Genomic DNA, 55,868 nt, shown 5'->3' on the forward strand with positions numbered 1-55,868 from the left:
CCGACCATTATTGAAGACAACTGCTTTATCGGTGCGCGTTCTGAAATCGTTGAGGGCGTGATTGTCGAAGAAGGCAGCGTGATTTCTATGGGCGTGTTCATCGGTCAATCCACTAAAATCTTTGACCGTACTACCGGCGAAATCTATCAAGGTCGCGTACCGGCTGGTTCGGTTGTCGTATCCGGCAGCATGCCTTCCAAAGACGGCAGCCACAGCCTCTACTGCGCGGTTATCGTCAAACGCGTGGACGCGCAAACCCGTGCGAAAACCAGCGTGAACGAATTGTTGCGCGGTATCTAATCGGATAACGAACGCCGACTGAGGGTGGGTGCAAAGCCTGCTTTACGGTCGGGTTTGAACACAAAACAGGCAGAATGTTCTGCCTGTTTTTTTATGGCTTAAAGGCCGTCTGAAACAATTTCAGACGGCCTTTTGTTTTTGATGATGGGTTGTTTCAAGATAATTGAAGGAAACGAAAATCCTTGCCTGAAATTACGCGTTCGGCCAGTCGGCGCAATAGTATTGCCAATAGACTTCGATAAAAGGAATCTCGCTGTAATCGCACAACCACGGTTTGGCGCGTGTGGTGTAGTGGATAACGGGTGGAACAGTGTCGGGTTTGGGGAATACTTCGCCGAGGCTTCGTTTTTGGAAATATTCGACTGCGCCGGTTTGGAAGTTCCAAGACTCGTTCAATTCCAGCCAGCTGTTTCGGAAGACGGTATTTAAGAAACATTGGTCGCCATAGGGTACGGCTTCGTTGAGGCAGGCAGCGGTTTTCAGCAGTTGCGCCGCGATATTGTGTTCCCGCCATTGCGCCAAGTCGGCCAACAGCATGCCTGAATTGAAATAGGGCGTGGTGTGCAGGCCGGTCGGGTGATTCCATTCGGTACGGGCAAAAAAGGAATCTTGTACCGCTGCAACGGGATAGCCGCGCATATCGAGGTTGAACAAATCGTGTAAGGATTGGGTAACCACCATATCGCTGTCGAGATACAGGGCGCGGTCGACAGGCAGGTGCTGCATCATCAGGCGGAAAAATGCGGCATCCGAAATATGGGACAAGCGGCGATATTGGCTGAAGTCGACTTCGATTTTGACGTCATTCAGGCGGTTGCCGCTGGCCGCGAGCTTTTGGTTGGTATAGTCGATCCATTCCCGCCTGAAGGTATTATGCATGAGGTAGAAATCGACATTTGTGTTGTGGGTACAGATGGATTTCATCAGGGTATGAACCTGCTCGGCATAGCCGGTATCGGCAGCAAGGACGATGGTGATGTTGCTCATTGGTTAAATTCCCTTTATTTGCAATGTCTTAAATTTTGTCAGGCATTTTCTTGGTCTTGTGCGGTCGGTAAGGTGGCGTGGTCTTCGTTTTCTGATACGGCTTTTTCTAATAAATCCCGTTGCAGCTGTTTACCGGCTTTGATGCCCAATTTACGCAGTTTTTCGGTGCTGCTGATGAGGTTGCCCCTGCCGGAAACCAAGCGGCCATAGGCCGTCTGAAACTGGGATTGTGCCTGACCAAGCGCTTTATTGATGCCGTCCATGCTTTCGACAAAGCCGACAAATTTGTCATAAAGTTTGCTGCCTGCCTCGGCAATGGCTAGCGCGTTTTGGTTTTGTTGCTCGTTGCGCCAGATGTTGGCAACGGTGCGCAGGGTGGCGAGCAGGGTGCTGGGGCCGGTCAGCATGATGCGTTTGTCGAAACACTCTTGGAAGAGGTTTGGATCGTGTTGCAGGGCGAGGAGGTAGGCTGGTTCGACAGGGACGAACATAAAGACGAAGTCCAACGTTTTGACGCCCTCAAGGTCGGTGTAATCTTTCGCAGCCAAGCTTTTGATGTGGGCGCGGATGCTGGCGACGTGGTTGGCAAGCTCGCGCTCTGCTTCTGCGCCGGTGCTTTGCGTATAGCGGACGTAGGCGGTCAGCGATACTTTGGAGTCGATGACGATTTGTTTGTTGTCGGGCAGATTGATGAGGACGTCGGGCTGGAGGCGGCGTTGGGTGCCGTCTGCTTCGTGGCGGACGCTGGAAGCTTGAACGATGTATTCACGACCTTTTTGCAGGCCGGAATTTTCCAATACGCTTTCCAAAATCATCTCGCCCCAGTTGCCTTGGGTTTTGTTTTGCGTGCCGGTCAGCGCGGTGGTCAGCGCTTTGGCATCGTGGTGGAGTTGGGTGTTGAGGGTTTGCAGGCGTTTGAGCTCGTTTTCGATGGTTAGGCGTTCTTTGGCTTCTTTTTCATAAGTCTGCTGAACCAGCTCGCTGAAGCCATGTATGCGTTCGTTGAGCGGATTAAGCAGTTGCTGGAGATGGTCGTGGTTTTGCTCGGTAAAGCGGCGGCTTTTCTCTTCCAGAATAGTGTTGGCGAGGTTTTGGAACTGGTCGCTCAGGTTTTTACGCGCATCTGCCAGCAGGGACAGCTTTTCTTCGGCAGCCTGACGGTCTTTTTCCGATTGGGTGTTGAGGCGCTCGTTTTGGACTTGAAGCGCGTGGTTTTGCTCCAAAAGGGCGGCGTATTCTTGTTTCAGACGGCCTTTTTCGGCTTCCTGTTGCTGTAAAAGGCTGTTTTTGTCGTCGATATTGGCTTTTTCTTGCGTTAGTTGTGTGGAGAGGCGTTCGTTTTGGACTTGCAGCGCATGGTTTTGCTCCAACAGCGTGTCGTAGTCTTGTTTCAGACGGCCTTTTTCCGTTTCTTGTTGTTGCAAAAGCGTATTTTTATCCGCACTCAATGCCTGTTCTTGAACCAGCTGAGTGTTTAGACGTTCGTTGTTGATTTGCAGGTTTTGCGCGCTTTGCTGCCATTTTGCACATTCGTGTTTTAAAGCTTCGGCTTCGGCCTCGCAATCTTGCAGATAGGCAATCTGTTTTTCGGCTGCAGCAAAGCGGTTGCCTGTCTCCTGCAATTCGTCTTGCAATTCCTGCACGGTATGGCGGCTTTGCGCCAAATCCGCCGCAGTTTGAGCCTGAACCTGTTCGGCAAACTCATGCAGGCGGCGGCTTTCGGCCAATTCTTGCAAAACAATAAAGTGTCGGCTTTGGGCTTGGTAGCGTGTTATCAGCCAAGCAAACAGCGTGCCGATAAAAAATGCGGCCGCGCCGGTCAGGATTAGGGTGTTGTTCATACTGGAAATAGTCAATACGCAGAATGTTTCACTATATCATATATTTGCAGTGCATTTTATGGTCGAATATGCGCTAGAAACGTGTGTTTTCTTTAAAAGAAGCTATCAAAGGTATTGGTTTTTACTAAGTGAAGATTTGGGCTGTGAAAAAGATAAATTTATAAAATTTTGAATTTAAAAATATATTTGATTTAGAGTGCAATTTTGCAACAAAAAAGGAGGGATTTTATGGGCGCAGCAAGATACGTTTGTAGTGTGTATGTAATTAAGACATTGGTGTCATTGAAAAAGACATCGGTGTCATTTTCAAAACAAAATATAAATTAACTAAAATCGTCATTATGTATATTTTTTATATTTTATCTTTACGGAAAAGTTGTATTAATTAACGATTGGCGCGGTATGATTCGTCCTGTCGGTAGCGCAGATGCCGGCGGAAAAATGTGTATGTTGTTAAATAACATTTTGTATCTATGAAAAAGGACTACTTAAAATGGCACATTTAATAACGCTTGCTTCCGCTTCTTTAATCGGTATGTCGGGGATACCGGCCTCCGCCCTCGGCGTCACCTATAATATGGAAACGGTAGTACACAAATAATTCAATTATAAACGAATTGATTAAAATACTTCAGAAAACGCAACTTAGGCCGTTTTTCGGCCGACAGACAAGAAAGTGAGACAAACAATGAAAACTTTAATCAAACTGGCAGCCGCCTCTTTAATCGGTATGTCCGGCCTGACCGTCGGTGCAACCAATATCGCCCACAATATGGCTGATGCCGATAAATAAAAAAATACACAACACACCCTAAAATACACAGAAAAGAGTTAAAATGAAAACATTAATCAAATTGGCTGCAGCTTCTTTGATCGGCATGTCCGGTTTGACAGTTGGCGCAACCAAAATCGCAAAAAATATGGCAGAAGCTGCCAATAAATAAACGCAAGTGAAATTAAGCTTGTTTTGGTGATAAAAAAGGCCGTCTGAACATTCAGACGGCCTTTGTATTTGATGGCAAACCGTTTTATTTGCCGATACAGAAGCGCGAGAAAATCACGCCCAGCAAATCGTCGGCGGTAAATTCGCCGGTGATTTCGCTGCACGCGTTTTGGGCGAGGCGCAGGTGTTCGGCGAAAAGCTCGATTTGGTTGTTGTCGCAGAGGGCGGCGTTTTCCAGCTCGGCTTCGGCTTCGTGCAGGGCGTTGAGGTGGCGGCTGCGGGCGAGAAACAGGCTTTCGCTTTCGCCCTGCCAGCCGACTTCCTGCAACAGCGCGTGTTTGAGCAAGTCGAGACCCTCGCCGGTTTTGGCGGACAGGCTGATGACGGTGTCCGCGCCGGTTTGCGCGAGGCTGTCTGAACGGACGGCGATGGGTTCGCCGGTCAGGTCGGCTTTGTTGTGGATTTCGATTTTTTTCAAACCTTCGGGCAGGCTGTTCAAAATAGCTTGGGTTTTGGCGTTCACGCCTTCTCGCGGATCAATCAGAATCAGGGCGACATCGGCTTCGGAGACGGCTTTGCGGCTGCGCTCGATGCCGATTTGTTCGACCACGTCGTCGGTTTCGCGCAGGCCGGCGGTGTCGATGATGTGGACGGGTACGCCGTCGAGGGTGATTTGTTCGCGCACGGTGTCGCGGGTGGTGCCGGCGATGTCGGTTACGATGGCGATGTCGTCGCCAGCCAAGGCGTTGAGCAGGCTGGATTTGCCGACGTTGGGCGCGCCGACGAGGACGACATTCATGCCTTCACGCAAAATCGCGCCTTGTTCCGCGCTGGCAAGTACGGTTTTCAGACGGCCTTGCAGGGCTTGGAGCTTGCCGCGCGCGTCGGCGGCTTCGAGAAAGTCAATGTCTTCTTCGGGAAAGTCCAGCGTGGCTTCGACCAGCATCCGCAGGGTAATAAGGTCGTCCACCAGCTCGTGTATGTGTTGGGAAAACGCGCCTTTGAGCGAACGCAACGCCATGCGTGCGGCGGACTTGCTGGAGGCGTCGATGAGGTCGGCGACACTTTCGGCTTGGGCAAGGTCGAGTTTGTTGTTGAGGAAGGCGCGTTTGGTAAATTCGCCCGGTTCCGCCATGCGCGCGCCCAGTTCGAGGCAGCGCGAGAGCAGCATATCCATCACGACGGGGCCACCGTGCCCCTGCAATTCAATCACGTCTTCGCCGGTAAAGCTGGCGGGGGCGGCGAAGTAGAGCAGAATGCCGTTGTCTATCGGCTGCCCGTCGCCGCCGAGAAAGTCGGTGTAAAGCGCGGTACGCGGTTTGGGCGTTTTGCCACCGCTGAGGGTTTGCGCCAAAGGCAGCAGGTTTTTGCCGGAAAGACGGATCACGCCGACGCCGCCGCGTCCGGGTGCGGTAGCGATGGCGGCGATGGTGGGTTGGGTTGCGGACATGAGAACTCGCGTATAGGTAAATTTAATGTGCGTATTATAGCAAAAGGCCGTCTGAAACTTTGGGTTTCAGACGGCTTTTGGATTAAGATGATTAAACAGCGGCGACGGTAAAGCGTTCAAACAAATGCGCTTTATTTTCCACATCGTCGGCGATGGCGACTGCCAAATCTGCCACGCTGATGCCTGCCGGAATTTCACCGTCCATCAGCAAATCGTCTTTGCCCAAGCGGTATTTGCCGGTTTTGTCTTCGCTGAAACCGCCGGTAACACCCAGTCGTGCAGGAGGGGAAACGAAAGACCAGTTCACGTCGCGGCGCGGCAGGAGTTCTGCCAAAAGATGGCGTGCGGCATTGGCGCCGTCGAAAATTTCTTTCGGGAAGTCAGGCGTATCGATAAGTTGCAAACCGGGTGCCACATACAGGCTGCCTGCGCCGCCGACGATTAAGAGATATGGCACTTGCGCTGCTTTTGCCGCTTCGACAATATTGTTTGCGCCGCGTGTGAAATCCGCGCCGATGTTCGGATTGGTCCAGCCCGGGTTGAAGGCGCTGACTACGGCATCAAAACCGGCCAGTTTGTCGGCAAAATCTGCCGCGTTGACATCTGCGGAGACGGCGGCAACATTTTGCGCTTGGAACACTTTGTCTGTGTTGCGGGCGAAAGCGGTTACTTCATGCCCACGACCTGCCAATTCTTGAACGACTGCGTTGCCGACATAACCTGTTGCACCGATAACTGCGATTTTCATGTTTGACTCCTTGTTGAGGTGTGATTGATTAGATGAGTGCATTGTAAGGCCGTCTGAAACGTTTGATAATCCCTGTTTTGCTGTTATGATTGTGAAGTTAAACTAAACAATTATTTCTAAATGCAAGACATCAAACCCTTACTTGTTTTCGCTACCGTCCTCGAATACGGCAGCATGAACGCCGCTGCTGCCGCGCTGGGCATGACACCGTCGGCGGTCAGCCAGCACATCAACCGCCTCGAAGCCCTGCACGGCATCAAGCTGTTAAACCGCAGTACGCGCAGCCTTGCGCCTACCGATGCCGGCCGCGCCTTGGGCGAATACTGCCGCCGCTTAGCCGCCACGCTTGCCGATACGCGTACCGTTATCGACAACCTCAAAACCGAACCCGTCGGCGAATTGCGCATTTCCCTGACTTCCACCGTCATCGAGTCCCGCGCTTTTCAGACGGCGTTTTCAAGATTGCAAGCCGAGTTCCCAAAAATCCGTCCTATCCTTAATTTCAGCGATACTTTGGACGACCTGCAACACAATCAGACCGACATCGCCATACGCGGCGGCGACCGCGCCTTAGACGATCCCAACCTTGTTGCGCGGCATCTCGTTACCTGGCCGTACACCATTTGCGCCGCGCCCGATTATCTCGACCGCCATCCGACCATTACCCATCCCTCTCAGCTTTATGCGCACCGCTGGCTGCATTTTTTACCTGTACGCACCACCTTGCAAAATGGTGAAGAAAGCTATTTCCTCGATGTCGCCGACAGCATTGCCTGCACGCATCTTGCCGCCGTCCGCGGCCTGACCGAACGCGGTTTCGGTTTGTCTTTGCAAGTGGGCGGCGAAGTGAGGGAGAAAATTGCGCAAGGCCGTCTGAAAGCGGTTTTGCCTGAATGGACATTACCACCGGTCAGCCTTTATTTGGTAACGCCTTATCGTGTGCAGTCTGCCAAAACCGAGGTTGCTGTGCGCATTTTTACCGAGAGTTTTGCCAAGGAAGGGGATTTATGAACGCGGAAAATTGGAGCGTTTACCTGATTTTGTGCGAAAACGGTGCGTTTTATTGCGGTATCAGCAACCGTCCGCAAGAGCGATTTGTGGCACATTTGTCAGGAAAAGGCGCGAAATACACGCGTTTGAACAAGCCTGTCGAGATGCGCATCGTTTCAGACGGCCTCTCCAAAAGCGAAGCGCTGAAACGGGAAATCGGTATTAAGAAATTGACGGCAGAGCAGAAGCGGAGATTGTGGGCGGAAGCTGAAACATTGGCAAAAGGTTAATGACGGCAATGGATTAAATTGTAGTCGGGATATGAATAACCACATAAATAGGTAAGCCTGCTGGTATCTTTTGCATAGCCAAGCGGCAAATGTTTATTAACATGATTCAAAAAGGCCGTCTGAAACCTGATTGGGGTTCAGGCGGCCTTTTGGGGATAAGAGGCGGTTTAATGCTTATGGTATTATCTGGAAAGTTTGTAAAAAGTTGAATTTAAAAAGAAACTTTAAAAATTAAGAGGGTAACTGTTTGAACAATAAAATGAAAATTATTACGCTAAATGACAAATGGGCGTGGATTTCTATCTGAGTAGAGGTGTGGTGTCAATATGTTTTTCCTGTTTTTGTGACAAAATCTGATTTATACCAATATTTATTATAGTGTAGGTCGAAGGTATTAGTTTCTATGCTAAAATTTTTAAGCTGTTTATATAAAACAGTGATTTAAACTAAAACTAAGGAAAGACAGAACATGAACAAATTACTGATTGCCGTAATGATGATGGCTGGTTTGACAGCTTGTTCCCAAGAGGCTAAACAGGAGACTCAAGAGGCTGCTCAAGCCGTTGCATCTGAAGTTAAAAACGAAGTTGCTTCTGCTGCCGATGCTGCTGCGTCTGCTGCTCAAGAAGCTGCCGATAAGGTTGAAGCTGGCGCCAGCAAAGCAGAGGAAGCCGCGAAACCTGAAGAAGCCGCCAAGCCCGAAGAGAAAGCCGAAGCGCCTGCCGCTGAAGCCAAGCCTGCCGAATCCGCCAAAGTGGACGGCAAAGCTGTTTTTGAAGCGAACTGTAAAGCATGCCACAGCGGCTTGATTCCCGGCGCTCCTGCCGTAGGTAAAAAAGAAGACTGGGCGCCTCGCATCAAACAAGGCAAAGACACTCTGCACAAACACGCCCTCGAAGGCTTCAATGCCATGCCTGCCAAAGGCGGTAACGGCAGCCTGAGCGACGATGAAGTAAAAGCCGCAGTTGACTACATGGCCAACGAATCCGGCGCTAAATTCTAAACCGCACCGATTGAAACGCACCTTGCCACAAGGTGCGTTTTTTATGGGTGGGCGGATAAAAGTTGAAATAGTGCCGATAAACAGGCAAAGGCCGTCTGAAACATTTTATTTTGAAGCGCAATCGGCTAAAATCAGGCGAATTATTTTATGCAGGAGCAAACCATGAGCAATCCACACGACAACGTAGATGCCGGCGAAATCGCCAAGTTCAGCCAAATCGCCGACAAATGGTGGGATAAAAACGGCGAATTCAAGCCCCTGCATGACATCAACCCCTTGCGCCTCGACTATATCGACGGCTATGCCGGATTGGCAGGCAAACGCGTGTTGGATGTAGGCTGCGGTGGCGGGATTTTGTCGGAAAGCATGGCCAAACGCGGCGCAGAACACGTGACCGGCATCGATATGGCGGAAAAATCCCTGCAAACCGCCGCTGCCCATGCGGCCAGCCAACATGTTGCCAATATTGATTACCGCTGCATCCGCGTCGAAGACCTCGCCGCCGAGCAGCCGCACAGCTTTGACGTGGTAACGTGTATGGAAATGATGGAACACGTTCCCGATCCGTCCGCCATCGTTCAAGCCTGCGCGAAACTGGTCAAACCCGACGGCATGGTGTTTTTCTCCACCATCAACCGCAATCCCAAATCTTATCTGCATCTGATTGTCGGCGCGGAATATCTGTTGAAATTCGTCCCCAAAGGCACGCACGACTGGAAAAAATTCATCACGCCGGCAGAGCTTGCACGCATGTGCCGCCAAGCCGGATTGGATACCGTCGGCAGCAAGGGCATGACCTACAATTTGTTGAGCGGCCGTTATTCTTTGTGCGATTCGACCGAGGTCAACTACATGGTGGCCTGCCGTCCGGCGTAAGGGTACAAGGATAAAACACACGGGCTTGCCCGATATTTGAAACGATATGTCAAAAACAGCTCGATACAAATATCGGTAAGGTAAATCAGGCCGTCTGAAAAGAAAAAAGGCATGTTCGATACATGCCTTTTTTGTATGTGCAGAGAGGTTGTCGCCCTTATTCCGTCCAAGACGAATACGGATGTTTGCTCAAATACGCATTGGTGAATTTACCGTCTGCCGTGATTTCCTTGCCCAACCAAGACGGTTTGGGGAACTCGGTATCTTCAGACGGCAATTCGATTTCCGCCACAATCAATGGCGCATTGTCGCCAAAATATTCGTCGATTTCATACACAAAGCCTTCAAATTCGACCCGATAGCGGTATTTTTCCATTTTAAACGGGCACATGTCCGCCATCATCGCCTGCGCGTGAGCCAGCGGGATTTCGTATTCAAACTCGCTGCGCGTCATGTCGGAAATATAGCCTTTCAGGGTCAGCCATGCTTGAGAACCGATAATCCGCACACGGATGGTGCGCTCTTTTTCCACGCTCAAATAGCCCTGTTGCAACACCAGCGGCTCGCTTGCCGCTTCACGCCAACTGTCATCCGCCAGCAAAAAGCGGCGTTCGATTTCGATCGTCATGAATTCTTTCCTTATTTACCAAACAGGCCGTCTGAAGATTAAAACGGCTTGAAAACCACCATATAAAGCGCGGCCACCATCATCAATACGGGGAGTTCGTTGAATACCCGATACCAGCGGTGCGAATACACATTGCTGCCGTTTTGAAAACGGCGCAGCAGCAGGCCGCAATAAAGCTGGTAAGCCAAGAGCAGCAAGCCGCACAATAATTTAACCGCCAGCCAGCCGTTGCCCCACCAATTGTTTACAAACCCGATGGCCGCGCCGAATATCAGCGTTCCCCAGCCCAAAGGCGACATAAAGCGGTACAGCCTGCGCGACATATCCGTCAGTCGTATATATTCCACGCTGCCGGGCTCTAATTGCGCCAAATTCACATAAATCCGTGGCAGATAAAACAGTCCGGCAAACCAAGAAATTACAAAAAACACATGCAGCAGCTTAAACCACAAATACATTTCCGACGGCCTCAAAACCTAAAACCATTATTTTATCCGCAATACTGCTTAAGCCAAAACAAAATAGTCAAAACAATCCGATTCAGTGCGCCGCAACAATGTGTTGCAGGCATGATTTTACCCAAAAACCAAATTGTAAATTCTGCAACAATATGCAAGTTGGGATATGCACGATGAAAAAAACTTGTTAGAATCCTATGCTATTTAATTATAAAAACATTATGGACGGAAAACATGAAACAATTCGAAATCAGTAACAGCGTCAGGAAAGAGCTTAGCAACTACCTGAATACGCGCAATCTAAACCTCAAAGCCGCCATGGACAACGAAACAACCAATGGCGAAGTCGCGGCCATCGTTCACGCAGGATTGCCGGCGATGATTCGGAAAATCTATTCTTTGGAAAAAATGAAAACCTTTTTCTGGACGAAAAAAGATTTGATGATGGAATTTATCAATATGCGCTTGGCTGCCGGCGATAAAAAGAGCAAAAACTAATTTTAGCGTTGGGCAGGGGAGACAGGAGTTTGAAATGCGGACTTCTGTTTTCTCGAAAATTTTATTAGGGATAGGGCTTACTTATTGTTCCTAATCAGTTTTGACAACCGAAAGGCCGTCTGAAATTCAAATAATAGGATATGGGAACATGCCCTGTTTTTATGGGCGGCTTGTCTGCATTGGAATAATATTGAGCTTGGCAACTGTTGCGACGTTCCGCACTGGGCGGTTTTATCGGCTGAATGGTTTTATATTTGTTTTGCTGAAAATATTGAATGGATTATAAAAAGGCCGTCTGAAACATTTCAGACGGTCTTTAGCGTTGAATCAGCAATTAAAACGGCGGATTTTCAAATTAAGCCGCGTTGTCGAAACCGCTGTGGCGGAGCAGGGCATCCAGGCTTGGTTCGCGGCCGCGGAAGGCTTTGAAGGATTCGGCTGCGCTGCGCGAACCGCCGACGGCCAGTATTTCTTTCCAGAAGCGGCGGCCGGTTTCGGCAACATCGTCGCTTTCTTCAAAAGCGGCGTAAGCGTCTGCACTCAAAACTTCCGCCCATGCGTAGCTGTAATAGCCTGCGGCGTAGCCGCCGGCGAAGATATGGCTGAAGCTCAAGGCAAAGCGGTTGTATGCCGGCGGTTGGGTCACGGCGACTTCTTGACGCACTTTGTCCAAAATTTGCGGCCATTCTTTCAGACGGCCTTCATCTTCCTGATGGTAGATTTCCATGTCGAAGAGGGCAAATTCCATTTGACGGATGAGGAACATACCGCGTTGGAAGTTTTTGGCGGCGTGCATTTTGTCGAACAGCTCTTTCGGCAATACCGCGCCAGTTTCTTCGTGCGAGGACATTTGCGCCAATACGTCGTATTCCCAAACGAAGTTTTCCATGAATTGGCTGGGCAGCTCGACCGCGTCCCATTCGACGCCGTTGATGCCGGATACGCCCACTTCGTCAACTTGGGTCAACAAGTGGTGCAGGCCGTGGCCGGTTTCATGGAAGAGGGTGATGATTTCGTCGTGGCTCAAACGCGCTTCTTTGTCGCCGACTGGAGGGGTGAAGTTGCAGACGAGGTAGGCGGTCGGCAGTTGCAGCGTACCGTCGGCGAAACGGCGGCGGCCTTTGTAGCCGTCCATCCATGCGCCGCCGCGTTTGCCTTCGCGTGCGTACAAGTCCATGTAAACGCCGCCGATGGTTTGGCCGTCTTGTTTCAGTTCGAAATAGCGCACGTCTTTGTGCCAAACAGGGACGGTTTTTTCAGCCAGCTCGATGCCGTAGAGTTTTTTGATTTGGGCAAACAGGCCTGCCAATACTTTGCTGATAGGGAAGTATTTTTTTACTTCGGTTTCGCTGAAGGCGTATTTGGCTTGGCGCAGTTTTTCGGCGGCGTAGCTCAAATCCCAAGATTGCGGATCTTCGATATTCAGACTCTCGCGTGCAAAGGCTTTGATTTCGGCAAAGTCTTTTTCGGCAAACGGTTTGGCGCGGCGGGCAAGGTCGTGCAGGAAATTCAGAACCTGTTCGGGCGTATCCGCCATTTTGGTTGCCAGCGACAGCTCGGCGTAGTTTTTAAAGCCGAGCAGTTTTGCGGTTTTCAGCGCGTTTGCAAGCGTTTGTTCGACGTTGGCTGTGTTGTCGAATTTGCCTTCGTCAGACAATTCGCTGGCACGGGTAACGTAGGCGCGGTAGATTTGTTCGCGCAGTTCGCGGTTGTCGGCGTATTGGATAACGGCGAGGTAGTGCGGAATCTGCAGGCCGATTTTGTAGCCTGTTTTGCCTTCGCTTTGTGCGGCGGCGGCAAACATGGCGATGGAGTCTTCGGGAATGCCGGCAAGTGGCGCGGCATCGTCAAAGTAAATGCCGAAAGCGTCGGTCGCGTCTTGGACGTTTTGTGCGAATTTGGCACCAAGTTGCGCGCCTTCGGTTTGCAGTTGCGCCAGTTCTGCCTGCTGTTCGGGCGGTAATTCGGCACCGCTGAGGACGAAGTCGCGCAAGTCGTGGTTGAGCTTGGTTTGCTGCGCTTGGGAGAGGGTGTTGAATTCGGCAGAATTTTTGATGATTTTGAAGCGGTTGTACAACTCGATGTCTTGACCGATTTCGGTGAAGAAAATGGTGATTTCAGGCATCAATTCGTTGTATACGGCACGCAGCTCGGGCGTATCGACCACGGAGTTGAGATGGGAAACCACGCTCCAAATGCGGCCGACGCGTTCGGTAATATCGGTTAGTTTTTCGACGGTGTTGGCCCAGTCGGTATGCGTTTGCGCTTTGATGGCGGCGATTTGTTCGCGCGCTTCGGCGATGGCGGTTTGCAGGGCGGGTTTGATGTCTTCGGTTTTAATTTGGTCGAAACGGGGTTCTTCGCCCAAGTGGAGCAGGACGTTGTCGCTCATATGGTTTCTCCTGAATAAGATGGATTCAGACGGCCTTGTGGCCGTCTGAAAAGAAAACGATAGGCGTTATATGGTGGCAGACAGGCAGAATTAAAGTGTCCTGCCTGCCTGTCGGCCAATCTTATTCTGCGCCGCGCGGATTGGCGTGCAACGGTGCAGCCAGTTCGAGGCGCATCGGCGTGCCTTTCGGGGCAAATACGGCATTGGCAATATTGGTTTGCAGGGATTCGGCAAACGAGCCGCGATACACTTTTGCGCCTTGATGGGTCAGGTTAGATTGTACGTCGACGTATACGTCGCCGCCGATTTGACGCCAGAGGTGACAGAAGGTGTAGTCTTCGGACAGATAGCGTTTGCTTTCCGGATCAACCATGCAGTCGAAGAATCGGTAGTGTAGGCCTTTGTCTTCTCTGTTGTAGTCACTGTCGGAGATGTAGTTCAACTCGGGGTAGGCTGCCATCATTTTTTCAAATACGCTGCGCTTGATAACCATAAAGCCGGTTGGCGCATCATGAACTTTCATAAAACCGTCTTCATCGACTTTCAGTACGATTTCACCGTTTTCATTTTTTTCGCTGGTGTTGACGGTATAAGAAGTGTACATGCGCTCGAAGTCGGCTTGTGTCGTGCCGGCCGGAACGCCTTCTTCAGGCCAATTCTCGCGTTTGAGCGGATAAATGCCTGCCACAACGTCTTTATCTGCCAAAAGCAGTCGATAGAATGAATCGGGAGAAAAGCCGATGTCGGAGTCAATCCAGAATAAATGCGTCCATTCTTTGTTTTCTAAGAATGTGGCCACGCAGTTGTTGCGCGCGCGCGTAATCAGGCTTTCGCCGCGCTGCATCATTACTTGAAGCGGCAGGCCGAGGGAGGCGTTGGTGTGGACGATGTTCAGAAGTGAGAGGGTGTAGTTGTGGAAATATTTGCCGTCATGGCTGGGGGTCATGATTACAGGGTACATTTCGGCAAGGGCTGATTCGGGCAACATGACTTTTCCTTATTGTTGATTGTGAACTTCATTATTGTAAGGGATTTGATTGTATCAATAAACAAACCGTACTATTTTGTTTGGTTGATCAGTCGGTATTGCGTGCGTAAGAATTCGTCCAAAACCGCCTGTTGTATTTCCAGCCGTTTGGAAACGGGGGAGGCAAAGCGTACGATGATGTGGTACACCTTGTCATCATGCGGCACGCGGGACACGCGCGGCTGGGCGGCGGGGGTAATAAAGAGTTTTTGCGCTTGAACGTTTTCCAAATGCTGCTTGATGGCAGGGACATAAGGCTCGCACAAGGGCTCAAGAACGTCTTTCAGACGGCCGATGATTTCGTCCGAATCCAAATGAATCGGCACGGGGATTTCCACCGTATGAATTACATAATCGCCCAAAATATTGTCGCGGCGTACGGTATGGCTCAAAAGCAGGCTGTTGGGAAACGAGAGCGTTTTGCCGGAAAGCTGGCCGATCAACGGATTAGGGCCGATTTGCATCATCAGCGTGTTCAGCATATTGATATCGACCACCCGTCCGCGCAGGCCGTTGATTTCGATGTAGTCGCCGATGGAGTATTGTTTGGTTACCGAGCGCAGGATGCTGCCGGACAAACACATAATCAGCTCTTTGGTTGCCACCACAATCGCCGCGGCCACTGCAAACATCGACAAGGCCAAAGTTTGAATCTGCGCCGCCCAAATCATCGCCAGCCCGAGCAGGATCAGCAACATGGTTACGTTGCGGCTGAACACCAGCGAGCGGCGTTTGTTTTCAATGCTCAAATCCGGATGGCTGCGAAAATGCGCCGAGAGCAAGATGCTGCGCCCGGCAATGACGGCCACAATCATCAATACCGACATCAAAGCCGATTTGATGATTTCTTCACTGACAGGCAAAGCGTTTAGCCATTCCTGTATGGTGTTCCACATGATACTGTTTCCTTTCCCTTTTTAGGCCGTCTGAAAACCCACGCGTTCAAAAATTTCTGCCGCACACGCTTCCGATACCGCAAACAAAGTTGCCACGCTGCCCAAAGACCGTTGTGCTGCCACGCTCAAATCGTCGCGGCATACTTCGCCCAGCCACTCAACCGGCCGCACCAGCGACATTTTCTCATCATCCCATTGCGGACAATGCACCGCTCCGCCTGTAATCCTGCCGACCCGATAACGGCGCAAAGCAGGCGAGTAGGTCAGTACGCCATCTCCATCAGCCAATTCGTTGACAAACCGCCACATTTGGGCCGCGCCCGATTGCGCCGTTCTCAATTTCACATCCGGCACGGCCGAACGGTAAATATCCGTCAGCTCCTCACGGCCAAAACCTTTTGCCGCCGCTTCTGCCAGCATGGGCCAAGCCAACGCCGCCACGCCGCGCTCGAAAAATACATCATAAAGCGCACCTTGCGTGCTGCGAACCATATAAAGTCTGGCTTGTTTTCCCATTGCAGTACCTGTTTGTTTGAAGGATTCATCCCTTGGTTTCAATATTACCCGTTACGGCTGAAAAATTCGATATTTTGAATTGTCGGAAGGGTTTGAAGTTCTCGCTGAAAATAAATGAATTATAAATGAAAGGCCGTCTGAAAAAATAAAATAGGCTGATATATCAACAGATGATATATCGTAACAATATATTAATAACTGTAAAATTTTTTACGTTTGTATCAGAAAAAGATAAGATGAAAGAATCAATCGCGAAAGATTGCTATTCACTGAACATTAGGAGAGAAAAAATGACCTGCAAAACCCACGAACATCATGACCACGTTCACGGCACAAACTGCGGACACACTGCCATCAAACACGAAGGCCACGTCGATTATCTGCACGACGGGCACCTGCACCATGAGCACAACGGCCACTACGACGAGCATGCACTGAGCGTCAATGAAACCAACCCTGACGGCTGCCATCCGGTTGACAGCTGCCACGGCCACGTTCACGGCGAAGGTTGCGGCCACGAAGCCGTACCGCACGGCGATCATGTTGACTACATCGTCAACGGCCGTCTGCACCACCAACACGGCGACCATTGCGACGACCACGGTCCGGTTGAAATCGTTAAATAAAACTGTTTTTCAGACGGCCTTTAATATGGGGCTTCTATAGAAAAAGGGGGGGGTATTTTCACTCCCTTTGTTTGGTTTGCCCTATATTTCAAACTGCTGCGGCTTACCGCCTCAAAAACTGTATTAAACCAATGTATTTACTGGGTGCTTGACATTGTTTCGGCATTGTCGCTCCCCTTTGTTGTGGGCTATCTTTCCTTATTGGTCAAAGGCTTTATGCAATAAACTTTTCAGATAACCGTTCTATACAATAAGGTCGTCTGAAAGCCGAATATTGATTTATGTTTTTAAAGCGCTTTTTAAATTAAAGGCCGTCTGAACGTGTAGTTTCAGACGGCCTTTAGTTTTACCAATTCACACGAACTGCCCTGCTGCCGAGCAATGTTTCCAGTTCGTCAAACAAGGCGGTGCTTGGCGTTACCATCCATTTGGGCGCAATTTTCAATTTGCCCGATGCTTTGCCGTTGCTGTACGACAGTTGCAGCGGGATGTGCGACGTGTCGGGCAGGCGGTGGGCGGTGAGGATGGCGGCGAGGCGTTCGATGTCGTGGCCGGGGGCGAGGGCGAGGCTGAGGCTGCGGGCGTAGCGTTCGCGCGCCATTTGCAGGGTCATGACTTGGTTTGCCATGATGCGTAGTCCGTCGCCGCCGCCGTAGTCGTCGCGGCTGACTTTGGATTCGATAATCAGCACTTGGTCGGATTTGAGGTAGTTGGCACAGTTTTCCAGAGTCTGACCGCTGACCATGATTTCAATCTGTCCGCTCAAATCTTCGAGGCTGACGAAGGCGATTTTGCCGCGCTTGCCCATCATGGTGCGCACGGCGGTCACGAATCCGGCGAGGCGCACGCTGTCTTGCGGTTTCAGACGACCTAATTTGGTCGGGGCGATTTGACGGACTTCTTGGGCATATGGACCGAACGGGTGGCCGGAGAGGTAGAAGCCGATGACGGTTTTTTCTTCGGCGAGTTTTTCCGATTCACTCCACATGGGCGCATCGATGAGCTGCACCGGTTCGATGGCGTCTTCCATCATGTCGAAAAGCCCGCCCTGATTGGCGTTGGCGGCTTTTTGGTCGGCGTTGTTCATGGCGAGGTCGATGTTCGCCAAGAGCATGGCGCGGTTGGGTTCGATGCTGTCGAACGCGCCGCCGCGTATCAGGGCTTCGAGGGTGCGGCGGTTCATGTGTTCTTTGCCAACGCGCTCGCAGAAGTCCAAGAGGCCGGTAAACTTGCCGCCGCTTTGCCGCGCGGCGATGATGGATTCGACGGCGGCTTCGCCCGTGCCTTTGATCGCGCCGAGTGCGTAGCGGATTTTCATGTTCGGATACGGCGTGAAGCGGTAGTCGGATTCGTTGATGTCGGGCGGCAGGAACTCGATGCCGTTGGCGCGGCAGTCGTCGTAGAAATGTTTGAGCTGGTCGGTGTTGTCCAATTCAGACGACATGGTTGCCGCCATAAATTCGGCGGGGTAATGGGCTTTGAGCCATGCGGTCTGGTAGGAAATCAGGGCGTAGGCGGCGGCGTGGGATTTGTTGAAACCGTAGCCGGCGAATTTTTCCATGTAGTTGAAGATTTCGTCGGATTTTTCGCGCGAAATGCCTTGTTTCGCCGCGCCTTCGGCGAAGATTTCGCGGTGTTTCACCATTTCTTCAGGTTTTTTCTTACCCATGGCACGACGCAGCAAGTCCGCGCCGCCGAGCGAGTAGCCGCCGATAATCTGCGCCGCCTGCATCACTTGTTCCTGATACACCATAATCCCGTAGGTTGGCGCGAGGATGCCTTCGAGCAGCGGGTGGATGTATTGGAACTCCTGTCCCTTCATACGCGCGACGAAGTCGGGAATGTTATCCATCGGGCCGGGGCGGTAGAGCGATACGAAGGCGATGAGTTCTTCAAACTTGGTCGTATGCGCCGTTTTCAGCATTTTCTTCATGCCGGTCGACTCGAACTGGAAGACGGCGGTGGTGTTCGCATCGCGGAAGATTTGGTAGGCAGCTTGGTCGTCAAGCGGAATCTTGCCGACATCGACGATATCGCCGGTGGTATTTTTGATGTTGTTCTGTGCCATTTCGATAATGGTCAGGTTGCGCAGACCCAAAAAGTCGAATTTCACCAAACCCACGTCTTCCACGTCGCCCTTGTCGTACATGGATACGGGTGAGGCGGATTCGTCCGCCTGATACACAGGGCTGTAATCGGAAATCTTGCCCGGCGCAATCAACACGCCGCCTGCGTGCATACCCAAACCGCGCGTCAGGTCTTCCAGCTTTTTCGCCAGCGTAATCAGTTCGTCCGCTTCTTCCGCTTCGATTAATTCCTGAATTTGCGGCTCGGCCTTCATTGCATCGTCCAGACCCAGAGGTTTGTTGGTTTCCAACGGAATCAGCTTGGACAGTTTGTCGCACAGCATAAACGGCAGCTCCAGCACGCGCCCCACGTCGCGGATGACCGCTTTGGACGACATCGTGCCGAAGGTCACAATTTGGCTTACCGCCTCCGCGCCGTATTTTTCGCGTACATATTCAATCACGCGCCCGCGGTTTGCCTGACAGAAGTCCACGTCAAAGTCGGGCATGGAGACGCGTTCAGGGTTTAAGAAACGCTCGAACAGCAGTGCGTATTTGAGCGGATCAAGGTCGGTAATCTTCAATGAATACGCCACCAGCGAGCCTGCACCCGAACCACGGCCCGGCCCGACCGGACAGCCGTGCGTTTTCGCCCAGTTGATAAAGTCTTGTACGATAAGGAAATAGCCGGGGAATTTCATCTGGATGATGATGTTCAGCTCAAAATCCAAACGTTCCTGATATTCCGGCATTTTTGCCGCGCGTTCCGCTTCGTCGGGATAAAGCTGAACCATGCGTTCCTGCAACCCCTCGTTTGACAGTTTCACCAAATAATCATCCAGCGACAGGCCGTCCGGAGTAGGGAAGAGCGGCAGGAAGTTTTTGCCCAATGTGATGTGCAGATTGCAGCGTTTGGCAATTTCTACCGTGTTTTCCAAGGCTTCGGGCAAGTCGGCGAAACGTTCGGCCATGGTTTCCGGCGGAATGAAAAACTGGCTCGACGTGAAATCGCGCGGACGTTTTTTGTCCGTCAGCACCCAGCCGCCCGCGATGCACACCCGCGCCTCGTGCGCGTTGAAATCATCGCTGCTCATAAACTGGGTCGGATGCGTAGCCACTACCGGCAAACCCAGTTCCTCCGCCAGTTTCACGCTGCCCGAAACGCAGGCTTCCCATTCAGGGCGTTCGGGCAGGCGTTGCAGCTCTAAATAAAACGTATTGGGAAACCACGCCGCATATTTCAACGCCGCCGCACGCGCCGCATCTTCATTGCCGTTCAACAGATTCACGCCCACTTCGCCGTAATGCGCGCCGCTCAAACAAATCAAGCCGCTGTTGTCGCCGTTTTCCAGCCATTCGGGATTGAGTTCCGCATGATGGACATTGCGGTCTTTGCCGACATAGGCCTCCGTCAAAAGCTCGCTCAAGCGCAGATAGCCCGCATCGTTGCGGATAATCAGCATGGCACGAAACGGCTTGTCGGGCGCATTCGGATTGCCTATCCACACGTCCGTCGCGCCGATGGGCTTAATCCCTGCACCGCGGCAGGCTTTATAGAATTTCACCAAGCCGAATTCGTTCATCAAATCGCTGATGCCCAAAGCAGGCAAACCGTATTCCTGCGCTTTGGCAATCAGTTTTTTAATCCGCACCATACCGTCGGTAATCGAAAATTCGGTATGCAGGCGTAGGGGGATGTAGGTCGGCTCGGTCATAGCAAAATCGGCGTGAACAATAAAAGGCATATTGTAGCAGGGTTGGCAGCTAAAGGCCGTCTGAAAACCAAATGTAATGGGTTTGGATAAAGCAAATCAAACAGAAGGGGGCTTTCTTTCAGACGGCCATGTTAAAATATCGCCATTATTGAAAAGGATTGAATGATGGAAGCAACCGTCTATCTTGAAGACAACGAATACATCGCTTTATGCGACCTGTTGAAACTGGCCGGCCTTGCCGAAAGCGGGGGACAGGCAAAAGCGTTTATCGCTGAAGGGCTGGTGTTGCGCAACGGCGAAACTGAAACCCGTAAAACCGCCAAAATACGCGGCGGCGAAGTGATTGAATTTGACGGCGCTCGCTTGGAAATTGTCGATGGATACGACCCTGAAGAATAAAGCCGAAGCCATCTTGGGCGAGCCGCTTTTAGACGAACCTATCCGCCCCGAGTCGTGGGAATGTTGCGGCAGCGAGTGCGGCGATGCCTGTATCCAGACAATGTATTGGGCGGAAAAAGCCCGCTATGATGCACAACGGCGGAAATTGAAAGAAGCAGGTTGGGTAGGCGGCGAAGATGAGGCAAAGGCCGTCTGAAAACGATTGGCTTCAAACAATGCTGCATTAAAGCTAATGCCGTCTGAAAGTTTCAGACGGCATTGGCTTTTTTAAAGTTTAAATTAAGATTTTGTTACCTCGGAAGCGGTTGCATTTTCAGGTGTGTCAGGTGCAGCATCTGCAGGAGCCTGATAATCTGTATTTTGCGATGAAGAGGGCTCGGCATTGTCATAGTTATCATGTTTATGATGCTTATCATGTTTACCAAAGTGTCGTTTGTCTTGATCGTCATCTTGTGCTACTGCCAATACTTTGCCGTTTTGAGCATCAACCAAAGCTTCGTATTCAACGTCGTCTTTCAAGATTTCTACTTTGTAACGGCCGCCCAAATGTTGTTTGTATTTGTAATCGACATCTTTAACGACGCCGCCCACTTCTGCTACCGCTGCTGCGGCTGCTTGCTGGCCGGAAACCTTTGCAAACATACCTTCTTTGAAAGCCATGGTACCTGCCGCACCGGCAACGCCCAAACTTGAAGCAATAATACCGGCGATGATGAGTTTTTTTGAAATAAAAGCGTTAATGCGTTTCATGATTTTCTTTCCTACTGTGTTGTTGAACGATGAATGCATTCTATGCCTCAACAATTAGCTGAATATGAGCAAAACGCTAAGATGTGTAATGGGTTGCAATACTAAAATTAACATTTTAATAATAATGAGGAACGAAGCCGCGTCTTTCAGACGGCCTTGCTGATATGTTGTGATGGCATATTTGGCGCAGATTGTGGTTTGCATGTGAAAACAAAAAAGTGTGATGAAAAAAGGGCATGTGTGAGACATGCCCCCGGATTAAATGGTAAATGCGATGGTGAGAAACCAAATGACGGAATAAGATTTGCGGTTGGTCAACTCATCTCATTCCGCCTTGTTTTACAATCACTCAGACGATGTTTCGCCTGCAAGATTTTCGATTTCTTCGCGATGCGCGTCAAACCATGAGCCGACCACTTGATTGACTTCGTCCATGCCTTGTTTTTTCAGGCTGGAGAATAATTGAACGCTGATTTTTTGGCGTTCGGTGTAGGGTTTGAGTGATTTTTTTACCGCCGCTAAAGTTTTAATTTGGTCATTTTTAGACAGTTTGTCTGCTTTTGACAGCAGGATATGCACAGGGCGGCCGGTGATGTGGAAAAAGTCCAGCATTTGAATGTCTAAAGCCTTGAGCGGATGGCGCGAGTCCATAATCAAAATCAGGCCGATCAGTTGGCGGCGTTGTTGCAGGTAGTCGCCCAAGAGTTTGACCCAGTGCGCACGGATGGCCTCAGGTACTTGCGCGTAGCCGTAGCCGGGCAAGTCGACCATGAAATTGCCGTTTTCCAGTTCAAAGAAATTGATATGTTGGGTGCGCCCCGGTGTTTTGGAAACGTAGGCAAGGCGCACATGATTGGTTAAGGTATTGATGGCACTTGATTTGCCGGCATTGCTTCGGCCGACAAAGGCAATCTCGGCCGGCGTGTCGGGCAGGTCTTTCAGATGGTTGACCGTTGTAAAGAATTTGGCGTTTTGAAAAAGGTTCATCAGTATTTCCTTGCATGGAAACAAAACTGCAACATCATAATTTGTATCGGGCATTTATGTTGCAGCAGTTTGGTAATTTGAGTAGTAATTTAATGTAAACTTGGTATAGAATAGCACGTTTATAGAATTATCGGTTTTAATCGGGAAAATTCCCCGGTATTTGAGTATAAAAAAGGCATTGACGCGGTACGCAATGCTGTAATCAGGAGCACTCCATGAAACGATTGACTTTATTGGCCTTGGTATTGGCTGCCGGCGCGGTTTCCGCTGCCCCTAAAGCAGATGCTGAAAAAGGCAAACAGGTAGCGACTACTATCTGTGCGGCGTGTCACGCAGCCGATGGTAACAGCGGTATCGCAACTTATCCTAAACTGGCAGGTCAGGCTGCGGCCTACACCTACGGTCAAACCATGGCCATCAAAGACGGTACCCGCACCCACGGTGCTGCCGGCGTGATGAAACCGATGGTGATGAACTTGTCCGAACAAGACATCCGCGACGCTGCCGCCTACTACGCCAAACAACAAGGCAAACCGGGCGAAGCCAATCCTAAAGAAAACCCAGAGCTGGGCGCAAAAATCTATCGCGGCGGTCTGAGCGCTAAAAAACTGCCGGCATGTATGTCTTGCCACGGTCCTAGCGGCGCAGGTATCCCTGGCGGCGGTACTGAAATCCAAGCCTATCCTCGTCTGGGTGGCCAACACAAAGCTTACGTTGTCGAGCAAATGAAAGCTTACCAATCCGGCCAACGCAAAAACGCCATCATGGCCGATATTGCCAACCGCCTGAGCGAAGAAGAGTTGAACGCAGTAGCCAACTTCATCCAAGGTTTGCACTAATTTCGTTTTGAAACGAGCTTATTGATACAGGCCGTCTGAAAACCCTTCAGACGGCCTTAGCCAATATATGCCGATAAGCCTGATTGGTTTTTTCAAATAGCGACAGTAAGATTTTGACTACAATATACAGTATTCTTCCTTTCGCATCATAACGTCCATCGCAGCCCGATTGATTGGGTTGTTCAAAGCCGACAGTTGAAACATGAGTAAATCTTCATCATCCGTCCCACTCATCCGCAGACCGTGGTTTGCCTTTTTCAGCTCCATGCGTTTTGCCGTCGCCCTGCTCAGCCTGTTGGGCGTGGCTTCGATTATCGGTACGGTCTTGCAGCAAAACCAGCCACAAGTCGATTATTTGGTGAAATTCGGCCCGTTTTGGTCACAGATTTTCGGCTTTTTGGGCCTGTACGACGTGTACGCCTCGGCGTGGTTCGTTGTCATCATGATGTTTTTGGTGATTTCCACCGGATTGTGCCTGATTCGCAATGTTCCGCCGTTTTTGCGCGAGATTCGTTCCTTCCGTGAAAACGCGAAGGAAAAATCGCTGGCGGCAATGCGCCATTCCATCGTTTTAGACGGACAGGTGACGCCCGAAGTCGCACAACGATATTTGGAAGTGCAGGGCTACGGTTGTAAAACCGTTACGCGTGAAGACGGCTCGGTTTTGGTGGCGGCGAAAAAAGGCGCGATGAACAAATGGGGCTATATCTTTGCCCATGCCGCGCTGATTGTGATTTGTTTGGGCGGTTTGATAGACAGCAATATCCTGCTGAAAATCGGTATGCTCACCGGCCAAGTCGTGCCGGACAATACTGCGGTTTACGCCAAAGACTTTAAGCCCGAAAGCGTGTTGGGAGAATCCAACCTGTCGTTTAGGGGCAATGTCAATATCGCGGAAGGGCAGAGCGCGGACGTGGTGTTTCTGAATGCGGATAACGGCATGCTGGTGCAAGACCTGCCGTTCTCGGTCAAATTAAAGAAATTCCATATCGACTTTTACGATACTGGTATGCCGCGTGATTTTGCCAGCGACTTGGAAGTAACGGACAAGGCAACCGGCAAAGTCAGCGAACACACTATCCGCGTCAACCATCCTTTGACGTTGCACGGTATTACGGTTTATCAGGCAAGTTTTGCCGACGGCGGCTCTGACTTGATGTTTAAAGCGTGGAATCTGGCTGATGCCGACCGTACTCCAGTTAAACTCAAAGCAACGTCTATGCGCGAGTTTCCGCTGGATTTGGGCAAGACTTCTTATAAACTGGAATTTGACCAGTTTACTTCGATGAACGTCGAAGACATGAGCGAGCCGTCTGAAAAAGAGCAAAACCTGAAATCCGCCCTCAACGATGTTCGCTCCGTCCGTCAAGAAGGCAAAAAATACACAAATATCGGCCCGTCTATCGTTTACCGCATCCGCGACAAAGCAGGGCAGGCTGTCGAATATAAAAACTATATGTTGCCGGTAAAACAAGATGAAGACTATTTCTTCATTACCGGCACACGCAGCGGCTTGGCGCAGCAATACCGCTGGTTGCGCATTCCGATGGATAAAAACGGCCAAATCGACACCTTTATGGCTTTGCGCCAATATCTGAAAGACGATGCGGCACGCCGTAAAACCGTTGCCAATGCCGTTAAAGGCGCGCCTGCCGAAATCCGTGAGCAATTCATGGCGGCGGCGGAAAACACTTTGTCGATTTTTGCCAAAGGCGGCTATTTGGCTTTGGACGAATTTGTTACCACCAACATTCCGAAAGAGCAGCAGGAAAAAATGCAGGGCTATTTCTATGAGATGCTCTATGGCGTGATGAATGCCGCTCTGGAAGATACGATCAGCACATATAATCTGCCGGCTTGGCCGCAAGATGAAAAACGCAACCGCTTCCTGCTGCATGCAATGGATGCTTACACCGGTTTGACCGAATATCCCGCGCCGATGCTGTTGCAACTGGAAAGTTTTACCGAAGTACGCTCTTCCGGCCTGCAGATGACCCGTTCGCCGGGCGCATTCTTGGTGTATTTGGGTTCGGTATTGCTGGTGTTGGGTACGGTGTTTATGTTCTATATTCGTGAAAAACGTGCTTGGCTTCTGTTTTCAGACGGCCGTATCCGTTTTGCCATGTCTTCCAGCCGCAACGAACGCGACTTGCAGAAAGAATTTCCGCAACACACACGGCAATTGCAGCAGCTTGCCAAGGATTTGAACCATGAATAACAAACATCAGGCCTTGCCCGAGCATGAGCTTCTGACACATAAATCATTTATCCGAAACCTCAACCTTTTCGACTGGGCGTTCGCGTTGCTGATTGCAGTCGGCGCGTTTATTGCCCAAACCCAGGCCGGTCTGCACATGGACATCTACGAAATGGTAATTTTGTGGGTGAGTGCCGGTATTGCCGTTTTTCTGGGTTGGTTTTTCAAACCGATGCGCTGGTTTATCCCTTTGGGCGTGTGCTTGGCGTATTTGGCCGTTGATTTGTATGGCGGCGACATCAAACGTGCAGACGGCTTCCTGCTCAAATACCTGTTAAGCAGCCAGTCGGCGATTATGTGGCAATGCGCGTTTGTGTTCTTCGCCTTGTTTGCCTATATCGTCGGCGCGATAGCGGCGGTGCGCAAAAATGTGCCGTCCAATACGCTTTTGGGCATGGGTACCGTGTTTGCGTGGGTTTCCGCGGTGGCGGGCTTTGTCGGTTTGCTGGTGCGTTGGCATGAAAGCTATCTGCTGCGTCCCGATGCCGGCCATATTCCGGTTTCCAACCTTTACGAAGTATTTATCTTGTTCTTGGTCATTACGGCGCTGATGTACCTCTATTACGAAGGCCGTTTTGCCGTACAAAAACTGGGCGGCTTCGTCTTCAGCTTTATGGCGATTGTGGTCGGATTTGTCTTGTGGTACAGCGTTTCACGCGAGGCGCATGCCATCCAGCCGCTGATTCCTGCTTTGCAGTCTTGGTGGATGAAAATCCACGTTCCGGCCAACTTTATCGGCTACGGCGCATTCTGTATCGCCGCCATGCTGGGTATTGCCGAACTGCTGGCACTCAGAAAAGAAGATGCAGGCAAAAAATCATGGCTGCCGCAATCTCAAGTCATTGAAGAAGTCATGTACAAAGCGATTGCCGTCGGTTTCCTGTTCTTCACCATCGCCACCATTCTCGGCGCATTGTGGGCGGCCGACGCGTGGGGCCGCTATTGGAGCTGGGACCCGAAAGAAACTTGGGCATTTATCGTTTGGCTGAATTACGCTGTCTGGTTGCATTTGCGACTGGTGGCAGGCTGGCGCGGCAGGGTGTTGGCTTGGTGGGCGGTCATCGGCCTGATCATTACCGCCTTTGCCTTTATCGGTGTGAATATGTTCTTAAGCGGTCTGCATTCTTACGGCACTTTGTAAGCAGCTATCCCACACTTTATTTCAGACGGCCTTTTTCCGTTTTCGGAGAAAACGCCGTCTGAATCGTTTTTAATCATTTTTTCAGACGGCCTCAAACCATGTTGGTATTAGGAATTGAATCATCTTGCGACGAAACCGGCGTTGCGCTCTACGATACCGAGCGCGGCCTGTTGGCGCATCATTTGCACACACAAATGGCGATGCACGCCGAATACGGCGGTGTTGTCCCCGAGTTGGCCAGCCGCGACCATATCCGCCGTGTCGTACCGTTGACGCAAGGTTGCTTGAAAGAAGCAGGCGTAGGCTATGCTGATATTGACGCGGTTGCTTTTACGCAAGGCCCGGGCTTGGGTGGCGCATTGCTGGCCGGTTCAGGCTTCGCCAACGCTTTGGCGTTTGCCATCGGCAAGCCTGTTATTCCCGTCCACCATCTTGAAGGCCATTTGCTCTCGCCTTTGTTGGCAGACAATAAGCCTGAATTTCCATTTGTCGCTTTGCTGGTGTCGGGCGGACATACGCAATTTATGGCTGTACGCGGTATCGGCGATTACACCTTGCTGGGTGAGAGCGTAGACGATGCGGCAGGCGAGGCGTTTGATAAAACGGCCAAGCTTTTGGGTTTACCTTATCCCGGCGGTGCCAAATTGTCCGAGCTGGCCAAACTCGGCACACCTGATACTTTCACGTTCCCACGCCCCATGCTCCATTCGCACGATTTGCAGATGAGCTTTTCCGGTTTGAAAACCGCCGTTTTAACCGCTGTCGAAAAAGTCCGTGCCGAAACCGGCAGCGATGAAATTCCGGAACAAACACGAAACGACATTTGCCGCGCTTTCCAAGATGCGGTAGTCGATGTGTTGGCGGCCAAAGCCAAAAAAGCGTTGTTGGATACCGGCTTCAGAACTTTGGTAGTTGCCGGCGGTGTGGGTGCAAACTGGAAACTGCGTGATGAATTTTCGCGCTTAACCGTCAAAGTGCCGTCTGAAAAGGGCAAACCCAAGCCGCAGGAAGAAAAAATCAATGTTTATTTCCCGCCGATGGCATATTGCACCGACAACGGCGCAATGATTGCCTTTGCCGGCGCGATGCGTCTTGCCGAGCGTCAGGCTGTCGGTGCATTCAATGTCAAGCCGCGCTGGCCGCTGTCGGATATTGTGAAACAGGGCTGATGTATTAGACTGCTTCGATGCAATGAAAGGCCGTCTGAAATGACGAATTTATCTAAAGGTTTGCTGGCGGCCATAACGTCCAATGCATTGTTTGCTATGCTGTTTCTGTACGGCGTATGGATGCAGCCGATGAGCGGCACGGAAATTTTTGCGTGGCGTATGGTGGCGATGCTGTCGGCTTTATGCGTGCTGATGACAATGGTCAACGGTTGGCAGGCTGCGGCGCGGTTTGCGAACAATATCGGCCGTGATTGGAAGCGGTGGCTGTTGATTGTATTGCCGACGCCGATATTTGCCAGCCAGTTGTGGCTGTTTGTCTGGGGGCCGGTCAACGGCGAAGGCGTAAACGTGGCGATGGGCTATTTTCTGTTCCCATTGTCTATGATGCTGGGCGGACGGATTTGGTTTAAAGAGCGTTTAAACCGATTGCAGACGGTTGCCATTGCATTGGCATGTGCAGGCGTAGCATGTGAATTGGTACGGTCGGGTGCGTTTTCGTGGACGACTGTATGGGTGTTTGGTACTTATCCGTTTTATTATTTGTTGCGCCGAAAACTGGGTGTGCCTTCTTTAATCGGATTGACGTTTGATTTGTTGATGATTACGCCATTTGCGTTGGCGTATATTATATTTGCAACGGATACGCCGGCGATGATAGCGGCCAAACCGGTTTTAATCTTCTTTATTGTGTTGCTGGGCTTCAATAGCGCAATATCCATGCATTTGAATTTGAAGGCAAATCAGTTGCTGCCGGTTGCAGTGTTCGGTATGTTGAGCTATTTGGAACCTGTGTTGCTCTTTATCGTGTCGATTGTGTGGCTGGGCGAGCCGGTACAAAAAGGTGCATTGATCGGCTATGGCCTGATTTGGTCGGGATTGTGCGTGATGATAGCCAATGGCTTGTTGGGAATGAAGAAAGAAAAGAAATTGGCTAAAGCTTGATGATAGATTAAGGCCGTCTGAAAACTGAGTTGAACAATATTTTCAGACGGCCTTTGATATTGAAAGGGACGTATCGGATGCGTCCCTTTTGTTTTACCAGCTTTGGGCAATACGGTCGGCTTCTTGCAGGCGTTCGACTGTGCCGACGTCCAACCAAAGGCCGTTGTGGTGTTCGCCGCTGATTTTGCTTTGACTCATGGCCTGACGCAACAGGGGGGCAAGTTTGGCAGCTTGGTGCGCCGGGGTATCTTTGAAAAGCGCGGGATGATAGACACCTACGCCGCTGAAAGTCAGGGCTTGACCGTCTGCGGATGAGGCGGATACTAGGCCGTCTGAAAGCAGGCCGAAGTCGCCTTCGGGATGGTGTGGCGGATTGTCCACCAGCCACAAATGGGCGAGAAGGTTGTGTTCCTGCATACGCTTGGCAGCCAGTCCTGCAGCTTGGAAATCAATGTCGGTCAATACGTCGCCATTGACGACCAAAAACGGTTCGTCGCCCAAAAGAGGCAGGGCTGTGGCAATGCCACCGGCAGTTTCCAGGCCTCCGGCGCGCTCTGGAGAATAGGCAATGCGCACGCCGTAGTCCGAACCGTCTTTTAAGGTGTCTTCGATTTGTTGGCCAAGCCAGGCATGGTTGATGACGATTTCAGTGAAGCCGGCCTGTTGCAGGCGGCGTAAGTGCCAACCAATAAGCGGCGTGCCTGCTACTTCGAGTAAGGGTTTGGGCGTGTGGTCGGTCAGGGGGCGCATGCGTTCGCCGCGACCGGCGGCCAGTATCATTGCTTTCATGGGTGTGCCTATAATGTGTGAAACAGAAAAGGTCTCAGGCCGTCTGAAACATCAGTTTCATTTTTCAGACGGCCTGAGACCTTTATTTATGCCAAAGATTTGAATTGCCTACGGAAATACAGCAATGCCGGTGCTTGCGTGTTGGTATTGCGGATTTCGTTGAGCTGAACGAAAAAGACGTAATGCGTGCCGATTTCGCGCTGATCGACAATACTGCCGTGCAGGTGCGCCAGCGCACCTTCAACCTCGAGCTGTCCGGTTTGCCCTCTATGCCAAATATGGTATTCGAAACGTTCTTCGGGCGAGAGGTCGGTCAGTCCGGCAAAGTGTTCGGCGATATCCTGCTGGCTGTCATTGAGCGTGTTGATGCACAAATCATGGTTGCCTTGCAGGATGGGAATGATGGCGGATTGGCGGTTGATGCACAGCATGACCGTCGGTGGCTCGTCGGTAACGGCAGTGACGGCAGTCATGGTAATGCCATAGCGTCCTGCTTCGCCGTCTGTCGTAATAACATGCACGCCGGCGGCACAGGAGGCCATGGCATCTCGAAATAATCTCTTGAGTGTGTGTGTTGAGTCTGTCATCCGGCTTTCTTTATTTTAATGCCTGTTCGATTTTTGCCAGCTCTGCCAAGAGTTCTTTGAGTTGTGCCATTTTTTCTTTGGATAGAACTTTTTCAATCGCATCGTAGCGTTCGTCAACCAATGCACCGATGGATTCATAGAGTTTCTCACCTTCAGGCGTCAGTTTCAGGTAGACACGGCGTTGGTCGTTGGAAGGCTTCAGGCGGACGGCCAAACCTGCTTTTTCCAAGCGGGTCAGAATGCCGGTCAGACTGGGGCGAAGGATGCAGGCCTGATTGGCCAAATCTTGAAAGTCGAGTGTGCCGTTTTCCGCTAAGAGCCGGATGATACGCCATTGCTGGTCGGTAATATTGGCTTGGTTCAGAATAGGGCGGAATTGGGTCATCAATGCTTCCCGCGCCTGAATCAGACCGATATTGATAGATGCATGTTTAGATTGGTTGGGCATTACTAAGTCTCCGGTGTTATCAAAAATCAAACCGTTGAAGCGTGAGGTAGATTGATAAAGGCGAATATTGCTGTTTTAAGGCTGCCGTCGGCAGCCGGGTCATGGGAACAAAAGCATCACTGCCACAATATTAGATGAAGATCTCTAACAGTTTGTTTTGATAATAATGTTTCCAATTGTTCTTATGGTTATATCTTAGTCTATTTTCTTTATAATCTCAACAAAATCATATGTTATTGGGAAAGAGATAGTTTATTTATTTATGAAATGGAATTGGTTGAATATATTCAGGTGAAATTATTCTTTAGATTCTCTATTTTTAGTGGATTTTCAATGAATTTAGCTGAAGATATTTGCCAAGTAAATTCTGATTTTTAAGCCGATATAACTGGAAAGTCCGGATGTGTGATGAATCATTTTGCCATCTTTTAATATGATAATGGTCGGCGTGACGGCTATGTTCCATTTTTGAGCCATCAGGCCGTCTGAATCGTTGAAGTTTGGAAAGGATAGATTGTTTTGTTGCATATGATGGGCAATGTCCGCGTCGCTTCCGGAGCGCAAGGCTACGCCCAGTGTTGGGATATTGTCTTGGTGCAGCTTTTCTATGGTGGACGATGTGTATGAACAAATACGACACCAGCTGCCCCAAAAATAAACGATGGCAACCCGATTTTGGCTGAAGGATTGGAGAGAGGTGGTTTGCCCATCGGTTAAAGTGATGGTTTGTGCTGCTGATTGTAAGGGTTGGTCAGGCTTGCGCACCCAGTCGACAATCAGGGATAAGAAGATGAAGATAATCACAGCCTGAAGCAATGATTTGGCGTAGTGGATCAGGGTTTTCATCATATATTGCGGGATATTGGATTATTGTTTTATAAATGAAAAAAAGCCTTGCAGAGCAAGGCTTTTTGATTCGATTCTGAAAACGTATTAACGTTTGGAGAATTGTTTTGCGCGACGTGCTTTGCGCAAACCTGGTTTTTTACGTTCAACTTCACGAGCATCGCGAGTAACGAAGCCTGCTTGAGACAGAGCTGGTTTCAGGGCTGCGTCGAAGTCGATCAGGGCGCGGGTGATGCCGTGACGGATAGCGCCGGATTGGCCGGTTTCGCCACCACCGGTTACGTTAACTTTGATGTCGAAAGATTCGGCATTTTCAGTCAGAACCAGAGGTTGACGTACAACCATGCGGCTGGTTTCACGTGCGAAGAATTCGTCAACGGGACGGCCGTTTACGATGATTTGGCCGGTACCTTTAGTCAAGAATACACGAGCCACTGAACTTTTGCGGCGGCCTGTGCCGTAGTAGTATTTACCGTTCATGTCGTGTCCTTATTATTTCAGTTCCAAAACTTTAGGTTGTTGTGCAGCGTGGCCGTGTTCGGCGCCGGCGTACACTTTCAGTTTTTTGATCATGGCGTAGCCCAGAGGACCTTTAGGCAACATGCCTTTTACGGCTTGTTCCAAAGCGCGGCCTGGGAATTGCTCTTGCATTTCGCGGAAAGTACGCTCGTAGATGCCGCCTGGGAAACCAGAGTGACGGAAGTATTTTTTGTCTTCGAATTTAGTACCGGTCACGCGCAGTTTGTCTGCGTTGATGACGATGATGTAATCGCCGGTATCAACGTGAGGGGTGTATTCGGGTTTGTGTTTGCCGCGCAGACGGTGTGCGACTTCGGCTGCGACACGACCCAGAACTTTGTCTTCTGCGTCAATGACGAACCATTCGCGCTTCACCTCGTGGGGTTTTGCAGAGAAGGTTTTCATGGTTGGAATCCAGATATATATAGAAAGTTATGGATTTTAAAGAGGAGATTGGCTTTTGTCAATCTTAATTGAGTGTGTTTGATGCATGAATATGCGGTTTTTTCAGACGGCCGGAAATCTTTACGAAAGTCTTTACTTAGAAAGGGAAAAGCCACACCTGTCGGTATGGCTTTTTTAGGGAATCCCCACGAGTGCCGTTTAGGCTGAATCCGCTTGAACCTTGCTAACAAGGCGGTCACCTCGGGTAGTTTCGGGTGCGTCCGATAAACGGACACTCGCGCCCACTACAGCTCCCGGCAACCTAAAGCGAACGTATTGGTTCAAAGGAATATATGCCTTCGCGAACACCGCAGGGAAAAGGGGGAAATCAGTTTTGTTCCAAGCGCGCCAGTGCTTTTTGGCACGCGTTGTTCATGTCGGTTATTTTACGCTCAAATTCACCGATTGCCAAATCGTCGTTGAGGGTGGTTTTCAAGAGGTCGTGTACGACGTTGAGGGCTGCCATGACGACGATTTTGTCCGTGCCGACGATGCGGCCGCTTTCTTTAATCGCGTCGCTTTTTTTGTTGAGCATTTCAACGGCTTGCAGGAGGGTGGCTTTTTCTTCACTCGGCGTGTTGATGGTGAAGTTGACATTCATGATGTCGAGATTGACTTGTTCGATACTCACGGGGCGTCCTTTTATTGTTGTGGTTCTTGGGGCAGTCGGGCAATGAGGCTGCGGATTTGGTCTGCACTTTGGGCCAGCGCGTTGCGGTAGTTTTCTTTTTCGGCAGTCAGGTTGTCAATTTTGCTTTGCAGGTCTTCTTTGAGTTTGCCGACTTGAACCAGCAAGGCTTCGCTGAGTTCGTCAATGGCCGCGTCGTGTTGGCGTTTTTGTTGCTCTTGTTCGAGTTTGAGTCTGTCGATTTCTTCGTTGAGGCGGCGGTTTTCTGAAACCAGCGTTTCAAATTTTTGGACAAGTTGGTAAACGTTGATTTCCAGATTGTTCAGTGATTGGTTCATGTGTTTCCCTTCAGACGGCCTTATGGCCGTCATATTGTGCGTCAGGCCGTCTGAATGGCAGACGGCGCGATAGTTTATTCGAAGCGCGCGCTTCGTTCCATCAGTCGTTCAACGACTTGCTGCGGGGTCATTTCTTTGCGGATGAGTTGCAGCAGGGTTTGAGTGATGGGCATATCGATTTGGTATTTGGCAGCGGTGTTGAAGACTTCTTCAATGGTGCTGACACCTTCGGAAACGTGGCCGATTTCGACAAGCACTTGATGCAACTCTTTGCCTTCTGCGAGACCGAGGCCGACACGGCGGTTGCGCGAGAGTGCGCCGGTACAGGTCAGGATAAGGTCGCCGATGCCTGCCAAGCCCATCATGGTTTTGGGTTGCGCGCCCATGGCGATGGCAAGGCGGGTGATTTCGGCAAGGCCGCGTGTTACTAAGGCTGCGCGTGCATTGAGGCCGTATTCGAGGCCGTCTGAAAGGCCGGTGGCAATCGCCATGACGTTTTTAACGGCACCACCCACAGCGACGCCGATGACGTCGGTGCTGCCGTACAGGCGCATTACGTTGGTGTTCAGTTGGGCAGTGGTTTCTTCCACCCAGTCTTTGTTTTCGGAAGCAAGTACGATGGCGCAAGGCAGTTGGGCTGCAAGTTCTTGGGCAAAGCTCGGACCTGAGAGAACGCCGATTTTTTTATTGTTAGGCAGGACTTCTTTCAGTACTTGGAAAGTCAGAAGGCCGGTATCTTGTTCAAAACCTTTGCAGGCGGCGAGAACGGGAATATCGGCGGCGTTATGCTGTTTGAGCAGCTCGGCGCTGCTTCTGAGGCCGGCTACGGAGGTAACGATCAGGGCAAGTTGGCTGTCTTTCAGCGCTTCGCCCAAATCGGCGTGAACGGTCAGGGACTCAGAGAAAGGGAAGCCGGGCAGGCCGCGTTTGTTTTCGCGATCTGCTTGCAGGGTGCGGATTTGGTCGGGATTGCGTGTCCAAAGGGCAACTTCATTGTTGTGGTGCGCAAAGTGCAACGCGAGAGCTGTACCCCACGAACCTGCGCCGATGACGGTAATTTTCATGTTTCTCTTCCATATGGGAACGGGGCTTACTTTAAAACAAACGGCTTTGGGGTGCAAGGGCAGCGTTTGTGAAAAATATTTTGTGCCGTTTAAAAAGCCTTAGGCCGTCTGAAAGTTCAGACGGCCTACTTCGGTTTATGATTTATTGTTACCGGAATGGTAGGCATCGTAGGCGTAGTAGTCGTAGCTGTTGTTGGCTTCGCGCTTCATGCCGTTGAGGACGACACCTTTGATGTTGATGTGGTTTTGTTTGAGGCGTTCAACGCTGGCCTCAAGCTCTCGTGCACGCGTATGTGCATAACGGCTGATCATCAGGACGGTGCCTGCATGTTGGCCGATGATGACGGCGTCGGTCACGGCCAATACGGGCGGCGTGTCCAAGATGACGTAGTCGTAGCGTTGGCTAGCGTTGGCAAGCAACTCGTTGAAACGGTTGTCCATCAAAAGCTCAGACGGATTGCTAGGATAGCTGCCGCTGCTGATGAGGTGGAGGTTTTCAATGCCGGTTTCTTGTACGGCTTTGGCTGGAGCCGCTTTGCTGTTGAGGATGTCAGACAAGCCGAACTCGGGGGTAAGGCCGAAGAGTCGGTCAAGGTAGCCTTTGCGCATATCGGTATCGATAAGCAGAACGCGTTTGCCTGACTGCGCCATTACGGTGGCAAGGTTGGCGGAGATAAAGGATTTACCTGCTTCAGGCGCGGCACCGGTAATCATGAGGACGTTGTTAGGTGCGTCCAGCATGGAGAAGTAGATATTGGTGCGCAGGGCGCGGATGGCTTCGACGGCCGTGTCGGCGCGGTCTTCGCTGGCCAGCAGATAGTTGGAACGGCCGCCGGTTTTCTTGAATTTGCTTTTGAAGAAGTCGCGTTTTTGCTGGGTTTTGGAGTGCGGAATAAGAGCGACGACTTCCAAATTGAGGTTTTCGATTTCTTCGGATGAAGTAATGCCGTTTTTCATGCGGTTGCGAATCATCAGCCACAAAGCGGTCAATGAACCTGCGGCAAGTGCGCTCAGGAGTGTGATGACAGCTTTGCGCGGGGCAACGGGGTTTTCAGGGACATAGGCATAATCGACGATGCGGACATTACCTTGCGCACTGGCTTTCATGATGTTGAGTTCTTGTTGTTTGCTCAACAGTTGGACGTAGGTAGCCTGGTTGGTTTCTACGTCGCGGGTCAGGCGGATAACTTCTTGTTGGGTATTCGGCAACTCAGCAATTTGTTGGTTGATTTTGTTTTTAGCACGCTCGAGAACGGCAAGTTTGTCCAATACGGCTTTATAGGAAGGGTGTTCCGGCGTGTATAGCTCGGCCAAGCCTGCTTCTTCGGTTTTGAGCAGGGTAATTTGGGTTTCGATGCCGGTCAGGCTTTCCAATGCGCCTTTGGACTCGAGCGGAATGTCGAGGGAGCCTGATTGTTGGCGGTAGGCATTGAGTTTGTTTTCAGCGTCTTGCAAGGTTTCTTTCAAGCGTGGCAATTCTTCGCTGATGAAGGCCAAACCGCTGGATGCAACTTGGACGTCGCGTTCGCGGTTTTGCGCAACGTAGTTGTCGGCAATGCTGTTGAGGATGACACTGGTACGTTTAGGGTCAGTGCCGGTAAAGGTAAGGTTGATGATGGGGCTGGTTTTACCTTTGCTGATGACCGCCAGTTTGTTTTGGATGTTTTCGATGGCGCTGATGCGCGAGAACTTGGTCAACGCAAATTCTTGACCCGGATTGGCTAAGATTTGATCGATTTTGAGGGTGGTTTGATTGTTGATTTTCAGAGGTACGCCGACCTTGCCTTCTACAATGCGTTTGTCAGGCAGGGTAAGGGTATAGGCTTTGTTGCTCTTGGCGGTCAGCGTGAAGGTTTTGTTGAACCATTCGTCTTGTACGGTAAAGCTGCCGACGGTCAGTTTGGGATCAGGGTCGCCGCTGACGTTGTGCATCAGGCTGCCGATAACGGGTGTGTATTTGGCTTTGACTTCTTGGTCAAGCTGAAGGTCGTCAACGGTTTTACCCAGTACCAAGCGTGATTGAACCAGCTCGACTTCTGCTTCAGACGGCGTGGTTTGGTTGTTGAAGATGCTGTTGATTTCGGTCAGGATTTGGTTTTGTCGCGTTTCAATTTCCAGCATGGCGTCGGCACGGTATTGCGGAGTGGATGCCAGGCTGAAGGCTGCGCCAAGAATGCCGCCTGCAAGCAGGGCGGCGAGGATTTTGTATTTATTTGTCCAAATTACGCGCAGCTGTTGGCCGAAGTCGATTTCGTCGTTGTCTGCGCTGTAAGGTGTGTAGGTCGTTTTTTTCATTGCTTGCTTTCTTGTTCATGCCGGTTTTATACCGGTTGAGTTTTTCCGTTTAGTTTGGTTTTCCAAGTGTCTGCGGCAGCATTGAGCTGTTCAAAAACGGCTTCAAACATTTCGCTGCTTTGTTTGTATGGGTCAGGTATGGTTTTTTTAGGCAACCATTGGGCAAACAGCATGGTTTTGCTGCGTGCCGGCGGATGGATGTCGGCCACCATGTCGATTTGACTGGGCTCCATGACGAGAATCAAATCGGCCTGTTCGCACATCTGGGCGGTCAGTTGGCGTGGCGTATGGCCTGCAACGATGACGCCGTGTTTGAGTGCGGTTTTAATGGCCTGGAAATCGGCATCCTTACCTGCCAGTGCTTTTATGCCGGCGCTGCTGATTTGATGGCCGGGTAGTTTTTTCTGCATGATCTGCTCTGCAGTGGGGGAGCGGCAGATGTTGCCTAGGCAGACGATGAGTATGTTGTGGTACATGATATTGTTTTCGGTTTATGGTCTGAAAAAAAACGTGAGTCAGACTATAAGATACTGCTTTTCCGTTTGTGCGGTGTGTACGGCTTTTGTATGCCGTTTATGTAATTAGCTTGGATTGTGCGTGATTTTGTATCCTGCTGTCAAACAAGGGTCTGACAGCAGGAACCACTGTTTATCTAAACGTATTGTCGAGGGTGTTGACGTTGCTGATGGAGTTGGTAATTTGTGACATTACGCGGTTCCAACGGGTAACCGGGGCAGCGGTAACGTAAACGGTATCTTCCGAACGCAGTTTGAATTCGCTGCCCAATGCGTAAGAAGTCGCATCTTTCAGGTTGAGCTGATAGATGTGGATAGGTTTGGCCGCGTCTTCTGGTGCGCGGCGGATTACGAATACGCCGGTTGCGTCAGCATAGTTTTGGTTCATACCGCCGACTTCTCCGAGCGCTTGGGTCAGGTTGAGGCCGTGATTGCCGATCGGCAGTGTGGCTTGTTTGCCGACTTCGCCCATGATGTAGATTTTGTTGTTGCTGCTGTTAGGAACGTAAACGATGTCGCCATGGCTGAGGAGATGGTTTTGCGACATATCGCCGTATTGCAGCATGTCTTGCAGGGAGATGGTGCGGTCGACGCCGTTGTGCGTCCATTTGATGTGTTGGGTGTCGGCACTTTGGGTAACGCCGCCTGCTTGGTTGATGGCATCCAAAATGGTCATCGGGATATTGGTAATCGGCAGTTGACCTGCTTGGTTGATGGCACCGGATACTGAAATGCGTTGCGAACGGAATTCGGTAACGTTGATGGCTACTTGAGGGTTTTTGATGTAGCGTTTCAGAAGGTTGGTCAGGGTGTTTTGCAATTCGTCCAAAGTTTTGTCTTTGGCTTGAATTTTGCCTGCCAGCGGGTAAGTAATATAACCGCCCTCATCTACCCAGGCCCCGCGGCTGACTTGGTTGGTTTGCGGGTTGCTTTGCTGGATAGGGGAGTTAAGGTCGGAGTGCGCCCAAACCATGATATTGAGGACGTCGCCGCTGCCGATGCGGTAGCGGTAAGCGCTTTTGCTTTGCTCCAAACCTTGGTTGTTTTGGGAAAGTACAGGCGGCTTACGCATTTTTTCAATCAGGTTGGGCGTGATGGGGTAAACGGCAACGCGGCTGTCGAGGTTGGTGTCGGCTGCGGTGTCGGTATCGGTGTAAACAATGGTTTTGGTTCTGGTTTTGATGGTTGAACCAGGAATGACTGTCGTGCTGTTACAGGCAGTCAGTGCGAATAGAGTAAGCAGGGAGAGCGTTTTTTTCATGTAGTAGTCCTTGCGGGATGGTGTCCGGGCCGTCTGAAAATGTTCAGACGGCCTTATTGTTTTGTTGCCAAACCAAGTCGCAGATACCGTCTTTGGGTACGAAGCCTGTCGGTGCGCACAACAAAAGCTGGCGCAGGCTGTTTTGGTCACTTTGGAGGCAAGCGGTTTGGAGTTCCGACAGTATGTCAGATAATTGCGTCCATGGAAGCATTACTTCACTGGCGGTCATAATACGGGGATGAGTGGTTTTTTGTACCTCGTCGCCAATGAGCAGTTCTTCATAAAGTTTCTCGCCCGGGCGCAGGCCGGTAATCTTGATTTCGATGTCGCCGTGAGGGTGCTGCTCGTCTTTGACTTTGAGGCCGCTGAGGACAATCATTTGACGGGCAAGGTCGATGATTTTGACGGATTCGCCCATGTCGAGGACGAATACGTCGCCGCCTTTACCCATTGCGCCGGCTTGGATAACCAGTTGCGCTGCTTCGGGAATGGTCATGAAGTAGCGGGTAATGTCTTGGTGGGTCAGGGTAATCGGGCCGCCTTCGGCAATTTGTTTTTCAAATACAGGGACAACGGAGCCGGACGAACCCAATACATTGCCGAAACGCACCATGCAGAAGCGTGTTTTTTGTTCCGGTTCGACGGCAAGGGCTTGCAGGCAGAGTTCGGCCATGCGTTTGCTGGCGCCCATAGTGTTGGTCGGTCGGACGGCTTTGTCAGTGGAAATCAAAACAAAGGTGGAAACGCCCGCATCTACGGCGGCCTGCGCGCAGCAGAGTGTGCCGAACACGTTGTTTTGAATGCCTTCGATGGTGTTAAACTCAACCATAGGGACGTGTTTATAGGCTGCGGCATGATAGACGGTGTCGACGTGATAGGCCTTCATGATGCTGCTAAGGCGTTCTTTGTTTTGAACCGAGCCCAAAAGCGGTACGACTTCGACTTGGCTGCCTTGCGCGGCTTGGGTTTCGCGCAATTCTTTGTCTATGCTGTACAGGGCAAATTCGGACAATTCAAACAACAGCAGTTTGGTCGGACGGCAGTTGAGAATCTGACGGCAAAGTTCGGAGCCGATAGAACCGCCTGCGCCGGTCACCATCACGACTTTGTCGCTGATGTCGGCGCTCATCAATTCAGGGCGCGGTGCCACAGGGGCGCGGCCGAGCAAATCGACCACAGAGATTTTTTTCAATGAGCTGACGTTGATTTTGCCGTCGACCAAATCTTTCATGCCCGGAATGGTCAGGACTTCGCATTTGTATGCTTCGAGGCGGCGGATGATGTCTTTGCGTTCTTCCGGCGTAGAACTTGGAATCGCCAGCAGAATTTTGCGGACGCCGTAGCGGCTGATCAGCATCGGGATTTCATTGGGGTTGTAGACGGCAAGATCATAGATGACGGTACGTTGGATTTTTGGGTTGTCATCGACAAAGGCAATGGCTGAGTATTCGTTAACCTGTTTGATGGCTTCCAACAACTGGCGGCCGGATTGGCCTGCGCCATAGATGATGACGGGGGTCATCTGTTTGCGGTGATGGTCGGTCAGAATCGCACGCAGGATCATGCGCGAGCTGATGACGCCGACCACCAAGACCAAGAAATAGACGATGGGCAGGGCAAGGTGCAGTTTTTGTTCAAAAATCAGGGTGGTCAGGCAGAACAAGACCGCTGAAATGATGCTGCCGAATGCGGCGGCGGTCAGGACGCGGATGCTGACGAAGCGCGTGACGGCGCGATAGAGGCCGATACGGATGAAAAGGATGATGGTCAGCACAGCGGTGCTACCAAAAGCCAGCCAGTTGGCGATGCTCAACCATTCGTCGGAATATTGTACTTTGAGGCTTTGAGCAAACCAAAACGCCACGAATATCATCAAGATATCGTGAATGACGAAGAAGGCTTTTTTAAGGTTGCGCGGCAGAGCCAGCAGGGTTTCCAAGTTCATTTTATATTTCTTGTGTCTGAGTGTTGTAATGTGGCTTGGTACGGATTGTTTGAAGCAGGCTGTTTTATTTTTCAGACGGCCTGAAGTTGCAGGCCGTCTGAAAATGATTATGCCGTGGCTTCAGTCAATACGGCTTCGATGTTTTCTTTGCAGAACGCAATTTCTTCATCGGTCAGGGTTGGGTGCACCAAGAACATCAGGCTGGTGTCGCCCAACTCTACAGCGTTTTTCAAACGCTCTTTCGGACGCCAAGGCGTGTTGTCGAAAGCTTTTTCCAAATACACTTCGGAGCAGCTGCCTTGATAGCATGGGACTTTGCGTGCGTTCAGTTCGTTGACGATGCGGTCGCGCGTCCAGCCTTCTTTGAGGTGTTCGGGTTTGACGAAGGCGTAGAACTTATATTGCGCGTGTTCGATGTAGTCGGCGACTTCAATCAGGCGGATGCTGGCGAATTTGCCCAAACTTTCTGCCAGCTTGGCGGCGTGCGCTTGACGGCGGGCAGTCCATTCGGGCATACGTTTGAGCTGGATGCGGCCGATGACAGCCTGCATTTCCATCATGCGCCAGTTGGTGCCGAAACTTTCGTGCAGCCAGCGGAAACCTGGTGCGTGTTCGCGGTGGTACACGGCATCATAGCTTTTTCCGTGGTCTTTGTACGACCACATTTTGCTCCACAGCTCTTTGTCGTTGGTGGTGACCATGCCGCCTTCGCCGCCGGTAGTCATGATTTTGTCTTGGCAGAACGACCATGCGCCGACGTGTCCGATGCTGCCGACGGATTTGCCTTTGTATTTCGCGCCGTGCGCTTGGGCGCAGTCTTCGATAACCCACAAATCATGTTCTTTTGCCAAGTCCATGATGGCGTCCATTTCGGCGGGCATACCGGCGAGGTGGACGACGATGATGGCTTTGGTATTCGGCGTCAGCGCGGCTTTGATGGTTTCGGCGCTGATGTTTTGGCTGTTCAAATCCACATCGGCAAACACGGGGTTTGCGCCTGCGGTAACGATGCAGGAAGCGGAGGCGAGGAAGGTGCGCGAGGTAACGATGACGTCGTCGCCTGCTCCTATGCCCATTGCTTTAAGCGCGACATCAAGTGCCAGCGTGCCGTTGGATAGGGCGACGGCGTATTGCGTGCCGACAAAAGCTGCAAATTCTTTTTCAAATTCGCGACATTCCGTACCTGTCCAGTAGTTGACTTTGTTGGACAGCAGGACTTTGGAAACGGCATCGGCTTCTTCTTGAGTAAAGCTTGGCCATGGAGAGAGTGATGTATTAAGCATTTGTTTTTCCTGCGAAAAGACTGGTTGAGCCTTTGGGGGCGATTTCTTCCAGCAGTTGGCGGTTGATTAAGGTGTATTTTTGACCGTTGATTTCGACGTATGCGCCGTCGTAAGGCGGGAACCAGAATGCACGGATTTTTTTCTCGACGTCGTCGCCGTCACGGATTTGCTTCATGGCTTCCATTTCGTCACGGCTGACGTAGCGGCCGCCGATGTTTGGCGTGGTCGGCAATTTGGTTTTCGACTCGATGGCACGGGTGATGATGCGTCGTGCGAAATCTTCCAATGCCTGCATGGTTTTGCGTTCGAGCGATTGGGCAGTTTCTGTTTCAGCGTCGATAGGGAAACGGTCCACTTCGATAATTTCGCCGGTATCGATGGAAGCATCGACGTAGTGGGCGGTATTGCCCCATTCGTTCAGCTCGTCCATGATGGCCAGGTTGTAGCCGCCTGTGCCTTTGTATTCGGGCAACAGCGCAGGGTGGAAGTTGATCGTGCCTAAAGTCGGAATGCTCAGGAATTCATCACGCAGCTTGCGCCAGTAAAGGACGGACAAGCCCAAATCGTATTTCAGACGGCCTTCTCGCATTGCTTCCAAAGCCGTATCGAAGGTGTACAGGGGCAAGCCCAATTCCTGCGCGGCGGCCGTAGTCGGCGAGCCTTGCAGATGGCTGTCGGTTAAGACACCGACGATTTCGATATGGTCTTGTTTGGTCAAAAAACGAAGCAGGTTGGCGGAAACCTGTTTACGACCCATAAATAAGATTTTCATGGAGAAATGTCCCTTATGCATTTGCTTTTTCGGTGGCGGAAGTTGTCAGTGTAGTCAATTCTTCCAGGGTGTTTATCCAAAGGGTGGGCTGGTATTCACGACCGTATTGCTCGGGCTCGGCTTGATGAATATTGTGCGGCTTAGGCATGATGCCTATGGAGAGCCAACCCAGTTTGTTGGGTGCGACAAAATCTTTTTTGATGTTGTCGCCGATGTAGATGAAACGTTTTGCAGCCGGATATTTGTTTTGCAGGAAGACAAAACGCTTATCGTCGGGTTTTTCCGATTGCATGGCTTCTGAAATCAAAATGTCGTCAAACAAATCGGTCAAACCCAAGGCCTGTATTTTCAAACGCTGTGTCAGACTGCGGCCGTCTGTAATCAGGGCGCGTGCGGCAAAAGGGCGCATCAGCTTCCGTAAAAAAGACGGTTCGACATAGGGTCGGATAACAGGCCTATGTAGTCGATATTGCCACAAAAGTGATTGTTTCTCTAATTCGTTTAATTTGCAATGATGGCACAAATTATCGAGCCAGTCTTTACTTTTATTGTCTACAATTTCATTTAGTACGTCGGCATCGTATTGAGGATAAAGCGACGTAATTATCCCTACAACTGCCTGTATTCCGGAGTATTTGTAGTCGTGCTCAGAGTAAAGCGTATCGTCAAGATCGAAGACGATGACAGATTCTTCCGGCTTAATCATGTTCTCTTACCAAAACTTTAGCATCGTAACGAAGCATGATTAAATTGTTTTCCCAGTCGTTGGAGAAAGGGATGTCTTGGCCGCCGATGTATTCTTGAATCAGCCAGCCCGGATAGTTGCCGCCTGCGGCGTAAGTCAGCGGGAAGCCGCCGCCGAAACGCGGGTTGATTTCCACACCGTAGGTCGTGCTGTCGGTTTTGCTGACGAAGAATTGCGCGGTAATACAGCCGCGTGCGCCTTCCAATACGGCCATTTTTTCAACCAGCTCTTCATATAGGGCATTGCGTCGGGTTGCGCCTTTGCTGACTTCGCCGGTACGCACTTCCAAACGTTCGCGAGGAATGGCGCATTTCAGACGGCCTTGACGGTCGTAATACATATCGACGGTAAATTCGGAGAAAGTATTCTCGATATCGATGTATTGGGCGAACATCATTTTCGGGTCTTCGGTAATGTCGACAGTCAAATCAGCCGGTGTGTTGATTTTTTTCGCACCGATGGCTCGGCTGCCGTCATAAGGCTTGGCAAAACATGGGAAAACCAGGCGGTCCCGTTCGTAAATTTCAGGCGAACGGATACTGTATTGTGCAAACAGGCCTGCGGTCAGGCGCTTGTCGCAGCACAGGGTAATCAGCTTTACATCGGAAATGACAATATGTATTCCTTCAGCTTCAAAATGGTCACGTGCTTCGGCCAGTTTGAGCAGCTCGGTATCGATGGTTGGCACAATCAGACCGATGTCGTGTTGTTGGGCCAGCTCGAGAATGCTGTCAATGTATTCGGCTGCATCGATACGCGGCACACTGAAAGCGCGGTCGGCAACATGGCAGGCAGAAGACATGTGTGGGTTGAGGTCAGTGGCAAAAACGCCGATGCCGTCTGAAAAACGTGTGGCTTCGGTTTGAAAGTCCTGCACCAATTCGACACGGCGACCTGCCGACAGAATCAGTATGTTATTTTTTTTCATCAGTTTTATTACCCGTGAAATAAGGCATGGTGGCTTCTCCTTCGGCTGAGATGCCTTCTTTGACGAAGATTTTTTTAACCGTCAGGAACAAAATTTTGATATCCAGCCAAAAGCTGAAGTTGTCGATGTACCAAACATCGTGGGCAAATTTTTCATCCCATGAAATGGCGTTGCGGCCATTGACTTGGGCCCAACCGGTCACGCCCGGTTTCATTTCGTGGCGGCGGTTTTGGAAGTCGTTGTACAACGGCAGGTAGTGCATCAGCAGCGGACGAGGGCCAACTAGACTCATCTCGCCTTTTAAGACATTCCATAATTCAGGAAGTTCGTCCAAACTGGTGGCACGTAATTTTTTGCCGAAATCGGTCAGGCGTTCGCTGTCCGGTAGCGGGTTGCCGTCTTTATCGATTGCATCGCGCATGGAGCGGAATTTAATCATTTTAAACGGCTTGCCATCTTTGCCCGGCCGCTCTTGGATGAAGAACACGGGCGAGCCTAGGTTTTTGCGGATGAGGTACACCAAAATCAAAAACACAGGCGACAGGATAATCAGCCCTGAAGCGGAGGCAACAATGTCAAACAGGCGTTTGAAGAATTTACTCATGAGCTAATCTTTCAATCAGGTTGACGATTTTTTGATAGGCAACGTCGCGTTTGAAGCGGCGGACGATTTCTTCGGACTGAACGGGATCGTTTTTGCGCTTCAAAATATCTTTGGCGGCTTGAACGAAACCGTCCACATCGCCGGAACGGTAGTTCGCATGCGGCAGCAGGGTAAGGACTTCGGCAACTTCGTCGTTGACCTGGCTGTTCAGAATCGGTTTTTGTAAAGCCATATAGTCGGACAGTTTGTTGGTAATCGACTGCATGGCGTAAGAATGGATGGCGTTGACGGAGATGTCGCAGCCTTTGGCGACCGACATCATTTCGGCGTAAGGAATGTAGCCGTAAAACTTGATGCCGTCGCAGGCGTATTGTTTGAGCCTGTCCAAATCGGGGCCGCCGCCCATGATGTGCAATTCGACGTTTTCGCCGGCGTCCAACAGCTTGCGAACGCCTTTGCACACGGTTTCCACGTCATAGCTGTAACTGAGCGTGCCCAAGTAGAAAAAGCGGGTTTTATCGTCGCCAAAATCTTTGGCAGGCGCGGCATCGAGTTTGGGAAAGTCAGCACCGATATAGACGACTTCACTAGGTACGTTCGGATTGGCTTCTTTGGCGCGGTCGAGATAAGTCTGCGATACGGCAACCAGCGCGTCGGCGTAGCGGTAGGCGCGGTTGGCGCGGGAGGAGAAGGGCAGCAGGTTGTGCGGGATTTTTTTCAAAAACGGCACGACCGAGGAGAAAGACTCCGGCCATACGTCCTGCACATCGACAATCAGTTTGTAACCCAAACGCGCTTTGTGTTTGCCCAACAGCAGGTTGGTGGCAATCAGCGGATAGGCGGAAAAGACGACGTCTTGTTCGCCCGGACGGCAGTTTTCCAACCATTTTTCAAAATGTTTGACGAAGCGATGATGGCTGGTCACGCGTCCTAAAGACACGTTTTTGCTGTATCCGCTTTCTTCCAACAGCATGACTTTCAGACGGCCTTGTGAGGCGGCCTCGGCATCTTCGGGCCGTCTGAAAGATTTGTTGTAGTGCTTGAAGTTGCTGGTAATCAGCAACACGTCATGCGACTGCGACAACAGCTCGGCAAGATACCAGAAGCGGTTGAAATGCGGCTCGGACGGCAGCGAGCAATAAGGGGCGACGATGGTAATGTTCATGTTTCAGACGGCCTTACATTTCGTACGCAGCCATGGTGGTGCGGTAGATTTCATCGTCGGAGCATAAAGTTTCGACATGTTTGTGCAGGGCTTTGCCCATTTGGCTGCGCAACTCTGGATGCTTGATGAGTGTATCGACGGCTTCGATAAACGCTTCGTCATCGCCAAAAGGAATGCAGTAGCCGGTTTGGCCGGTGATGACCATTTCCGAAATGCCCGCCATGTTGTAGGTCACGACAGGCGTGTCGTAAAGGCCGGCTTCCAAAATATTGTTGCCGACACCTGCGCCGTGGTCGCCCACGCAATGCGGCGTGTTCACCAAAATATCGACTTCTTTGAAGTAGCCGGTCAAGTCGCGGATGCCGCCGAGGAAGGTGACTTTGTCTTCAATGCCCAAACGTTTGGCTTGGGCTTTGAGGTTGTCCATTTCTTCGCCTATACCTGCAACGTTGAGGCGTACAGGCATGCCGCGGTCAACCATTTTCTTCAAAATATCCAACATCAGATGCACGGCGCGGACGGTGTCCAAGCGGGAAAGCGTGCCCAGTTGAACATAGTCTTTGACCGTTTTTTCAGGAACAAAATCTGCTTTGTGCAGGGCGTTGTAAGTGTAGGTGATGCGGTTGGCAGGGAAACCGTAACGGATGAGTTTTTCGCGTTCGTGTTTGCAGTTGCCGATGATGTACACGCCCAGCTTGTCGAAAAGCTTGGCAATTTTCGGATAAGTTTCCGGATCAAGGCCGCGAGCGTGGTAGAACACTTTGGTTTTCGGCGAAGCGAGCTTGGCTGCAATGGCGCAGGCTGGAACGATACGCGCCATTTGGCAGTGAATCACATCAGGTTTTTCTTTTTTCAGCAGCTTCATATAGGCAAACATGCCTTTGACGTAACCCAAAAGACCGCCTTGGTAAAAATCAATCGGCTGCCAACGGATGCCCAATGCTTGCGCTTCCTGAATCAAAGGGCCGTCTGAAGAGGCCAATACGATATCGTGTCCGCGTTGTTTGAGCAGGCGGCCGAGGCGGAAAGTGGCGTTTTCAGTGCCACCGAGACCGAACATGGAGGTAGTCAGGATGATTTTCATGATGGTTTCTTCGTATCGTATAGTGTTTCGTTGTATGCGTAAGCGGCCATATCTTTCAGCTTGGGCGCAACAAATACGCTGTAAATAAAAATCAGCAGGCAGGGCAGCCAGATAAACGGCATACGCAAAATGGTGGATGGAATAAAACCGGCCAGCAGGAAAATGCCCAAGGTAACCCAAGCCAGTACGCGTGATTTATTGGTTAGTGCACGGCTTGAGGCAGTGTAGAGGAAATAAAACGCTACAAATGCAATAAAGCCAAGCAGGGAAATTATGCCGAAACCCAAATACAGTTCGATGATAAAACTGTGCGGATTTTCAAAACCCACGCTGTTACTCAAGTGGCCGCCGAAATATTCGCGGAAGTTTTTAGGACCGTAACCGGTCAGCAGCAGGGGCGGATTGTTCCAGAAGTAGTTGTAAATCTCCTGACGGTAGGACACGGAGTTGTCGCTGCCCAAGTCGTACAGGAAGAGGTACACGCGGCTGGAAAAACGTTCCAAAAACTGGTTGCCGTTGAGCGACAGCAAAAATTCCGCAATCGCGCGTGACGGAATCATCGACAACACCAACGCCAGCAAACCAGCTACGCCGACTGTAATAAAACCGTTTTTGCGATAGGCCGTATAAACCAGCAAAATCAACAGGTAACAGCCGATGGCGGTACGCGATACACTGGCGAAAATGGCCATGCCCAACAGCAGGAACAAACCCCAGCCCAGTAGTTTTTCTTTGTGTTTTCGTCCTTGGAGTTGGAAGAAAAACAAAATGGCAGGTGCAAGGCAGACTGCGGTGGCGGCAAGGTTGTTCGGGTTAAAGAACAAGCCTTTGAGTGAACCTTCATCAATAGCCAACTCATCGCTGGCGCTCACAAACTGAATGCCGGTGGCCAACTCTGCAAAAGGCGGCACGGCGATAAACAGCGTAAATACGATGAGGAACTTTTGAATCGTTCCCAAAGGGTCGTCGGCACGTTTCGATACTTGGTAAAACAAGTAGAAGAAAGCCGGAATCGCCATAAAAAACAAAATATCCATGTACTGCGTCGGCGTCAGCGACGTAATACCCATGTGGATGGCAGGCCAGATGCACATGGCGGTCAGGGCGCAGAGCATGGCAAAAATCTTGCGCGGAATATGCTTGCTTTCCAGAAAAAATACGACAAAACCAAGCAGTACAAATATCAGGGTCAGCGGGTTGTCGATACGCGGCACGCCGACCTTAAAGGATAGCGCGGGCCCCAGCATATAGGCTGCGAGCATGATGTATAGGATGTAAGTGTATAAGTTCAGACGTTTTATTTTCATGGTCATTCTGTTGTTATCGTAGAGACGTGGATCTCAGGTTGGCTATTTTGCCGAACGGTTTAATTTGGCTTTGATTTTTTCGGTCGTGGCAAATAGTGCGTGTTTGTATTTTAGGAACAGGAAACCCAGTCCGACTGCCCATGCCAGAGCAAACCAAATGTAGTTGTCGCGCGTACCCAGCCAAGTGTAGGCAAGGCAGATCATCAGGCAGAGCGTTGAGTTGGTATAAATCTTCAGGCGCGGCAAAGGTTGCCATAGGCGTGAAGAGAATTCGGTTTTAAAGATGAAAAACAGCCAAAAAGCCGTTGCGCTGGCCATAGCCGCACCTTTTGCACCAAATTTCGGTACCAGCAGATAGAGCAGGGCGGTATTGGCGATAAAGGCAACGATGTTGATGACAGTAATCAGCCAAGTCGAGCGAACGACGTTCAAACCGATGCCGCTGACTTCGGTCAACGTGTAAAACAGGGGGAAAAGCATACACGAGAGCAGGATAAATTGAACCTGCGTGTATTTTTCCGGCAGTATCCAAGTCGCCATCGGCGAGAAAATCCCGATAAGGCAAATCATTGCGCTGATGAGGACGGTCATGGAAAGCGTGATGTCGCCGATTTTGTCCAGATTGGTTTTTTCTTCTACCCATTTGAACACCAAAGGCGCCCAAATGGTGGAAAACACGCTTTGGAAAATCAGGGCAACAGCGCCGAAACTGACCGCCATCGAGTAAATGCCCAATTCGTCCAAACCCGAGATGTTTTTGAGGACGAAGCGGTCAATCGAAGTCAGCCCCCAATAGGCCAAGTTGCCGAATGCCAGCGGCAGGCCGTAGCGCAGGCCGTCTCGATGCAGCTCGGACGACCATTTTGCATGGGAAACGGCTTGCAGGTCTTGGCGCAGCTGATATATCAACAGTACAACGGTAAGCACTTGGGCTGCGGTGTAGGCAAAAACCAGCGAAGTAGTATTGGCAGGCAAGCCGGAAGCAATCACGGCAAAAACCAACACCAGAATCAAGAATTTCGGCGCAAGCTGGCTGACGGAAAAAGCCAATGCCTGCTCTTTCATCCGCAAAATCAGGGCTAAAAAACGGGTAATCAGCGTGGTGGCCAAGAAAATCAGAAAGAGAATCCCCAAATTTGCACTGGGGATGTCAAAAATGATTTCAGACGGCCATGATGCGTTTATCAATAGCACTAAAACCATAACCGCCATAGTCAGAATCAATGGCGATAAAAAAACGGATTTGAACAGCGCGGTCTTGTCTTTAACGGCGTAATAGTCACGAATATAGGATTGGTCCAGCCCCAAGCCCAAGAGCAGAATGCTCAGTCCGGCAATGGTCTGCAAGAGTACGATACGGCCGATGTCTTCCGCAGGGAAGTACCATGAGATGAGTGGCAGGGAAAGCAGGCCGAAAGCGGCGCTTCCTACCGGGCCCAATGCGTAGCCGAGGATTTTTTTCGCGTTCATATTATTTGTTTTCAGACGGCCAGAAGTTCGAGCTGAGCGTTTTTCGTAAGGTATGTGTTGTTACCGTTGCCGGTTTGCCAAGGCCGTCTGAAAAACAAATGGCCTTGGGAAACCGGCCGCCGTCCCAATCAGGGAAACCGGAGGCAGCCGGATGCGTCTGAAGCAAGATTATGCTTTGATGACTTTAGGATTTTTCACTGGGAATTTGCCACGTGTATCGACAATCAGCTTGGCATGTTCAGTAATCATGTCATAGTCGAATTTGTCGTGATCGGTGGTCAGAACCACGCAATCGTATTGGGCGACAGTTTCGGGGGTCAGCGCTTCACTCTTCAGGTCGAAGTAGTGGTGTCCGGGGATGTGCGGGAACTCTGGAACGTGCGGGTCAGAGTAGGAAACCACTGCGCCCAGTTTGTGTAGGCGGTCCATCACTTCCACAGACGGGCTTTCACGCATATCGTCCACGTTTTTCTTGTAGGCGATACCCAATACCAAGATTTTGCTGTCTTTGATAGAACGGTTGTGGTCATTCAAAGCCAGGCCGACTTTTTCGATAACGTAGTCGGGCATATGGGAGTTCACTTCACCGGCCAGCTCGATGAAACGGGTGTTTACGCCGTATTCGCGTGCTTTCCAAGTCAGGTAGAACGGGTCGATAGGGATACAGTGGCCGCCCAAGCCAGGGCCCGGGTAATAAGCAACGAAGCCGAACGGTTTGGTTGCGGCGGCATTGATGACTTCGTGAATGTCGATGCCCATTTTGTCGGCAACAATTTTCATCTCGTTCACCAAGCCGATGTTTACGGCGCGGTGGATGTTTTCCAAAAGTTTGGTCAGTTCGGCGGCTTTGGTGGAGCTGACGGGGACGACTTTATCGATGGCAGGTTGGTACAGTGCCAGGCCGACTTCCAAACAAGCAGGGGTATGGCCACCGATGACTTTGGGAATGGTACGGGTTTCAAAATTCGGGTTGCCCGGGTCTTCGCGCTCGGGAGAGTAAACCAAGAACACGTCTTGACCGACTTTCAAGCCGCCTTCTTCCATGCGCGGCAGTAATTCTTCTTCGGTAGTGCCGGGGTAGGTGGTGGATTCCAAAGACAGCACTTGACCGGCGCGCAGGTAAGGTTTGACTGCGTCGGTAGTGTCGATCACAAAGCTCATGTCCGGTTCGCGGTATTTGTTCAGCGGAGTCGGTACGCACAAAATCACGGCTTCTACTTCGCCGATGCGGGAGAAGTCGGTCGTTGCTTCAAACAGGCTGTTGGAAGCAGCGGCAATTTTGTCGGAAGGGATATGCTCAATGTAGCTTTCGCCTTTGTTGAGCTTGTCGACTTTGGTTTTGTCGATGTCGAAACCCAAAACTTGGTAACCGATATCCACATAGCGCAACATCAGTGGTAAACCGACGTAGCCTAAGCCAACGATGCCGATTTTTGCGGTCTTATCGGCAAATTTTTGTATCGTAATGTTTTTCATGATGTCTTTCGTGTAATGAATGAGTAAATCGGGAGTGTTTGCCCGATGCCTGAGTTGTTTGCTGCAACCGCATAGCCATAGCCGGCTGCCGTATTGTGTGAAGCCTTAAAACCATACTTATAATTACGTTAGACAAAATCATAAGCACTTATCTGATTCGTCTCAATCAAAAAAGTTTAATGGTCGTTCAGACGGCCTATAAGGCATGAAAACGGTATTTTTGAATGCTTAATTTTTAGAAGTTACATTCAACTACATGTTTTGATTTTAGATATTGTTTTGTCAAATGCATGGTTCATGAAATGAAACTACCGTTTATGCCGTTTAAAACCCTTCTAGAATAAAAACTTTTAATAAATTTTCGTGGCTTAACTTATCTTAATAATCCATTATTTCGTGATGAAAAAAAGGAAAATTTGTCGATAATCAGCTTGAGGATAGTTAACTTAAGTCAAAGTTTTAAATTGGAATACGCTAAAGTCATTATAATATATTGACGAAAAAATTACATTTATTGCTATGTGGATAATAGATATATGCTATTGAAAGTGATTTGATTATTAATTTGAGGCAATTAGATGGATTGTTTCCGGAGAGCCCATTTAATGTCCTGTCCGATGATTTCTACTGATTGACTTTGCCAAGGGCCGTCTGAAAGTAGGGCGGCCGGATTTTCAGAAAGGGAGAAAAGAGGTTTGCCTGCGCCTAACAGTTTCGGCGCTTGGTAGAGGACGATTTCATCCACCAAGTCATCCTTCAGGAAGGCTGAAGCAAGTGTGGAGCCGGCTTCTACCAGAACTTCGCCAAAGCCAAGCTCTGCCAGTTGCGGCATGAGTGAAAGAAGATTGATGCGGCCGTTGATGTGTTCAGACGGCCTGATGATGCGGATATGTTCAAATGCGTTTAGAGCCTGCAAACGTTGTTCGTCTGAGGAAAGGGTAACGATAACGGTCGGGCTTTCGGTATCAGTAACGAGGTGGCAGTCTAAAGGAGTTTGCAGTCGGCTGTCCAAGACGATACGCGCAGGTTGGCGTAGAGTGGGGAAGCTGCGAACGTTGAGTTTCGGGTTGTCGGCAAGTACGGTACCGATACCGGTCAAAACAGCGCAACTTTCGGCTCGGAGAATTTGTACGTCTTCGCGCGCCGCTTCGCCGGTAATCCAAAAGCTGCTGCCGTCTGAAAGGGCGGTTTTGCCGTCCAAACTGGCGGCGCACTTGAGGCGGACAAACGGTCTGCCACGTTCGATACGTGACAGAAAACCGCGGTTCAGTTCGCGCGCCTGAGCTTCTAATAAACCGCTTTCGGTACGGATTCCGGCGGCTTCCAGCATGGATAAGCCTTTGCCTGCAACCAACGGGTTAGGGTCGGTCATGGCGGCGACCACGCGCGTTACGCCGGAATGAACCAGCGCTTCGGCACATGGCGGCGTGCGGCTGTAATGGCTGCAAGGTTCCAGCGTGACATAGGCCGTTGCGCCTTTTGCCGCCGCTCCGGCCTGCCTCAAGGCATGAACTTCAGCGTGCGGTTCGCCTGCTTTGACGTGGAAACCTTGTCCGACGATTTGGGCGCCGTGTGCAATTACGCAGCCGACGCGGGGATTGGGAGAAGTGGAAAACCGCCCAAGCTTGGCCAGCTCGAGGGCGGTTTGCATCATTTGGGTATCAAGTGCGGAAAACATGGTTTCAGACGGCCTTATTTGGCTTTGCATTCGGCGATGACTTGGGTGAATTCGGAAACGTCTTTAAAGCTTTTATAGACAGACGCGAAGCGGACATAAGCGACTTGGTCGATTTTTGCCAGCTCTTCCATCGCCATTTCGCCGACGATGCGCGAAGCGACTTCTTTTTTGCCCAAACGGTAGAGGCGCTGCTCGATGAGGGCAACGGTTTCATCGATTTGTTCTTGTGTGACAGGACGTTTGTGCAGCGCGCGCTCAAGGCTGGTCTGCAGTTTGTGCGCATTGAAGGGAACCCGTGTGCCGTTGGATTTGATGACTTGCGGCATCCGCATTTCAACGGTTTCAAAAGTGCTGAAGCGTTGTCCGCATTCCAAGCATTTGCGGCGACGGCGGATGCTGTTGGTGTCTTCCAGCCATCGCGAGTCGGTTACTTGAGTGTTGGGGTGTTGGCAAAACGGGCACTTCATCGGGTTTCCTTGTCATACGCTCGGCAAGGTCGCTAAGCAATTGAATTTATTGTTTGTGAACTATTATTGTAGCGGATTGCGTTATTTTCGTATAGTAAAGGCTTTTGCGTAGAATTTAGGTATAAAAAGGCCGTCTGAAAGGGCAACTTTGGCGAAGTCGGGCTTTTCAGACGGCCTTGTGTTTTTCAGTCAATCAAACGTCAAACCGATACGCCGACGGCACGGGCGATTTCCAAACCTTCTTCCGCGCTCATATAAACCGGATTTTCGGGGCGGTCGCTGCGGACGATATCGCCGTCTTGAAACATCACCAATTCATTGACTGCCAATTGCGACCAAGTTTCATCGCGGGTCAGGGGTAGGGTGGCGATGACGGAGACCTTATCGTTTGGCGTGGTCACTTTGGAAAAATCGACCATCACATCATCGTCCAGCAGACGCGCTTTGCCAAACGGGGCTTTGCGCACGATGTAGTGCAGCAAGGTACTGGCATGGGCAAACAGGCAGTCGCCGTTGGACATCACAAAGTTGAACAAACCGTGGCGGCGGATTTCATGGGTTAGGCCGGCAATGGCGTCAAACAAAACTTCAGGTTCGGGCTTGGCGGCAAAGCGGCTGCGCAGGCGGTTGAGAATAAAGCAGAACGCGCGTTCGGAATCGGTTGAGCCGACGGCATGGTAGTACTCACCCTGCTCGGGGAAAAAATCAATCAAATGGCCGTTGTGGGCAAACAGCCAATATTCGCCCCACATCTCGCGCATGAAGGGATGAGTGTTCGCCAATGAGGTCTGGCCTTGTGAGGCCTTGCGGATATGGGCGATAACGTTTTCGGATTTGATCTGATAGGCGCGTACCAAGTCGGCAACAGGCGAGTTGGCGCTGGGCTTGTCGTCGTGAAACAAGCGCACGCCTTTGCCTTCAAAAAAGCCGATACCGAAGCCGTCGGCGTGGTAATCGGTAATGCCGCCACGACGGCGGAAGCCTTCAAAAGAAAACATGATGTCTGTGGGAGTGTTGCAATTCATGCCGAGCAGTTGGCACATGGCGTTAACCTTTTTTTTGGGTATTTATAGGGTCATTATGGTGTATCGGGCAGGTAGTTTCAATATATTCTTTGCCGTTTTGGGGCAGGTGATACAGGTCGTATCGAATTAAAAATAAATATTTTCGCCTTATTGGAGATTTTTAGAATATTTGCTAATTCTGTGCTAACACTTCCCCTATAAAATGTTTTGTAGAACAAAAAGACCTCCTCACATAACGATATGTTCTACTCACAACGAAACATAATTTTCCCCACCATCGTCTTACCTCAAGGAGTGTTCAATGAAACTGAATCTGCAAAAAACCACCGCTGCTGTTTTGGCTGTTGTGTTCAGCGCAGGCGCATTTGCCGCTAATAATGCCTATAACCCATTCGAGTATGGCTACAAAAATCACAAATACGGCAAAAAATGGGGTAAGCCTGCATCTGAAGCCGAAGGCGAAAAAGTGATGAAAAATGCAGCCTACCGTTCAGGAGTGTATTACACCAACGTAAACCGCATTCCGGCAAAAGCAGACCGCAACGGCGTGAAAACCGTACAGGTTAACGACGCATACACCCGTCAAAATCTCGGCCGTTATGCATTTGATACCATTAAGAGCGGCGGTTCGGAAGTATATTACGGCGAGTGGGTCGGCAAAGAATACGCTAAAGGCACCAACCGCGGCGTTTACTACTCCGGCGACAAACGCGCTACCTCTATGCCTGTATCCGGTGTAGCCAACTACGCGGTTAAAGGCATCAACAACTACACCGGCAATAATCCTCTGACTGGTACATTGCGTGCCGACTTCGGTCAAAAAGTCTTGACCGGTTCTATGAAAAACAACGCCATGCAGCTGGATATTCATTCCCGCATCAAACCGTCTAGCGCATCATTTGAAGGCTACGCCCGCGCCAACGGCCACTTCGGTACAACCGAAGGCCACTTCTTCGGCAACGGTGCAAGCGCGTTGGCCGGTGTTGCCAAATTTAAGACCGACCGCAATCTGGATACGGCATACGGCGGTGTAAAACGCTAAAATCCGTAGTTAAGTAAAATGAAAGCCTGCTTCACGCAGGCTTTTTTAAACACCAGCCCGCCAACCTTCTCAAGGTCGTCTGAAAACCACCGACCGGAAAGCCGACACCATGTACAAACCGTCTGCCTGCCTTCTCCTGTTTCTCGCTGCCCCCGTCCTTGCCGTGCCCCGTTCTGACTTTTCAGACGACCGTACCGCGCAACGCCTGTGGCAGGACACCCGCCAAACCATGCAGGAACAGGAACAAAAAGTGCGCGAATACCGCCTCGACATTCCCACTGAAAACATCGGGCAGACAGCCGAAACCGACCCCGAAGCCGACCAAGGCGAAGCCCTGTTCAACGCCGTCAATCACAGCGACTGGCAGACCGTGCGCCCGCTGCTCGAGCGTTATACACAGCAAACCGAA

Annotated in this window: 55 protein-coding genes and 1 other RNA gene (2 of these 56 running past the window's edge); 16 read left to right on the plus strand and 40 right to left on the minus strand. The window is 50.7% G+C overall.

Features of this window, described 5'->3' with window-relative positions:
* A protein-coding gene (gene dapD / locus ACTHTQ_RS00290; RefSeq protein ID WP_070749516.1) for a 2,3,4,5-tetrahydropyridine-2,6-dicarboxylate N-succinyltransferase crosses the window boundary here: on the plus strand, positions 1 to 300 show its 3' end. 522 nt of this gene lie to the left of the window's left edge; the window shows 300 of its 822 coding nt (coding positions 523-822); the start codon falls outside the window, past its left edge; its stop codon occupies positions 298 to 300.
* A 192-nt stretch (positions 301 to 492) separates the two neighbouring features.
* Here the strand turns inward: dapD and ACTHTQ_RS00295 are convergent, their stop codons facing one another.
* The 4 genes from ACTHTQ_RS00295 to ACTHTQ_RS00310 form a co-directional block, all read right to left on the minus strand.
* Positions 493 to 1,287, minus strand: coding sequence for a glycosyltransferase family 8 protein (locus ACTHTQ_RS00295; protein ID WP_440362725.1), 795 nt, complete (start codon positions 1,285 to 1,287; stop codon positions 493 to 495).
* A gap of 38 nt (positions 1,288 to 1,325) precedes the next feature.
* The gene (rmuC, locus tag ACTHTQ_RS00300) at positions 1,326 to 3,128 is read right to left on the minus strand and encodes a DNA recombination protein RmuC (RefSeq protein ID WP_440362726.1); all 1,803 of its coding nucleotides are present in this window, start codon (positions 3,126 to 3,128) and stop codon (positions 1,326 to 1,328) included.
* Positions 3,129 to 4,156: 1,028 nt separating this feature from the next.
* Positions 4,157 to 5,521 carry a tRNA uridine-5-carboxymethylaminomethyl(34) synthesis GTPase MnmE gene (gene mnmE, locus ACTHTQ_RS00305; protein WP_440362727.1) on the minus strand — a complete coding sequence of 455 codons (1,365 nt, stop codon included), beginning with the start codon at positions 5,519 to 5,521 and terminating at the stop codon, positions 4,157 to 4,159.
* Between the two features lie 91 nt (positions 5,522 to 5,612).
* Complete coding sequence (locus ACTHTQ_RS00310; protein ID WP_440362728.1) at positions 5,613 to 6,269, minus strand: NAD(P)-dependent oxidoreductase; 657 nt, start codon at positions 6,267 to 6,269, stop codon at positions 5,613 to 5,615.
* Positions 6,270 to 6,389: 120 nt separating this feature from the next.
* On the opposite strand from ACTHTQ_RS00310, the gene ACTHTQ_RS00315 reads away from it, so the two are divergent.
* The 4 genes from ACTHTQ_RS00315 (at position 6,390) to ubiG (ending at position 9,428) form a co-directional block, all read left to right on the plus strand.
* Complete coding sequence (locus tag ACTHTQ_RS00315) at positions 6,390 to 7,280, plus strand: LysR family transcriptional regulator (RefSeq protein ID WP_440362729.1); 891 nt, start codon at positions 6,390 to 6,392, stop codon at positions 7,278 to 7,280.
* Entirely contained in the window at positions 7,277 to 7,549 is a 273-nt protein-coding gene (locus tag ACTHTQ_RS00320; RefSeq protein WP_250599511.1) for a GIY-YIG nuclease family protein, read from the plus strand. The genes ACTHTQ_RS00315 and ACTHTQ_RS00320 overlap by 4 nt, the downstream gene beginning before the upstream one ends.
* A 469-nt stretch (positions 7,550 to 8,018) precedes the next feature.
* Entirely contained in the window at positions 8,019 to 8,552 is a 534-nt protein-coding gene (locus tag ACTHTQ_RS00325) for a c-type cytochrome (RefSeq protein WP_440362730.1), read from the plus strand.
* 162 nt (positions 8,553 to 8,714) lie between these two features.
* Positions 8,715 to 9,428: a bifunctional 2-polyprenyl-6-hydroxyphenol methylase/3-demethylubiquinol 3-O-methyltransferase UbiG gene (gene ubiG, locus ACTHTQ_RS00330; protein ID WP_193699281.1), complete on the plus strand. Its 714-nt coding sequence runs from the start codon at positions 8,715 to 8,717 to the stop codon at positions 9,426 to 9,428.
* A gap of 157 nt (positions 9,429 to 9,585) precedes the next feature.
* Here the strand turns inward: ubiG and ACTHTQ_RS00335 are convergent, their stop codons facing one another.
* Positions 9,586 to 10,056: a CYTH domain-containing protein gene (locus tag ACTHTQ_RS00335; protein ID WP_440362731.1), complete on the minus strand. Its 471-nt coding sequence runs from the start codon at positions 10,054 to 10,056 to the stop codon at positions 9,586 to 9,588.
* 38 nt (positions 10,057 to 10,094) lie between these two features.
* On the minus strand, positions 10,095 to 10,514 hold the full coding sequence (locus tag ACTHTQ_RS00340) for a CopD family protein (protein WP_036472741.1): 420 nt from the start codon (positions 10,512 to 10,514) through the stop codon (positions 10,095 to 10,097).
* A 234-nt stretch (positions 10,515 to 10,748) separates the two neighbouring features.
* On the opposite strand from ACTHTQ_RS00340, the gene ACTHTQ_RS00345 reads away from it, so the two are divergent.
* On the plus strand, positions 10,749 to 11,012 hold the full coding sequence (locus ACTHTQ_RS00345) for a hypothetical protein (RefSeq protein WP_063076597.1): 264 nt from the start codon (positions 10,749 to 10,751) through the stop codon (positions 11,010 to 11,012).
* 355 nt (positions 11,013 to 11,367) lie between these two features.
* On the opposite strand, the gene ACTHTQ_RS00350 is transcribed toward ACTHTQ_RS00345, so the two are convergent.
* From ACTHTQ_RS00350 to ACTHTQ_RS00365, 4 genes are all read right to left on the minus strand, one after another.
* Positions 11,368 to 13,404: a M3 family metallopeptidase gene (locus ACTHTQ_RS00350; RefSeq protein ID WP_440362732.1), complete on the minus strand. Its 2,037-nt coding sequence runs from the start codon at positions 13,402 to 13,404 to the stop codon at positions 11,368 to 11,370.
* Between the two features lie 121 nt (positions 13,405 to 13,525).
* Positions 13,526 to 14,392 (minus strand): hypothetical protein, encoded by an 867-nt coding sequence (locus tag ACTHTQ_RS00355; protein ID WP_440362733.1) that lies wholly within the window; start codon positions 14,390 to 14,392, stop codon positions 13,526 to 13,528.
* Positions 14,393 to 14,463: 71 nt separating this feature from the next.
* On the minus strand, positions 14,464 to 15,327 hold the full coding sequence (locus tag ACTHTQ_RS00360) for a mechanosensitive ion channel domain-containing protein (protein ID WP_440362734.1): 864 nt from the start codon (positions 15,325 to 15,327) through the stop codon (positions 14,464 to 14,466).
* 21 nt (positions 15,328 to 15,348) lie between these two features.
* Positions 15,349 to 15,843 (minus strand): restriction endonuclease, encoded by a 495-nt coding sequence (locus ACTHTQ_RS00365; protein WP_440362735.1) that lies wholly within the window; start codon positions 15,841 to 15,843, stop codon positions 15,349 to 15,351.
* 290 nt (positions 15,844 to 16,133) lie between these two features.
* On the opposite strand from ACTHTQ_RS00365, the gene ACTHTQ_RS00370 reads away from it, so the two are divergent.
* Positions 16,134 to 16,469 (plus strand): hypothetical protein, encoded by a 336-nt coding sequence (locus ACTHTQ_RS00370; RefSeq protein WP_440362736.1) that lies wholly within the window; start codon positions 16,134 to 16,136, stop codon positions 16,467 to 16,469.
* 346 nt (positions 16,470 to 16,815) lie between these two features.
* On the opposite strand, the gene dnaE is transcribed toward ACTHTQ_RS00370, so the two are convergent.
* Positions 16,816 to 20,250, minus strand: a complete 3,435-nt coding sequence (gene dnaE, locus ACTHTQ_RS00375; protein WP_440362890.1) for a DNA polymerase III subunit alpha — start codon at positions 20,248 to 20,250, stop codon at positions 16,816 to 16,818.
* 165 nt (positions 20,251 to 20,415) lie between these two features.
* Between dnaE and ACTHTQ_RS00380 the strand changes: the two genes are divergently transcribed.
* Positions 20,416 to 20,649 (plus strand): RNA-binding S4 domain-containing protein, encoded by a 234-nt coding sequence (locus ACTHTQ_RS00380; protein WP_440362891.1) that lies wholly within the window; start codon positions 20,416 to 20,418, stop codon positions 20,647 to 20,649.
* On the plus strand, positions 20,627 to 20,845 hold the full coding sequence (locus ACTHTQ_RS00385) for a hypothetical protein (protein WP_154953096.1): 219 nt from the start codon (positions 20,627 to 20,629) through the stop codon (positions 20,843 to 20,845). The genes ACTHTQ_RS00380 and ACTHTQ_RS00385 overlap by 23 nt, the downstream gene beginning before the upstream one ends.
* Positions 20,846 to 20,928: 83 nt before the next feature.
* On the opposite strand, the gene ACTHTQ_RS00390 is transcribed toward ACTHTQ_RS00385, so the two are convergent.
* Both ACTHTQ_RS00390 and yihA read right to left on the minus strand, forming a co-directional pair.
* Positions 20,929 to 21,399, minus strand: coding sequence for a PepSY domain-containing protein (locus ACTHTQ_RS00390; protein ID WP_440362737.1), 471 nt, complete (start codon positions 21,397 to 21,399; stop codon positions 20,929 to 20,931).
* Between the two features lie 345 nt (positions 21,400 to 21,744).
* Positions 21,745 to 22,386 (minus strand): ribosome biogenesis GTP-binding protein YihA/YsxC, encoded by a 642-nt coding sequence (yihA, locus tag ACTHTQ_RS00395; RefSeq protein ID WP_440362738.1) that lies wholly within the window; start codon positions 22,384 to 22,386, stop codon positions 21,745 to 21,747.
* A gap of 215 nt (positions 22,387 to 22,601) precedes the next feature.
* Between yihA and ACTHTQ_RS00400 the strand changes: the two genes are divergently transcribed.
* The 5 genes from ACTHTQ_RS00400 to rarD all read left to right on the plus strand — a co-directional run bounded on the left by ACTHTQ_RS00400 (position 22,602) and on the right by rarD (position 28,734).
* On the plus strand, positions 22,602 to 23,225 hold the full coding sequence (locus ACTHTQ_RS00400) for a c-type cytochrome (RefSeq protein WP_003684518.1): 624 nt from the start codon (positions 22,602 to 22,604) through the stop codon (positions 23,223 to 23,225).
* Between the two features lie 265 nt (positions 23,226 to 23,490).
* Positions 23,491 to 25,443, plus strand: a complete 1,953-nt coding sequence (locus ACTHTQ_RS00405) for a cytochrome c biogenesis protein ResB (protein WP_440362892.1) — start codon at positions 23,491 to 23,493, stop codon at positions 25,441 to 25,443.
* The gene (ccsB, locus tag ACTHTQ_RS00410) at positions 25,436 to 26,623 is read left to right on the plus strand and encodes a c-type cytochrome biogenesis protein CcsB (protein ID WP_283120774.1); all 1,188 of its coding nucleotides are present in this window, start codon (positions 25,436 to 25,438) and stop codon (positions 26,621 to 26,623) included. Before ACTHTQ_RS00405 ends, ccsB begins: the two co-directional genes overlap by 8 nt.
* A 98-nt stretch (positions 26,624 to 26,721) precedes the next feature.
* Positions 26,722 to 27,792, plus strand: a complete 1,071-nt coding sequence (gene tsaD, locus ACTHTQ_RS00415; RefSeq protein ID WP_283120775.1) for a tRNA (adenosine(37)-N6)-threonylcarbamoyltransferase complex transferase subunit TsaD — start codon at positions 26,722 to 26,724, stop codon at positions 27,790 to 27,792.
* Between the two features lie 39 nt (positions 27,793 to 27,831).
* Positions 27,832 to 28,734, plus strand: coding sequence for an EamA family transporter RarD (gene rarD, locus ACTHTQ_RS00420; protein ID WP_440362739.1), 903 nt, complete (start codon positions 27,832 to 27,834; stop codon positions 28,732 to 28,734).
* A 93-nt stretch (positions 28,735 to 28,827) separates the two neighbouring features.
* Here the strand turns inward: rarD and murU are convergent, their stop codons facing one another.
* The 27 genes from murU to ACTHTQ_RS00555 all read right to left on the minus strand — a co-directional run bounded on the left by murU (position 28,828) and on the right by ACTHTQ_RS00555 (position 54,435).
* Complete coding sequence (gene murU / locus ACTHTQ_RS00425) at positions 28,828 to 29,523, minus strand: N-acetylmuramate alpha-1-phosphate uridylyltransferase MurU (RefSeq protein WP_440362740.1); 696 nt, start codon at positions 29,521 to 29,523, stop codon at positions 28,828 to 28,830.
* Positions 29,524 to 29,609: 86 nt separating this feature from the next.
* Positions 29,610 to 30,110: a 4-hydroxyphenylacetate 3-monooxygenase, reductase component gene (gene hpaC, locus ACTHTQ_RS00430; protein WP_440362741.1), complete on the minus strand. Its 501-nt coding sequence runs from the start codon at positions 30,108 to 30,110 to the stop codon at positions 29,610 to 29,612.
* Between the two features lie 10 nt (positions 30,111 to 30,120).
* Complete coding sequence (gene hpaR / locus ACTHTQ_RS00435) at positions 30,121 to 30,558, minus strand: homoprotocatechuate degradation operon regulator HpaR (RefSeq protein WP_003684610.1); 438 nt, start codon at positions 30,556 to 30,558, stop codon at positions 30,121 to 30,123.
* Between the two features lie 339 nt (positions 30,559 to 30,897).
* Entirely contained in the window at positions 30,898 to 31,407 is a 510-nt protein-coding gene (locus ACTHTQ_RS00440) for a protein disulfide oxidoreductase (protein WP_440362742.1), read from the minus strand.
* Positions 31,408 to 31,491: 84 nt separating this feature from the next.
* Positions 31,492 to 31,884 carry a 30S ribosomal protein S9 gene (gene rpsI, locus ACTHTQ_RS00445; protein ID WP_003681515.1) on the minus strand — a complete coding sequence of 131 codons (393 nt, stop codon included), beginning with the start codon at positions 31,882 to 31,884 and terminating at the stop codon, positions 31,492 to 31,494.
* A gap of 12 nt (positions 31,885 to 31,896) precedes the next feature.
* Complete coding sequence (rplM, locus tag ACTHTQ_RS00450; protein ID WP_440362743.1) at positions 31,897 to 32,328, minus strand: 50S ribosomal protein L13; 432 nt, start codon at positions 32,326 to 32,328, stop codon at positions 31,897 to 31,899.
* 178 nt (positions 32,329 to 32,506) lie between these two features.
* Positions 32,507 to 32,687: non-coding RNA, 6S RNA (gene ssrS, locus ACTHTQ_RS00455), on the minus strand.
* An 8-nt stretch (positions 32,688 to 32,695) separates the two neighbouring features.
* On the minus strand, positions 32,696 to 32,998 hold the full coding sequence (locus ACTHTQ_RS00460; RefSeq protein WP_003681511.1) for a cell division protein ZapA: 303 nt from the start codon (positions 32,996 to 32,998) through the stop codon (positions 32,696 to 32,698).
* 11 nt (positions 32,999 to 33,009) lie between these two features.
* Positions 33,010 to 33,333 carry a hypothetical protein gene (locus tag ACTHTQ_RS00465; protein ID WP_191620629.1) on the minus strand — a complete coding sequence of 108 codons (324 nt, stop codon included), beginning with the start codon at positions 33,331 to 33,333 and terminating at the stop codon, positions 33,010 to 33,012.
* Positions 33,334 to 33,407: 74 nt separating this feature from the next.
* A complete protein-coding gene (locus ACTHTQ_RS00470; protein WP_440362744.1) occupies positions 33,408 to 34,397 on the minus strand; it encodes an NAD(P)H-dependent glycerol-3-phosphate dehydrogenase in 990 nt (329 codons plus the stop codon).
* A gap of 135 nt (positions 34,398 to 34,532) precedes the next feature.
* A complete protein-coding gene (locus ACTHTQ_RS00475) occupies positions 34,533 to 36,692 on the minus strand; it encodes a polysaccharide biosynthesis tyrosine autokinase (protein ID WP_440362745.1) in 2,160 nt (719 codons plus the stop codon).
* A 26-nt stretch (positions 36,693 to 36,718) separates the two neighbouring features.
* Positions 36,719 to 37,168, minus strand: coding sequence for a low molecular weight protein-tyrosine-phosphatase (locus tag ACTHTQ_RS00480; RefSeq protein WP_440362746.1), 450 nt, complete (start codon positions 37,166 to 37,168; stop codon positions 36,719 to 36,721).
* Positions 37,169 to 37,340: 172 nt separating this feature from the next.
* Positions 37,341 to 38,468 carry a polysaccharide export protein gene (locus tag ACTHTQ_RS00485; RefSeq protein WP_003684536.1) on the minus strand — a complete coding sequence of 376 codons (1,128 nt, stop codon included), beginning with the start codon at positions 38,466 to 38,468 and terminating at the stop codon, positions 37,341 to 37,343.
* 43 nt (positions 38,469 to 38,511) lie between these two features.
* Positions 38,512 to 40,413, minus strand: coding sequence for a polysaccharide biosynthesis protein (locus ACTHTQ_RS00490; protein WP_440362747.1), 1,902 nt, complete (start codon positions 40,411 to 40,413; stop codon positions 38,512 to 38,514).
* Positions 40,414 to 40,520: 107 nt separating this feature from the next.
* The gene (locus ACTHTQ_RS00495) at positions 40,521 to 41,696 is read right to left on the minus strand and encodes a DegT/DnrJ/EryC1/StrS family aminotransferase (protein WP_440362748.1); all 1,176 of its coding nucleotides are present in this window, start codon (positions 41,694 to 41,696) and stop codon (positions 40,521 to 40,523) included.
* Positions 41,689 to 42,468, minus strand: coding sequence for a methionyl-tRNA formyltransferase (locus ACTHTQ_RS00500; protein WP_440362749.1), 780 nt, complete (start codon positions 42,466 to 42,468; stop codon positions 41,689 to 41,691). Before ACTHTQ_RS00500 ends, ACTHTQ_RS00495 begins: the two co-directional genes overlap by 8 nt.
* Positions 42,469 to 42,481: 13 nt before the next feature.
* Positions 42,482 to 43,174 carry an HAD family hydrolase gene (locus ACTHTQ_RS00505; RefSeq protein ID WP_440362750.1) on the minus strand — a complete coding sequence of 231 codons (693 nt, stop codon included), beginning with the start codon at positions 43,172 to 43,174 and terminating at the stop codon, positions 42,482 to 42,484.
* Positions 43,167 to 44,141: an ATP-grasp domain-containing protein gene (locus tag ACTHTQ_RS00510; RefSeq protein ID WP_440362751.1), complete on the minus strand. Its 975-nt coding sequence runs from the start codon at positions 44,139 to 44,141 to the stop codon at positions 43,167 to 43,169. Before ACTHTQ_RS00510 ends, ACTHTQ_RS00505 begins: the two co-directional genes overlap by 8 nt.
* A complete protein-coding gene (locus ACTHTQ_RS00515) occupies positions 44,128 to 44,745 on the minus strand; it encodes a sugar transferase (protein ID WP_440362752.1) in 618 nt (205 codons plus the stop codon). The genes ACTHTQ_RS00510 and ACTHTQ_RS00515 overlap by 14 nt, the downstream gene beginning before the upstream one ends.
* Positions 44,738 to 45,910 (minus strand): glycosyltransferase, encoded by a 1,173-nt coding sequence (locus ACTHTQ_RS00520; protein ID WP_440362753.1) that lies wholly within the window; start codon positions 45,908 to 45,910, stop codon positions 44,738 to 44,740. Before ACTHTQ_RS00520 ends, ACTHTQ_RS00515 begins: the two co-directional genes overlap by 8 nt.
* Positions 45,911 to 45,923: 13 nt before the next feature.
* The gene (locus ACTHTQ_RS00525) at positions 45,924 to 46,994 is read right to left on the minus strand and encodes a glycosyltransferase family 4 protein (protein ID WP_440362754.1); all 1,071 of its coding nucleotides are present in this window, start codon (positions 46,992 to 46,994) and stop codon (positions 45,924 to 45,926) included.
* Positions 46,991 to 48,301 (minus strand): O-antigen ligase family protein, encoded by a 1,311-nt coding sequence (locus ACTHTQ_RS00530; protein WP_003684579.1) that lies wholly within the window; start codon positions 48,299 to 48,301, stop codon positions 46,991 to 46,993. Before ACTHTQ_RS00530 ends, ACTHTQ_RS00525 begins: the two co-directional genes overlap by 4 nt.
* Before the next feature lie 42 nt (positions 48,302 to 48,343).
* On the minus strand, positions 48,344 to 49,771 hold the full coding sequence (locus tag ACTHTQ_RS00535; RefSeq protein WP_440362755.1) for an oligosaccharide flippase family protein: 1,428 nt from the start codon (positions 49,769 to 49,771) through the stop codon (positions 48,344 to 48,346).
* A gap of 168 nt (positions 49,772 to 49,939) precedes the next feature.
* Positions 49,940 to 51,247: a nucleotide sugar dehydrogenase gene (locus tag ACTHTQ_RS00540; RefSeq protein WP_036492804.1), complete on the minus strand. Its 1,308-nt coding sequence runs from the start codon at positions 51,245 to 51,247 to the stop codon at positions 49,940 to 49,942.
* Positions 51,248 to 51,821: 574 nt separating this feature from the next.
* Positions 51,822 to 52,925 (minus strand): bifunctional diaminohydroxyphosphoribosylaminopyrimidine deaminase/5-amino-6-(5-phosphoribosylamino)uracil reductase RibD, encoded by a 1,104-nt coding sequence (ribD, locus tag ACTHTQ_RS00545; RefSeq protein ID WP_440362756.1) that lies wholly within the window; start codon positions 52,923 to 52,925, stop codon positions 51,822 to 51,824.
* Positions 52,926 to 52,939: 14 nt separating this feature from the next.
* Positions 52,940 to 53,392 (minus strand): transcriptional regulator NrdR, encoded by a 453-nt coding sequence (gene nrdR, locus ACTHTQ_RS00550; protein ID WP_070607152.1) that lies wholly within the window; start codon positions 53,390 to 53,392, stop codon positions 52,940 to 52,942.
* Positions 53,393 to 53,592: 200 nt separating this feature from the next.
* Positions 53,593 to 54,435 (minus strand): class II glutamine amidotransferase, encoded by an 843-nt coding sequence (locus tag ACTHTQ_RS00555; protein WP_440362757.1) that lies wholly within the window; start codon positions 54,433 to 54,435, stop codon positions 53,593 to 53,595.
* Positions 54,436 to 54,718: 283 nt separating this feature from the next.
* Here ACTHTQ_RS00555 and ACTHTQ_RS00560 point away from each other — a divergent pair, with 283 nt between their 5' ends.
* Complete coding sequence (locus tag ACTHTQ_RS00560) at positions 54,719 to 55,459, plus strand: Slam-dependent surface lipoprotein (protein ID WP_283120797.1); 741 nt, start codon at positions 54,719 to 54,721, stop codon at positions 55,457 to 55,459.
* A 109-nt stretch (positions 55,460 to 55,568) separates the two neighbouring features.
* Positions 55,569 to 55,868 carry the 5' portion of a hypothetical protein gene (locus ACTHTQ_RS00565; RefSeq protein ID WP_440362758.1) on the plus strand. The gene runs 159 nt beyond the window's last position, so only the first 300 of its 459 coding nucleotides appear in the window; its start codon is at positions 55,569 to 55,571; its stop codon lies beyond the right edge, outside the window.

This window comes from Neisseria sp. P0020.S003 (assembly GCF_051957095.1).
GTDB lineage: Bacteria > Pseudomonadota > Gammaproteobacteria > Burkholderiales > Neisseriaceae > Neisseria > Neisseria subflava.

Excerpts from the sequence above, each read along its gene's own strand:
- ACTHTQ_RS00295 (WP_440362725.1), bottom strand. The coding sequence starts at position 1,287 with ATGAGCAACATCACCATCGTCCTTGCTGCCGATACCGGCTATGCCGAG.
- rmuC (WP_440362726.1), bottom strand. The coding sequence starts at position 3,128 with ATGAACAACACCCTAATCCTGACCGGCGCGGCCGCATTTTTTATCGGC.
- mnmE (WP_440362727.1), bottom strand. The coding sequence starts at position 5,521 with ATGTCCGCAACCCAACCCACCATCGCCGCCATCGCTACCGCACCCGGA.
- ACTHTQ_RS00310 (WP_440362728.1), bottom strand. The coding sequence starts at position 6,269 with ATGAAAATCGCAGTTATCGGTGCAACAGGTTATGTCGGCAACGCAGTC.
- ACTHTQ_RS00315 (WP_440362729.1), top strand. The coding sequence starts at position 6,390 with ATGCAAGACATCAAACCCTTACTTGTTTTCGCTACCGTCCTCGAATAC.
- ACTHTQ_RS00320 (WP_250599511.1), top strand. The coding sequence starts at position 7,277 with ATGAACGCGGAAAATTGGAGCGTTTACCTGATTTTGTGCGAAAACGGT.
- ACTHTQ_RS00325 (WP_440362730.1), top strand. The coding sequence starts at position 8,019 with ATGAACAAATTACTGATTGCCGTAATGATGATGGCTGGTTTGACAGCT.
- ubiG (WP_193699281.1), top strand. The coding sequence starts at position 8,715 with ATGAGCAATCCACACGACAACGTAGATGCCGGCGAAATCGCCAAGTTC.
- ACTHTQ_RS00335 (WP_440362731.1), bottom strand. The coding sequence starts at position 10,056 with ATGACGATCGAAATCGAACGCCGCTTTTTGCTGGCGGATGACAGTTGG.
- ACTHTQ_RS00340 (WP_036472741.1), bottom strand. The coding sequence starts at position 10,514 with ATGTATTTGTGGTTTAAGCTGCTGCATGTGTTTTTTGTAATTTCTTGG.
- ACTHTQ_RS00345 (WP_063076597.1), top strand. The coding sequence starts at position 10,749 with ATGAAACAATTCGAAATCAGTAACAGCGTCAGGAAAGAGCTTAGCAAC.
- ACTHTQ_RS00350 (WP_440362732.1), bottom strand. The coding sequence starts at position 13,404 with ATGAGCGACAACGTCCTGCTCCACTTGGGCGAAGAACCCCGTTTCGAC.
- ACTHTQ_RS00355 (WP_440362733.1), bottom strand. The coding sequence starts at position 14,392 with ATGTTGCCCGAATCAGCCCTTGCCGAAATGTACCCTGTAATCATGACC.
- ACTHTQ_RS00360 (WP_440362734.1), bottom strand. The coding sequence starts at position 15,327 with ATGTGGAACACCATACAGGAATGGCTAAACGCTTTGCCTGTCAGTGAA.
- ACTHTQ_RS00365 (WP_440362735.1), bottom strand. The coding sequence starts at position 15,843 with ATGGGAAAACAAGCCAGACTTTATATGGTTCGCAGCACGCAAGGTGCG.
- ACTHTQ_RS00370 (WP_440362736.1), top strand. The coding sequence starts at position 16,134 with ATGACCTGCAAAACCCACGAACATCATGACCACGTTCACGGCACAAAC.
- dnaE (WP_440362890.1), bottom strand. The coding sequence starts at position 20,250 with ATGACCGAGCCGACCTACATCCCCCTACGCCTGCATACCGAATTTTCG.
- ACTHTQ_RS00380 (WP_440362891.1), top strand. The coding sequence starts at position 20,416 with ATGGAAGCAACCGTCTATCTTGAAGACAACGAATACATCGCTTTATGC.
- ACTHTQ_RS00385 (WP_154953096.1), top strand. The coding sequence starts at position 20,627 with ATGGATACGACCCTGAAGAATAAAGCCGAAGCCATCTTGGGCGAGCCG.
- ACTHTQ_RS00390 (WP_440362737.1), bottom strand. The coding sequence starts at position 21,399 with ATGAAACGCATTAACGCTTTTATTTCAAAAAAACTCATCATCGCCGGT.
- yihA (WP_440362738.1), bottom strand. The coding sequence starts at position 22,386 with ATGAACCTTTTTCAAAACGCCAAATTCTTTACAACGGTCAACCATCTG.
- ACTHTQ_RS00400 (WP_003684518.1), top strand. The coding sequence starts at position 22,602 with ATGAAACGATTGACTTTATTGGCCTTGGTATTGGCTGCCGGCGCGGTT.
- ACTHTQ_RS00405 (WP_440362892.1), top strand. The coding sequence starts at position 23,491 with ATGCGTTTTGCCGTCGCCCTGCTCAGCCTGTTGGGCGTGGCTTCGATT.
- ccsB (WP_283120774.1), top strand. The coding sequence starts at position 25,436 with ATGAATAACAAACATCAGGCCTTGCCCGAGCATGAGCTTCTGACACAT.
- tsaD (WP_283120775.1), top strand. The coding sequence starts at position 26,722 with ATGTTGGTATTAGGAATTGAATCATCTTGCGACGAAACCGGCGTTGCG.
- rarD (WP_440362739.1), top strand. The coding sequence starts at position 27,832 with ATGACGAATTTATCTAAAGGTTTGCTGGCGGCCATAACGTCCAATGCA.
- murU (WP_440362740.1), bottom strand. The coding sequence starts at position 29,523 with ATGAAAGCAATGATACTGGCCGCCGGTCGCGGCGAACGCATGCGCCCC.
- hpaC (WP_440362741.1), bottom strand. The coding sequence starts at position 30,110 with ATGACAGACTCAACACACACACTCAAGAGATTATTTCGAGATGCCATG.
- hpaR (WP_003684610.1), bottom strand. The coding sequence starts at position 30,558 with ATGCCCAACCAATCTAAACATGCATCTATCAATATCGGTCTGATTCAG.
- ACTHTQ_RS00440 (WP_440362742.1), bottom strand. The coding sequence starts at position 31,407 with ATGATGAAAACCCTGATCCACTACGCCAAATCATTGCTTCAGGCTGTG.
- rpsI (WP_003681515.1), bottom strand. The coding sequence starts at position 31,884 with ATGAACGGTAAATACTACTACGGCACAGGCCGCCGCAAAAGTTCAGTG.
- rplM (WP_440362743.1), bottom strand. The coding sequence starts at position 32,328 with ATGAAAACCTTCTCTGCAAAACCCCACGAGGTGAAGCGCGAATGGTTC.
- ACTHTQ_RS00465 (WP_191620629.1), bottom strand. The coding sequence starts at position 33,333 with ATGAACCAATCACTGAACAATCTGGAAATCAACGTTTACCAACTTGTC.
- ACTHTQ_RS00470 (WP_440362744.1), bottom strand. The coding sequence starts at position 34,397 with ATGAAAATTACCGTCATCGGCGCAGGTTCGTGGGGTACAGCTCTCGCG.
- ACTHTQ_RS00475 (WP_440362745.1), bottom strand. The coding sequence starts at position 36,692 with ATGAAAAAAACGACCTACACACCTTACAGCGCAGACAACGACGAAATC.
- ACTHTQ_RS00480 (WP_440362746.1), bottom strand. The coding sequence starts at position 37,168 with ATGTACCACAACATACTCATCGTCTGCCTAGGCAACATCTGCCGCTCC.
- ACTHTQ_RS00485 (WP_003684536.1), bottom strand. The coding sequence starts at position 38,468 with ATGAAAAAAACGCTCTCCCTGCTTACTCTATTCGCACTGACTGCCTGT.
- ACTHTQ_RS00490 (WP_440362747.1), bottom strand. The coding sequence starts at position 40,413 with ATGAACTTGGAAACCCTGCTGGCTCTGCCGCGCAACCTTAAAAAAGCC.
- ACTHTQ_RS00495 (WP_440362748.1), bottom strand. The coding sequence starts at position 41,696 with ATGCTTAATACATCACTCTCTCCATGGCCAAGCTTTACTCAAGAAGAA.
- ACTHTQ_RS00500 (WP_440362749.1), bottom strand. The coding sequence starts at position 42,468 with ATGAAAATCTTATTTATGGGTCGTAAACAGGTTTCCGCCAACCTGCTT.
- ACTHTQ_RS00505 (WP_440362750.1), bottom strand. The coding sequence starts at position 43,174 with ATGATTAAGCCGGAAGAATCTGTCATCGTCTTCGATCTTGACGATACG.
- ACTHTQ_RS00510 (WP_440362751.1), bottom strand. The coding sequence starts at position 44,141 with ATGAAAAAAAATAACATACTGATTCTGTCGGCAGGTCGCCGTGTCGAA.
- ACTHTQ_RS00515 (WP_440362752.1), bottom strand. The coding sequence starts at position 44,745 with ATGAGTAAATTCTTCAAACGCCTGTTTGACATTGTTGCCTCCGCTTCA.
- ACTHTQ_RS00520 (WP_440362753.1), bottom strand. The coding sequence starts at position 45,910 with ATGAACATTACCATCGTCGCCCCTTATTGCTCGCTGCCGTCCGAGCCG.
- ACTHTQ_RS00525 (WP_440362754.1), bottom strand. The coding sequence starts at position 46,994 with ATGAAAATCATCCTGACTACCTCCATGTTCGGTCTCGGTGGCACTGAA.
- ACTHTQ_RS00530 (WP_003684579.1), bottom strand. The coding sequence starts at position 48,301 with ATGAAAATAAAACGTCTGAACTTATACACTTACATCCTATACATCATG.
- ACTHTQ_RS00535 (WP_440362755.1), bottom strand. The coding sequence starts at position 49,771 with ATGAACGCGAAAAAAATCCTCGGCTACGCATTGGGCCCGGTAGGAAGC.
- ACTHTQ_RS00540 (WP_036492804.1), bottom strand. The coding sequence starts at position 51,247 with ATGAAAAACATTACGATACAAAAATTTGCCGATAAGACCGCAAAAATC.
- ribD (WP_440362756.1), bottom strand. The coding sequence starts at position 52,925 with ATGTTTTCCGCACTTGATACCCAAATGATGCAAACCGCCCTCGAGCTG.
- nrdR (WP_070607152.1), bottom strand. The coding sequence starts at position 53,392 with ATGAAGTGCCCGTTTTGCCAACACCCCAACACTCAAGTAACCGACTCG.
- ACTHTQ_RS00555 (WP_440362757.1), bottom strand. The coding sequence starts at position 54,435 with ATGTGCCAACTGCTCGGCATGAATTGCAACACTCCCACAGACATCATG.
- ACTHTQ_RS00560 (WP_283120797.1), top strand. The coding sequence starts at position 54,719 with ATGAAACTGAATCTGCAAAAAACCACCGCTGCTGTTTTGGCTGTTGTG.